Origin of the sequence: Nocardia brevicatena NBRC 12119 (assembly GCF_000308495.1) — a bacterium.
In the GTDB taxonomy this organism is placed as follows: domain Bacteria; phylum Actinomycetota; class Actinomycetes; order Mycobacteriales; family Mycobacteriaceae; genus Nocardia; species Nocardia brevicatena.
Map to the genome: position 1 here is coordinate 1 of NZ_BAFU01000068.1, position 56547 is coordinate 56547.

The 56547-nt window shown below is 66.6% G+C and carries 59 protein-coding genes, 3 pseudogenes and 1 riboswitch; of the genes and pseudogenes, 27 read left to right on the plus strand and 35 right to left on the minus strand.

Translation table 11 applies throughout. From position 1 onward, the window contains the following. From ON20_RS34555 to ON20_RS18100, 9 genes and pseudogenes are all read left to right on the plus strand, one after another. A pseudogene (locus ON20_RS34555) lies at positions 1-333 on the plus strand (hypothetical protein); the annotation flags it as partial. Then, on the plus strand, positions 333-587 hold the full coding sequence (locus ON20_RS18065) for a DNA-directed RNA polymerase subunit beta (protein ID WP_040837051.1): 255 nt from the start codon (positions 333-335) through the stop codon (positions 585-587). The pseudogene ON20_RS34555 and the gene ON20_RS18065, both read left to right, overlap by 1 nt. Before the next feature lie 700 nt (positions 588-1287). After that, positions 1288-1884 carry a hypothetical protein gene (locus ON20_RS18075; protein ID WP_040837053.1) on the plus strand — a complete coding sequence of 199 codons (597 nt, stop codon included), beginning with the start codon at positions 1288-1290 and terminating at the stop codon, positions 1882-1884. Between the two features lie 416 nt (positions 1885-2300). Next, the gene (locus ON20_RS18080; RefSeq protein WP_040837232.1) at positions 2301-4652 is read left to right on the plus strand and encodes an arylsulfatase; all 2352 of its coding nucleotides are present in this window, start codon (positions 2301-2303) and stop codon (positions 4650-4652) included. Between the two features lie 185 nt (positions 4653-4837). Beyond that, positions 4838-5056: a glycine zipper domain-containing protein gene (locus ON20_RS18085; protein WP_040837054.1), complete on the plus strand. Its 219-nt coding sequence runs from the start codon at positions 4838-4840 to the stop codon at positions 5054-5056. A 167-nt stretch (positions 5057-5223) separates the two neighbouring features. Then, on the plus strand, positions 5224-6186 hold the full coding sequence (nrdF, locus tag ON20_RS18090) for a class 1b ribonucleoside-diphosphate reductase subunit beta (protein WP_040837055.1): 963 nt from the start codon (positions 5224-5226) through the stop codon (positions 6184-6186). A 76-nt stretch (positions 6187-6262) separates the two neighbouring features. Beyond that, a complete protein-coding gene (locus tag ON20_RS37965; RefSeq protein ID WP_218002545.1) occupies positions 6263-6427 on the plus strand; it encodes a hypothetical protein in 165 nt (54 codons plus the stop codon). Between the two features lie 143 nt (positions 6428-6570). Beyond that, positions 6571-7566: an LLM class F420-dependent oxidoreductase gene (locus tag ON20_RS18095; RefSeq protein ID WP_040837234.1), complete on the plus strand. Its 996-nt coding sequence runs from the start codon at positions 6571-6573 to the stop codon at positions 7564-7566. A gap of 534 nt (positions 7567-8100) precedes the next feature. Further along, positions 8101-8343, plus strand: coding sequence for a hypothetical protein (locus ON20_RS18100; RefSeq protein ID WP_040837056.1), 243 nt, complete (start codon positions 8101-8103; stop codon positions 8341-8343). A 701-nt stretch (positions 8344-9044) separates the two neighbouring features. On the opposite strand, the gene ON20_RS18105 is transcribed toward ON20_RS18100, so the two are convergent. The 4 genes and pseudogenes from ON20_RS18105 to ON20_RS18120 all read right to left on the minus strand — a co-directional run bounded on the left by ON20_RS18105 (position 9045) and on the right by ON20_RS18120 (position 12280). Continuing rightward, on the minus strand, positions 9045-10112 hold the full coding sequence (locus ON20_RS18105) for an alpha/beta hydrolase (protein ID WP_083865049.1): 1068 nt from the start codon (positions 10110-10112) through the stop codon (positions 9045-9047). A 263-nt stretch (positions 10113-10375) separates the two neighbouring features. Next, positions 10376-10622, minus strand: a pseudogene (locus ON20_RS41035) (IS701 family transposase); the annotation flags it as partial. Positions 10623-11195: 573 nt separating this feature from the next. Beyond that, positions 11196-11408, minus strand: a complete 213-nt coding sequence (locus ON20_RS18115) for a DUF397 domain-containing protein (protein ID WP_040837058.1) — start codon at positions 11406-11408, stop codon at positions 11196-11198. Further along, on the minus strand, positions 11405-12280 hold the full coding sequence (locus tag ON20_RS18120) for a helix-turn-helix domain-containing protein (RefSeq protein WP_040837060.1): 876 nt from the start codon (positions 12278-12280) through the stop codon (positions 11405-11407). The genes ON20_RS18115 and ON20_RS18120 overlap by 4 nt, the downstream gene beginning before the upstream one ends. A 157-nt stretch (positions 12281-12437) precedes the next feature. Between ON20_RS18120 and ON20_RS18125 the strand changes: the two genes are divergently transcribed. The 4 genes from ON20_RS18125 to ON20_RS18140 all read left to right on the plus strand — a co-directional run bounded on the left by ON20_RS18125 (position 12438) and on the right by ON20_RS18140 (position 14141). After that, positions 12438-12698: a hypothetical protein gene (locus tag ON20_RS18125; protein WP_157228886.1), complete on the plus strand. Its 261-nt coding sequence runs from the start codon at positions 12438-12440 to the stop codon at positions 12696-12698. Continuing rightward, positions 12695-12982 (plus strand): hypothetical protein, encoded by a 288-nt coding sequence (locus ON20_RS18130; RefSeq protein ID WP_040837064.1) that lies wholly within the window; start codon positions 12695-12697, stop codon positions 12980-12982. Before ON20_RS18125 ends, ON20_RS18130 begins: the two co-directional genes overlap by 4 nt. Then, entirely contained in the window at positions 12979-13581 is a 603-nt protein-coding gene (locus ON20_RS18135) for a hypothetical protein (RefSeq protein ID WP_040837066.1), read from the plus strand. The genes ON20_RS18130 and ON20_RS18135 overlap by 4 nt, the downstream gene beginning before the upstream one ends. Positions 13582-13757: 176 nt before the next feature. Continuing rightward, the gene (locus ON20_RS18140; protein WP_040837068.1) at positions 13758-14141 is read left to right on the plus strand and encodes a hypothetical protein; all 384 of its coding nucleotides are present in this window, start codon (positions 13758-13760) and stop codon (positions 14139-14141) included. A gap of 237 nt (positions 14142-14378) precedes the next feature. On the opposite strand, the gene ON20_RS39035 is transcribed toward ON20_RS18140, so the two are convergent. Further along, complete coding sequence (locus ON20_RS39035) at positions 14379-14762, minus strand: TipAS antibiotic-recognition domain-containing protein (protein WP_306306860.1); 384 nt, start codon at positions 14760-14762, stop codon at positions 14379-14381. Positions 14763-14827: 65 nt separating this feature from the next. Then, positions 14828-15223, minus strand: a complete 396-nt coding sequence (locus ON20_RS18155; protein WP_218002546.1) for a winged helix-turn-helix transcriptional regulator — start codon at positions 15221-15223, stop codon at positions 14828-14830. Between the two features lie 83 nt (positions 15224-15306). On the opposite strand from ON20_RS18155, the gene ON20_RS18160 reads away from it, so the two are divergent. Further along, positions 15307-16227: an LLM class flavin-dependent oxidoreductase gene (locus tag ON20_RS18160; protein WP_040837075.1), complete on the plus strand. Its 921-nt coding sequence runs from the start codon at positions 15307-15309 to the stop codon at positions 16225-16227. Between the two features lie 418 nt (positions 16228-16645). On the opposite strand, the gene mgtE is transcribed toward ON20_RS18160, so the two are convergent. The 5 genes from mgtE to ON20_RS18185 form a co-directional block, all read right to left on the minus strand. Continuing rightward, the gene (gene mgtE / locus ON20_RS18165) at positions 16646-18010 is read right to left on the minus strand and encodes a magnesium transporter (RefSeq protein WP_040837077.1); all 1365 of its coding nucleotides are present in this window, start codon (positions 18008-18010) and stop codon (positions 16646-16648) included. Between the two features lie 405 nt (positions 18011-18415). Then, the gene (gene nrdE / locus ON20_RS18170) at positions 18416-20497 is read right to left on the minus strand and encodes a class 1b ribonucleoside-diphosphate reductase subunit alpha (protein ID WP_245547321.1); all 2082 of its coding nucleotides are present in this window, start codon (positions 20495-20497) and stop codon (positions 18416-18418) included. A 62-nt stretch (positions 20498-20559) separates the two neighbouring features. After that, positions 20560-21021, minus strand: coding sequence for a class Ib ribonucleoside-diphosphate reductase assembly flavoprotein NrdI (nrdI, locus tag ON20_RS18175; RefSeq protein WP_040837078.1), 462 nt, complete (start codon positions 21019-21021; stop codon positions 20560-20562). A 37-nt stretch (positions 21022-21058) separates the two neighbouring features. Then, positions 21059-21292 (minus strand): glutaredoxin-like protein NrdH, encoded by a 234-nt coding sequence (gene nrdH, locus ON20_RS18180; protein ID WP_040837079.1) that lies wholly within the window; start codon positions 21290-21292, stop codon positions 21059-21061. A gap of 476 nt (positions 21293-21768) precedes the next feature. Continuing rightward, entirely contained in the window at positions 21769-22338 is a 570-nt protein-coding gene (locus ON20_RS18185; RefSeq protein ID WP_040837080.1) for an NAD(P)H-dependent oxidoreductase, read from the minus strand. Positions 22339-22526: 188 nt separating this feature from the next. On the opposite strand from ON20_RS18185, the gene ON20_RS18190 reads away from it, so the two are divergent. Both ON20_RS18190 and nadE read left to right on the plus strand, forming a co-directional pair. Then, positions 22527-23132 carry a TetR/AcrR family transcriptional regulator gene (locus ON20_RS18190; protein ID WP_040837237.1) on the plus strand — a complete coding sequence of 202 codons (606 nt, stop codon included), beginning with the start codon at positions 22527-22529 and terminating at the stop codon, positions 23130-23132. A gap of 11 nt (positions 23133-23143) precedes the next feature. Next, positions 23144-23968: an NAD(+) synthase gene (gene nadE, locus ON20_RS18195; protein ID WP_040837081.1), complete on the plus strand. Its 825-nt coding sequence runs from the start codon at positions 23144-23146 to the stop codon at positions 23966-23968. A gap of 59 nt (positions 23969-24027) precedes the next feature. Here the strand turns inward: nadE and ON20_RS18200 are convergent, their stop codons facing one another. Together ON20_RS18200 and moaA are read right to left on the minus strand one after the other, a co-directional pair. Beyond that, on the minus strand, positions 24028-24270 hold the full coding sequence (locus ON20_RS18200; protein ID WP_040837082.1) for a MoaD/ThiS family protein: 243 nt from the start codon (positions 24268-24270) through the stop codon (positions 24028-24030). Then, positions 24263-25306 carry a GTP 3',8-cyclase MoaA gene (gene moaA / locus ON20_RS18205; protein WP_438803423.1) on the minus strand — a complete coding sequence of 348 codons (1044 nt, stop codon included), beginning with the start codon at positions 25304-25306 and terminating at the stop codon, positions 24263-24265. Before moaA ends, ON20_RS18200 begins: the two co-directional genes overlap by 8 nt. A gap of 255 nt (positions 25307-25561) precedes the next feature. On the opposite strand from moaA, the gene ON20_RS18210 reads away from it, so the two are divergent. From ON20_RS18210 to ON20_RS18220, 3 genes are read left to right on the plus strand one after another with little or no spacing between them, the layout of a single operon-like run. Further along, positions 25562-26845 carry a molybdopterin molybdotransferase MoeA gene (locus ON20_RS18210; RefSeq protein WP_083865026.1) on the plus strand — a complete coding sequence of 428 codons (1284 nt, stop codon included), beginning with the start codon at positions 25562-25564 and terminating at the stop codon, positions 26843-26845. Continuing rightward, a complete protein-coding gene (gene moaCB / locus ON20_RS18215) occupies positions 26842-27951 on the plus strand; it encodes a bifunctional molybdenum cofactor biosynthesis protein MoaC/MoaB (RefSeq protein WP_040837240.1) in 1110 nt (369 codons plus the stop codon). The genes ON20_RS18210 and moaCB overlap by 4 nt, the downstream gene beginning before the upstream one ends. Then, complete coding sequence (locus tag ON20_RS18220; RefSeq protein WP_040837085.1) at positions 27944-28393, plus strand: molybdenum cofactor biosynthesis protein MoaE; 450 nt, start codon at positions 27944-27946, stop codon at positions 28391-28393. The genes moaCB and ON20_RS18220 overlap by 8 nt, the downstream gene beginning before the upstream one ends. Here ON20_RS18220 and ON20_RS18225 read toward each other — a convergent pair. Further along, positions 28345-29451, minus strand: a complete 1107-nt coding sequence (locus ON20_RS18225; RefSeq protein ID WP_245547302.1) for a CobW family GTP-binding protein — start codon at positions 29449-29451, stop codon at positions 28345-28347. The two genes, ON20_RS18220 and ON20_RS18225, sit on opposite strands and share 49 nt — an antisense overlap. Before the next feature lie 135 nt (positions 29452-29586). Between ON20_RS18225 and ON20_RS18230 the strand changes: the two genes are divergently transcribed. Together ON20_RS18230 and ON20_RS18235 are read left to right on the plus strand one after the other, a co-directional pair. Further along, the gene (locus ON20_RS18230; RefSeq protein WP_040837086.1) at positions 29587-29955 is read left to right on the plus strand and encodes an Rv1352/Rv1906c domain-containing protein; all 369 of its coding nucleotides are present in this window, start codon (positions 29587-29589) and stop codon (positions 29953-29955) included. Between the two features lie 112 nt (positions 29956-30067). Beyond that, on the plus strand, positions 30068-31024 hold the full coding sequence (locus tag ON20_RS18235) for an SMP-30/gluconolactonase/LRE family protein (RefSeq protein WP_051162745.1): 957 nt from the start codon (positions 30068-30070) through the stop codon (positions 31022-31024). A gap of 7 nt (positions 31025-31031) precedes the next feature. Here the strand turns inward: ON20_RS18235 and ON20_RS18240 are convergent, their stop codons facing one another. From ON20_RS18240 to ON20_RS18255, 4 genes are all read right to left on the minus strand, one after another. Next, positions 31032-32309: an MFS transporter gene (locus tag ON20_RS18240; protein ID WP_051162821.1), complete on the minus strand. Its 1278-nt coding sequence runs from the start codon at positions 32307-32309 to the stop codon at positions 31032-31034. 333 nt (positions 32310-32642) lie between these two features. Continuing rightward, positions 32643-34445: an FAD-dependent oxidoreductase gene (locus ON20_RS18245; protein ID WP_051162747.1), complete on the minus strand. Its 1803-nt coding sequence runs from the start codon at positions 34443-34445 to the stop codon at positions 32643-32645. Positions 34446-34682: 237 nt separating this feature from the next. Beyond that, positions 34683-35396 (minus strand): LppU/SCO3897 family protein, encoded by a 714-nt coding sequence (locus ON20_RS33210; protein ID WP_051162750.1) that lies wholly within the window; start codon positions 35394-35396, stop codon positions 34683-34685. Further along, positions 35393-36004, minus strand: coding sequence for a DUF8020 domain-containing protein (locus ON20_RS18255; RefSeq protein WP_040837249.1), 612 nt, complete (start codon positions 36002-36004; stop codon positions 35393-35395). The genes ON20_RS33210 and ON20_RS18255 overlap by 4 nt, the downstream gene beginning before the upstream one ends. Before the next feature lie 1001 nt (positions 36005-37005). Continuing rightward, positions 37006-37072, plus strand: a riboswitch (guanidine-III (ykkC-III) riboswitch). Positions 37073-37082: 10 nt separating this feature from the next. Between ON20_RS18255 and ON20_RS18260 the strand changes: the two genes are divergently transcribed. Next, entirely contained in the window at positions 37083-37397 is a 315-nt protein-coding gene (locus tag ON20_RS18260) for a DMT family transporter (protein ID WP_040837087.1), read from the plus strand. Positions 37398-37399: 2 nt separating this feature from the next. Continuing rightward, complete coding sequence (locus ON20_RS18265) at positions 37400-37732, plus strand: DMT family transporter (protein ID WP_040837089.1); 333 nt, start codon at positions 37400-37402, stop codon at positions 37730-37732. A gap of 85 nt (positions 37733-37817) precedes the next feature. Here ON20_RS18265 and ON20_RS18270 read toward each other — a convergent pair whose 3' ends face one another. After that, positions 37818-38432, minus strand: a complete 615-nt coding sequence (locus tag ON20_RS18270; protein WP_051162752.1) for a TetR/AcrR family transcriptional regulator — start codon at positions 38430-38432, stop codon at positions 37818-37820. A gap of 98 nt (positions 38433-38530) precedes the next feature. Here ON20_RS18270 and ON20_RS18275 point away from each other — a divergent pair, with 98 nt between their 5' ends. From ON20_RS18275 to ON20_RS18285, 3 genes are read left to right on the plus strand one after another with little or no spacing between them, the layout of a single operon-like run. After that, a complete protein-coding gene (locus ON20_RS18275) occupies positions 38531-39424 on the plus strand; it encodes a metal-dependent hydrolase (protein ID WP_040837092.1) in 894 nt (297 codons plus the stop codon). 11 nt (positions 39425-39435) lie between these two features. Continuing rightward, entirely contained in the window at positions 39436-40482 is a 1047-nt protein-coding gene (locus ON20_RS18280) for a PDR/VanB family oxidoreductase (protein ID WP_040837094.1), read from the plus strand. Between the two features lie 48 nt (positions 40483-40530). Then, positions 40531-41994 carry a flavin-containing monooxygenase gene (locus tag ON20_RS18285; protein ID WP_040837095.1) on the plus strand — a complete coding sequence of 488 codons (1464 nt, stop codon included), beginning with the start codon at positions 40531-40533 and terminating at the stop codon, positions 41992-41994. 165 nt (positions 41995-42159) lie between these two features. Here the strand turns inward: ON20_RS18285 and ON20_RS18290 are convergent, their stop codons facing one another. The 12 genes and pseudogenes from ON20_RS18290 to ON20_RS18345 form a co-directional block, all read right to left on the minus strand. After that, positions 42160-43815 (minus strand): alkaline phosphatase D family protein, encoded by a 1656-nt coding sequence (locus ON20_RS18290; protein ID WP_438803421.1) that lies wholly within the window; start codon positions 43813-43815, stop codon positions 42160-42162. Positions 43816-44016: 201 nt separating this feature from the next. Continuing rightward, the gene (locus ON20_RS41040) at positions 44017-44406 is read right to left on the minus strand and encodes a hypothetical protein (protein WP_245547303.1); all 390 of its coding nucleotides are present in this window, start codon (positions 44404-44406) and stop codon (positions 44017-44019) included. 6 nt (positions 44407-44412) lie between these two features. Further along, positions 44413-45762 (minus strand): NADP-specific glutamate dehydrogenase, encoded by a 1350-nt coding sequence (gdhA, locus tag ON20_RS18300; RefSeq protein WP_040837097.1) that lies wholly within the window; start codon positions 45760-45762, stop codon positions 44413-44415. 359 nt (positions 45763-46121) lie between these two features. Next, a pseudogene (locus ON20_RS18305) lies at positions 46122-46753 on the minus strand (maleylpyruvate isomerase family mycothiol-dependent enzyme). After that, the gene (locus ON20_RS18310; RefSeq protein ID WP_040837099.1) at positions 46750-47970 is read right to left on the minus strand and encodes an RNA polymerase sigma factor; all 1221 of its coding nucleotides are present in this window, start codon (positions 47968-47970) and stop codon (positions 46750-46752) included. The pseudogene ON20_RS18305 and the gene ON20_RS18310 overlap by 4 nt, the downstream one beginning before the upstream one ends. After that, complete coding sequence (locus tag ON20_RS18315) at positions 47967-48311, minus strand: YciI family protein (protein ID WP_040837101.1); 345 nt, start codon at positions 48309-48311, stop codon at positions 47967-47969. The genes ON20_RS18310 and ON20_RS18315 overlap by 4 nt, the downstream gene beginning before the upstream one ends. Positions 48312-48528: 217 nt before the next feature. Next, positions 48529-49005: a YybH family protein gene (locus ON20_RS18320; RefSeq protein WP_040837102.1), complete on the minus strand. Its 477-nt coding sequence runs from the start codon at positions 49003-49005 to the stop codon at positions 48529-48531. 86 nt (positions 49006-49091) lie between these two features. Beyond that, positions 49092-49511, minus strand: a complete 420-nt coding sequence (locus ON20_RS18325) for a pyridoxamine 5'-phosphate oxidase family protein (protein ID WP_174361907.1) — start codon at positions 49509-49511, stop codon at positions 49092-49094. 199 nt (positions 49512-49710) lie between these two features. Next, positions 49711-50766, minus strand: a complete 1056-nt coding sequence (locus ON20_RS18330) for a Gfo/Idh/MocA family protein (protein ID WP_083865029.1) — start codon at positions 50764-50766, stop codon at positions 49711-49713. Positions 50767-51167: 401 nt separating this feature from the next. Further along, a complete protein-coding gene (locus ON20_RS18335) occupies positions 51168-51851 on the minus strand; it encodes an NPCBM/NEW2 domain-containing protein (RefSeq protein WP_157228887.1) in 684 nt (227 codons plus the stop codon). Between the two features lie 174 nt (positions 51852-52025). Beyond that, positions 52026-52778: a TetR/AcrR family transcriptional regulator gene (locus ON20_RS18340; RefSeq protein WP_306306865.1), complete on the minus strand. Its 753-nt coding sequence runs from the start codon at positions 52776-52778 to the stop codon at positions 52026-52028. Between the two features lie 23 nt (positions 52779-52801). Continuing rightward, positions 52802-54028, minus strand: coding sequence for a cytochrome P450 (locus tag ON20_RS18345; RefSeq protein WP_040837106.1), 1227 nt, complete (start codon positions 54026-54028; stop codon positions 52802-52804). Positions 54029-54323: 295 nt separating this feature from the next. Here ON20_RS18345 and ON20_RS18350 point away from each other — a divergent pair, with 295 nt between their 5' ends. Further along, positions 54324-54761 (plus strand): SRPBCC family protein, encoded by a 438-nt coding sequence (locus ON20_RS18350; RefSeq protein ID WP_245547304.1) that lies wholly within the window; start codon positions 54324-54326, stop codon positions 54759-54761. 107 nt (positions 54762-54868) lie between these two features. On the opposite strand, the gene ON20_RS37970 is transcribed toward ON20_RS18350, so the two are convergent. The 4 genes from ON20_RS37970 to ON20_RS18360 all read right to left on the minus strand — a co-directional run bounded on the left by ON20_RS37970 (position 54869) and on the right by ON20_RS18360 (position 56547). Then, positions 54869-55396: a Rossmann-fold NAD(P)-binding domain-containing protein gene (locus ON20_RS37970; protein WP_218002547.1), complete on the minus strand. Its 528-nt coding sequence runs from the start codon at positions 55394-55396 to the stop codon at positions 54869-54871. After that, positions 55327-55830 (minus strand): NAD-dependent epimerase/dehydratase family protein, encoded by a 504-nt coding sequence (locus ON20_RS37975; protein WP_218002548.1) that lies wholly within the window; start codon positions 55828-55830, stop codon positions 55327-55329. Before ON20_RS37975 ends, ON20_RS37970 begins: the two co-directional genes overlap by 70 nt. Positions 55831-55839: 9 nt before the next feature. Next, the gene (locus ON20_RS37980) at positions 55840-56001 is read right to left on the minus strand and encodes an NAD-dependent epimerase/dehydratase family protein (RefSeq protein ID WP_218002549.1); all 162 of its coding nucleotides are present in this window, start codon (positions 55999-56001) and stop codon (positions 55840-55842) included. Between the two features lie 177 nt (positions 56002-56178). Continuing rightward, complete coding sequence (locus ON20_RS18360) at positions 56179-56547, minus strand: ArsR/SmtB family transcription factor (protein WP_040837108.1); 369 nt, start codon at positions 56545-56547, stop codon at positions 56179-56181.

Genomic DNA, 56547 nt, shown 5'->3' on the forward strand with positions numbered 1-56547 from the left:
TTGGAGAACCTGTTCTTCAAGGAGAAGCGCTACGACCTGGCGCGTGTCGGCCGCTACAAGGTCAACAAGAAGCTCGGCCTGCACCCGGGTGAGCCGATCACCGGTTCGGTGCTCACCCGCGAGGACATTGTCGCCACCATCGAGTACCTGGTGCGCCTGCACGCGGGTGACAAGACGATGACCGCCCCGGGTGGTGTCGAGGTGCCGGTCGAGATCGACGATATCGACCACTTCGGCAACCGTCGCCTGCGCACCGTCGGCGAGTTGATCCAGAACCAGATCCGGGTCGGCCTGTCCCGGATGGAGCGTGTGGTTCGTGAGCGTCCGACGACGTGGTCGGCCGGGTCAAGGTCTACGAGGCCATCGTCAAGGGTGAGAACATTCCCGAACCCGGCATCCCGGAGTCGTTCAAGGTGCTGCTCAAGGAACTGCAGTCACTGTGCCTCAACGTGGAGGTGCTGTCCTCCGACGGTGCCGCCATCGAGATGCGCGACGGGGACGACGAGGATCTGGAGCGCGCGGCGGCCAACCTGGGCATCACCCTGTCCCGGAACGAATCCTCATCGGTCGACGACCTCTCGGGCTGACCCCTGTCGGAGCCGCCGTACACCGGTCCTTCGGTGTACGGCGGTTTCGTGGTCTACATGCGGTGTAGAGGGGCAATGATGCGAAACAGGCCGGTCCGCGACCTGGCGGTGGGAACCGGAACCCGGTGCGCCTGGATCCCTCCTCGGTGAACGGCCACACAGTCCATCCCGGAGCGGAGAGCCGGCGGCTCCCGGCCGGCTGTGCCCGATGCGGACCGCCGCCGCACCGGCCCCCACCACCGCAGTGAGCCTTTCCGGTTGACATCCTCTCCTGCCTGAAGGCGGGCGATTCCTATCCGCGTCCGCTTTCACCACCGGCCTGAACGGCGGTGCACCAGGGGCATTCCGGTAGTCATCCGCCCGGACAGTGACGAGCCGGGGTACCGGCCCATCGAAAAACCTTGGCCGGCAGACCGTTCGCTTTCCGTTGGCGGAAGGTGTGAAACGGTTGCATACGAACCCGAGGCCTCTCGTACCCGCTCTCGGCACGTCGCACGGCACCGTCACCGGCGACCGTCCGGCGGCTGCGTGATCGACGCATCCGAATCACGAAGGTAAGCAACATATCCGAGGAAAGAACGCTGCTGTCCATCACCACGCCGGATCCGGCGGATATGCGAACGGCACGCGAACCCACAGATCTGTGAGATGCGCTCCGACACGAATACTGGACTCGAGCAATACGGGTAGGCACCACCACATGACCGAAATCCGATACCCAGACGCCGAATCCATCGACGAGATCACCGCCCGCTACCTTCTCTCGATGCCCATCGGTCTGATGCCGATGCTGTGCGGCCTCCGTTACGACCACGCCGGCATCGGCGCGGACTGTGTGAGCGTCGACCTGACCCGAGAACGCGCCGAGCGCGACCCCAACCCCATCCACCTGTGCGCCGTCCGACTCCGCGAGACGCTCGGCCGCGAGATGTTCGGTTTCGGGTTCGTCTTCGTCGTCTTCGCCGATCAACTCGACGACCGCGTGGAGAACCGCCACATACCCGCCCAGGTCCGCGCCGCCGCCGAACAACTGCCCGGCATCGACGACCTGATCGTCGCGGTCACCATCGACGCCACCGGCCGACAGTGGTGGGCCGTGGTCCCCCGCCACCTCACCGACCTCGAACCGGTGCGCATCTACATCCCCGCCACCCCGCCCGAGGAGTGGCGGCTCCCCGAGACCCTCGACGCCTCGCTGTGGACGGCGGCTCTCGCGCTGGACGCGTCGAACCGCGAACACCTGCTGCGGCTGCTTCCGGAGGCGGACAGTCCGGACGACAGCCGACACATCGGATAACGCGCGGTCGGCGACTCCGTACGCGTTCACAGCGGGCCCCGGTTACCGGCCTCACGGCGACCACCCCCGACTCCCTACCGTGGACGCCGCTACGACTCCTGCGGACCACCGGGAATCCGGTGGGTACCACCGTGGGAGGTTTCGTTTCCGGCAGCCCGGCTACTTCGTGAGCGCCGTGGCATACGGCGAGAGCGCCGACCAGGACCGCGCCTCGAGAACTGCAGAACGAGAATTCCGACGAGTCACCGAGCCGAACCATCTCGTTACGGGAGCAGTGCCGCATCTCTGCGTCCTTCGGAAAGTCGGGCCGGCGGTGATCGGTTCTCTCGATGTGACCGTGCCGAGAGCAGCATTTCCGAAGACCTACGCGCCGGCCGGAGCGATGCGTGCCGACCGGCGGGACGGAGGAGCGAGAGATGTCACCGAAGGAGTACCGGCCGGGAACCGCTTTTCCCGGAATCGTCGGGCGGACGACCGATGTATCGAGCCCCGCGTGGCCGCAACCGGTGCGGGCCGTGCCGGGAGCGCCGAACGTACTGTTCATCGTGCTCGACGACACCGGGTACGGGCAGCTCGGCTGCTACGGCAGCCCCATATCCACCCCGAATATCGACGCGCTGGCCGAGGGCGGGCTGCTGTACAACAACATGCATACGACAGCGCTGTGCTCACCGTCGCGGTCGTGCATCATCACCGGACGCAATCACCACGCCAACGCGATGGCCGGCATCACGGAAATAGCCACAGGGTATCCGGGCTACAACGGCAACATCCCCTTCGAGAACGGATTCCTCTCGGAGATGCTGCTGGGGCACGGATACAACACCCACATGGTCGGCAAATGGCATCTGGTGCCCTCGGAGCAGGAATCCGCCGCCGGCCCGTACGATCGCTGGCCGCTCGGCCGGGGTTTCGAACGGTTCTACGGCTTCCTCGGTGGTGATACCAGCCAGTGGCACCCGGACCTGGTCTACGACAACCACCGGGTCGAGCCGCCTGCCGGCCCGGAAGCGGGCTATCACCTGACCTCGGATCTGGTTGACAAGGCGATCTCCTTCATCGCCAGTGCGAAACAGGTCGCACCGGGCAAGCCTTTCTTCCTGAACTTCTCCACGGGGGCGACCCACGCCCCGCACCATGTGCCGAAGAAGTGGGCCGACCGCTACCGAGGCCGGTTCGACGACGGCTGGGACGCCTACCGCGAACAAACCTTCGACCGGCAGCGGCAGCGGGGCATCGTGCCGCCCGATACGCGGCTGTCGCACCGCGACCCGGACGTGCCGGACTGGAAGTCGCTGCCGCCCGATACGCGCCGCCTGGCCGCGCGGATGATGGAGGTCTACGCCGGATTCCTCTCCCACACCGATCACCACATCGGGCGCCTGCTGGACTTCCTCCGGCAGACCGGCGAGCTCGACAACACGCTGATCATGCTCGTCTCCGACAATGGGGCCAGCCCCGAGGGCGGGGTCACCGGTACCACGAACGAACTGCAGTTCTTCAACAACGCCCAGGAAACGGTCGAGGACAGCCTGCGCGCCATCGACGAACTCGGCGGTCCGACCACGTTCAACCACTATCCGTGGGGATGGACCTGGGCGGGCAACACCCCCTTCCGCCGGTGGAAGCGCGAAACCTACCGCGGCGGTGTCAGCGACCCCTTCCTGGTCCACTGGCCGCGCGGTATCACGGCGCGGGGCGAGGTACGCACCCAGTACGCGCATGTGGTCGATATGGTCCCCACCGTCCTCGACGCGCTCGGAATCGACCCCCCGGCCACCATCAGGGGCGTAACCCAATCGCCCTTGCACGGAGTGAGTTTCGCGCACACCTTCGACAATCCGACCGCACCCACCCGACATCACACGCAGTACTTCGAAATGCTCGGCCACCGCGCGATCGACCACGACGGATGGCGGGCCGTGTGCCCTTGGCCGGGTCCCTCCTTCACGGAGGCGGGTAAGCCCTTCGGCACTCCCATCACCGCCGAGGACCTCGGCGAGCTCGACGCCCATCACTGGGAGCTGTACCACATCGCCGAGGACTTCGCCGAGACCCGCGATATCGCCGTCGAGCACCGGGACAAGCTCATCGAAATGATCTCGCTGTGGTACGTGGAAGCCGGGAAATACCAGGTACTGCCCATCGACGGCAGCGGGATGCAACGGCTGGTCGTGGAGCGCCCGCAGCTCACGCCGGCGCGGCTTTCCTACACCCTCCGCCCCGATACCGAGACGCTGCCCGCCGCTGTCGCTCCCCGGGTGGTCAACCGCCCGCACACCATCACCGCCGATGTCGAGATCCCGGCCGGCGGCGCCGAGGGCGTCCTACTGTGCCAGGGTACCAATGTCGGCGGCTGGTCCTTCTATATCGAGGGCGAGCGGTTGCGCTACGCCCACAACTACGTGCGGCGCGCCCTGTACAGCGTCTCCTCCACGAGGAATGTGCCCGAAGGCCGCCACGAGCTGTGCTTCGAATTCGAGCCCACCGGCGACCCCGATCTCGTCCACGGCAAAGGCGCACCGGGCCGCGCCCGGCTCTATATCGATCACCACCCGGTCGGGGAGGCCGAGTTCCCGGTCACCACGCCGGTCGCTTTCAATCCCGGTGGGATGACCTGTGGTGCCAATCCGGGCTCCGCGGTGACACCCGACTACGCACCGCCGTTCCGGTTCACCGGCACGCTGCACACCGTCACTGTCGACCTCTCCGGGAAGTTGGTCACCGATATCGAAAGCGAGATACGCATGCACATGGCCCGGCAATAGGGCGACCGGTCGAATCACGACGGTCGCCGGGGCGGAAACCACCGCCGGCATACTCGGTAATGCGCGGTCGCCCGCCGCCGCGACGCTCACAGCGGATTGTCGGCCATCCGCCGGCCCGCCCGGTGAGCGTCCGATGCCCCCGAACTGATCCCGGGCCACCGTGCCGGGCGCGGTATGGTCCGGGTATGGCAGATTCCTCCAAGGGTGACCGGTCCAACCTCATGTCCGTCGGAATCTCCGTCGGATTGGCCATCGGAATCGTCATGGGTCTGACCGTCCTGGACAATCTGGCGCTCGGCGTGGGGATGGGGGTGGCGATCGGGGTCGCGGTGGGCATCGCGATGTCCCGGTCCGGCTCCGGCGGTGATGGTCCTGGGGACGACACCCCGCCCGCCAACTCCTGACCGCTCGGCCCCGGTTCGCGGACGACTCCGGCGGACGCGGGAATCCGCCGCGAGCAGATCACACGGACACAAGGTGTTGTGTGGCGCTGAGAGGACACCCCCAAGGAGTAGTGTCCTGGGGGGAGGATTCGTAACCGTTGTGCACTCGGAAAGGTGTGGGAACACAGATGAAACTGATCGATCGGGTATCGGCCATCAACTGGAATCGGGTGCCCGACGAGAAGGACGCCGAGGTCTGGGACCGGTTGACCGGGAACTTCTGGCTGCCGGAAAAAGTGCCGGTGTCCAATGACATCCCGTCCTGGAACACCCTCACCGAGCAGGAGAAGCAGCTCACCATGCGGGTGTTCACCGGTCTGACCCTGCTGGACACCATCCAGGGCACCGTCGGCGCGGTCAGCCTCATCCCCGACGCGCTCACCCCGCACGAGGAGGCGGTGCTCACCAATATCGCGTTCATGGAGTCGGTGCACGCGAAGTCCTACAGCGCCATCTTCTCCACCCTGTGCTCCACCCGGGAGATCGACGAGGCGTTCCGCTGGTCGGAGGAGAACCGGAACCTGCAGCGCAAGGCCGAGATCGTGCTCGACTACTACCGCGGCGACGATCCGCTCAAACGCAAGGTGGCCTCCACCCTGTTGGAGAGCTTCCTGTTCTACTCCGGCTTCTATCTGCCGATGCACTGGTCCTCGCGCGCCAAGCTGACCAATACCGCCGATATGATCCGCCTCATCATCCGTGACGAGGCCGTGCACGGCTATTACATCGGCTACAAGTACCAGAGGGGTCTGGAGCAGGTCACCGAAGCCGAACGCGACGAGCTCAAGAACTACACCTTCGAGCTGCTGTTCGAACTCTACGAGAACGAGGTCGAGTACACCCAGGACCTCTACGACCAGGTCGGCCTCACCGAGGACGTGAAGAAGTTCCTCCGCTACAACGCCAACAAGGCGCTGATGAACCTCGGCTACGAGGGCCTGTTCCCCAAGGACGAAACCGAGGTCAACCCCGCCATCCTCTCGGCGCTGTCGCCCAATGCCGACGAGAACCACGACTTCTTCTCGGGGTCGGGCTCGAGCTATGTCATCGGCAAGGCCGTCAATACCGAGGACGAGGACTGGGAGTTCTGACGAGATATCCGCGAGTCCGCCCTGTGAGCGCGGCGTTCCCGCGGACCCGCTCGGCCGGCGCCGCGATATGGATATCGTGGAAGTTCTTCCGCGTCCGACCGCGCTGCGGTTTGCCGAAGTGAACGACCCGAATGTCCACGTCCTGCGCGGTGACGCGTTACAGCACTTGCGTGAACAGGGCCGACTCGTCGGTGCCGGTTCGACCGGAGCTCGGAACGGTCCCCGCTCCGCGGCCGCGTGACCTGCCCTCGGGGTAGCGCCGTCCTCTCTGATCGCTCGGCGCGCAACCCGTTGTCTCGCGGGCGCGGTGTCGACAGAGTGGAGTTGGTGGGTGCATACCGCATCCGACCCACGCCGGTGGGTCCGAGACACGAGGAGAGTTCTGTGCGCTTCGGAATCTTCGTCCCCCAGGGATGGCGGCTCGATCTGGTGGGTGTCGATCCCGCCGCGCAATGGGGGGTGATGCGGGACCTGGCGGCGCGCGCCGACGCGAATCCGGTCTGGGAATCTCTCTGGGTCTACGACCACTTCCACACCGTGCCGGAGCCCACCGAGGAAGCCACCCATGAGGCGTGGACGCTGATGGCCGCGTTCGCCGCCGCCACCACCCGGATACGGCTGGGCCAGATGTGTACGGCGATGAGCTACCGCAACCCCGCCTATCTGGCGAAGGTGGCGGCGACGGTCGACCTGATCTCCGGTGGCCGCGCCGAAATGGGCATCGGAGGCGGTTGGTACGAACACGAATGGCGGGCCTACGGGTACGGCTTCCCCTCCGCCGGGGAACGGCTGGGCCGCCTCGACGAGGGTGTGCAGATCTTCCGGCAGGCGTGGCGCACCGGCACGGCCACCCTGGACGGCCGGTACTACCAGGTGGACGGCGCGATCGTGCGCCCCCTACCCGCGCAGGAGGGCGGTATCCCGCTGTGGATCGCGGGTGGCGGGGAGAAGAAGACACTGCGCATCGCCGCGAAATACGCGAACTACACGAATTTCTCCGGCAACGACCCGGACCGGTTCACCCACAAATCGGAGATCCTGCGCGCCCACTGCGCCGATGTCGGCACCGATTTCGACGCCATCGTCCGCAGCGCCAACTTCAATGTCGCGATCGGCGCCACCGAGGCCGAGGTGCGGGAACGTATCGCCGCCGACACCGCCCGCCTCGTTCCCGCACTGGGTGAGGAGAAGGCCCGCGGGTATGCCGAGAGCCTTTTCCGGGGCGGCGCCGCGGTGGGCACCCCGGAACAGATCGTCGAGAAACTCGGCGCGGTGCGCGAGCGCGGCCTCGGCTACGCCATCTTCAATTTCCCCGAATCCGCCTACGACACCTCGGGTATCGAACTCTTCGAACGCGAGGTGCTCCCCGCCCTGTCCTGACGACCGAGGCTCGACATCGGCCGCCGAGCCCGCCGATCGCTTTGTGTCCACGAGACCGATCGGCGGGTCCACGCGGATAGCGGGGTCTTGCCCCGCCGGCGACCACCGCCGCGTTACAGCTTCTTCCGCCCGCAAAAGTCGGGTCTGTCCGCGCGGGAAGTCGTAGCCCTTGTCGGCGCGCAACCGCTCGGGCTGCCCGGCGGCGCGGCCCACGTCGGGACCGGATGGCCGCAATCGTGGCCACCAACGGCCGCAACATACCGCTGTCGTGGACATTCGCGCCCGTCACGGCGGTGACCAACGGGAGACCATCCGCCTCGGACAGGGCATGACTTTCGATATGAGACGACCTCTGAAGGTTGGGCCGCAAACTTGAACGAAGCACAAAGAATCCCACCCCGGGGAAGTGTGCCGATACAACGCTACGGTGGGAATCGTTCCACGGGATCCCCGGCTTCCTCTACGCGGGCACGAACCCCGAGGGATGCAGAGCGGTCACTGACCGACGCTATGTAATCGAGTAAGGAAGTACAGATGTTTTCTGATAAGAGCCTCGGCCGCGTGCTGGTACGCGTCGCGGTTTCGGCCACGCTCGTACTGACACCTGCTGCGGTCTTGGCGGCCCCCGCGTTTGCCGCTCCGGTGGTGCTCGAACACACCGACGAGGCCACAACACCCACCGATCGGGCCGAGAACAGCAACGGCGATCCCATCCACCGCGGCGGTCGAGGCCACGGGCATGGGCACGGGCACAGCGGATCCGCTGGAAGCTCCTGAGCTGTAGCGAGCATGACCACGGCTACCCGGCCGAGTTCGAGGTGGCCGTAGTGTGAAAGCGTTCGGTATGTACTCGTGCCTGGGTGGGACGGTCTGTGCTGCTGGAAACTTTCGGCCCGGACAGGTGGGAGCGTCCCTCGGTGAAGGCCGCGGCCAGGAGTTTGCAGTCGTTGGCGGTTCCCTGATGTCGGCGAAGGCGTGTTCTTCGCATGGTCGGCAAAGAACCCACTTCTTTCCTTCCTGACACCGGTCGCCGCACTCACCGGCTCCACGAAGCTCGCGAAAGCGAATCCGCCGGTGTGAGAAGCGGTTTAAGATATAGCTGCATGATATGAGCCGGACGTCTGCGGAAGGGAGTGCGCTGTCTGGCTTCGAACCATTCGCATCGAGTTCATACGCACAGCAGGAAGGAAAAGCCATGATTCTCCCCGTTGTCGGAAGTCTTCTCGGTCTCGCCGTTACTGGGCTGGTGAGCTTCGTCGGTGTTCTGCTCGGCGCCATCGTCGCGATCCTCTGACAGAGCAGCGAGGAGATGCGGGCCGGACGCCTGAACCAAGGCGTCCGGCCCGCATTACTTTCGTTCGAGTACAGGACTCGCACCGTAGGGCGCCCGGGGTGGCGATTCTGTAGCAGCCGTGAACGGGAAACAGTTGTCGGCCTCACCCCGATTACCTCACAACCGGCCCGCCGACCGCAGTCGGTTATCGCGACAAGCCGAGTCCGCGTGCGAGCACAGGCCACGACCGCTTCAGTGCATCCTGCCAGTAACCCCACGAGTGAGTACCCGAGGTGTAGTCGAAGGTCGCCGGGATACCGAGCGAGGCGAGCTTCGCTTGCAGATTGTGCGTGCAGTAGTTCGTGGCCGCCTCGATCACCCCACCGATGACAAGCTGATTTGCCAGTTCATCGACGCCGGACAGAGCACGAGGTCCGTCGAGTGTGTCGTACCTGCCCGGCAGACCAGTGCCCGACGAGACGTACAAGTCCAGTCCCCGTAACTTCTCGGCCTGCACATAAGGGTCATTCGCCGCCCATGCGGGCGAACCGACCGGGCCCCACATGTTCTCGACGTTGCCACCGCCGAATGCGTTGACGATACCCTTCACGAACGACGAGCCCAGTCGATCACTGGTCTGGGCGCAGCCGCTGTAGGCGGCGGCCGCCGTGTAGAGACCGGGTTTGGCGATCGGCAACGCCAGCACCGACGTTGCCGAGGCCGAGATCCCCGCTATGGCATTGATCCCATTCGTGCCGAGCGCCGCATCGATCAGCGGCGGCAGCTCTTCGGTAAGGTAGGTCTTCCACTTGTTGCGGCCGAGTACCGGATCGTCCTCGAGCCAGTCCGTGTAGTAGCTGAACCGTCCGCCGATCGGCATGATCAGGTTGACGTCCTTGTCCGACATGAACTGACGAACATCGGTCTGCGCCTGCCAAGAGGCAGCATTCGTGCCCCCGTCGACACCACTCAACAGATAGAGACTCGGCCGTGGTTGCGAGGTGTCGGCGGGTCGCTGAACCTCCACCGGAAAGGTGTTGCCCATGGCCGCGGAGTAGACCTGAAGTCGAACGTTGCGGTCGTCGATGGACTCGGCACCGGTTATCCGCGAACCGTCCTCCGACACAACACCGGGAGCTGTTCGAGGCGGCCAAGAACCCGGATCGGCAGAAGCAGCAGATACATCAACCGCGGTCAGAACACCGATGAGCAGCCCGACCACGACGTTCGATACAGAACGTGGACGACAGGAGTTGAATACTTTCGCCCTCATGGTCATTGTCATACCCCAAACTTTCAGAAGTCGGTTCGGAATGAGGTGATCTCGCCTCCAGGTAGGCGGCCGATTTCGCGTCGTTCACACCCTCGATCGCAATCACCCGATGTGGGGGATGCCTTCACCATCGCCTACAAGGACGCGCCGCGAGACGTGTCGCGGTGGGGTTTCGAACCCGTCGGCCCAGGCGCAGAACCGGCCGTGCGCCGTCGGCACGCTCACCCCGAACACCGACGGCAGCTGCCGCCACGCACACCCCCGGCCGGCATCGCCAGGGTGATGTGGCGGTACCGGGTGTCGTAGCGGCGGACCTGATACTGGTCGAGTCCGACCTCGGTCTTGACGGTTTGGAAACAGTCCTCGATGACCACTCGGGTGCCGATCGACCCGAATGAGGGTGTCGTCACCGGTGCCGGTGGGTGCAAAGCACATGTAGTAGGTGATCTCGAGTTCGCCCTTGCTGTTGGGAGTCAAGGCACGTCGTGCGAGTAGTCGACGTCCACCGCCGCGTTACAGCTTCTTCCGCCCGCAAAAGTCGGGTCTGTCCGCGATGACGGATTTTCGATGGAATCAATGTCGTGCAGTGTGATGGCGAATCGACGATCCCGGTAACGGAATACGGCACGCCCACCACGCTATTCGACCTGTTCGATACGGCGGCCATGGATTCGACCGCACCGGCGGTGCGTTTCGAGGACGGTTGCCGACCCGTGACGAACCGCCCGCACAGGCCGAGACTCCGACGGCCCGGCCGATCCCCCGGGGAACCGGGCCGAAGCCCTCGGTCGCGGTGGCGCTGCACCCGGTAGCCCGAGCCGATCGAGGCGAAAAGCTATCCGGACCGACCACGTTGGACAAGAGAATAAGAGAAAGCACCTTCGATTCCCATGACCTCCCAACCGATCCTCGAATTCGCCGGCTACGTATTCCGGTTCATCACCCTCGCACTGCCGGTCGTCCTGTTCTCGATCCTGTAGACCCGACGCTTCACAACCATGGAGCATTGCCGACGAAGGGCCTCGTTCTGATACTTCCTCTCAGAACGAGGCCCTTCGTCACACAGCGGTATGAGCACGCCGTTCAGAAGGGCGATTGGCCGAAATCGCCTCCCTGCACGACGGCCGTGAAGGCATCCCACTCCTCCGGGGTGAACACCAGCACGAGACCGGCCGGGTTCTTCGAATCGCGGACACCGACATGCCCACCGTCGAGCCATGCGACTTCGACACAGTCACCACCACCCCCACTGCGCGACGACTTGAACCACTGCGCGCCGGATAGATCGATGATCACTGTTCGTATCTCCTTGCTATCTTCCTGATTCTATTTCGAGATTCCTGCTCGTCCAGTGCGGCTCTTCGGAGGCTTTCGTACAGCGCGCGGAAACGCTTCACGTCTTCGGTGTCCTCGAAAGTCATCGAGCCGATAGCCCCCTCGGCGTGTACCACGGAAGGCTCACTGTCCGGAAAGTCGAGAACCATGAAGGGCGGAATCACACTCCCGGTGGGAATTCCGGCAGTGAATGGCACGATCCGGACCGCTACATCCTCACGGGTACTCATATCGGCGATATACCGACACTGGGCGACCATAGCCCTGTTCGACCCGACCACTGTATGTAGAACGCTCTCGTGTAGCAGGAACTCGAGCCGGACCTTCCAGCGCCGACGCATAAGACGCGTATGGCGCTGCATTCGCAGTTCGACCCGCTTGTCAATTTCCGACTGCGGATCATCCGGTGCATAGGCACAGAAGATAGCCCTGGCGTACTCGGCTGTTTGCAGCAAACCGGGCACCACAAGCGGTTGGTAGAAACGGAACTCTGTGGCATACAGCTCTAATTCGAGGTAGGTGTTGAAACCCTCATGGAGATAGTGCCGATAGTCCTGCCACCAGACCTTCGTATTCGATTGCGCGGCAACAGCCATCAGGTACTGGGTTCGCGCCTCCGGCAAACCGTAGTACCGGCACAGGTATTCGACTTCCCGAACCTTGATCTTCTCGTACTGGCCCAGTTCCATACGGCTGAGCGTCGAACGGCTGAACTCCGTATCCCTGGCCACTTGGTCGAGTGTCGACCCCCGCGCGTGACGCGCGTCGCGCAGCGCCCTTCCCAGCTGCCGACGCGGCAGTGTCGTGCCGCTGAGGTCCGCCTTGCTCGGCATTATCGCCTCCCCTGTTTCTCATCGAGCATGTTCAGCGTTTCTCAGCTTGGGAATCATCGTAGGCAAACCCTGGGAATCATGCTGGGTGTTCGTACCGATCCTGTGAATGCGCCGCGTTGAGACTCTCCAAGCCGCTGACGCACAGCACCATAGCCGCATGGCCGAGCAACACGGAAGCCTCGACATAGCTCAGGCGCGGGTTCTACGGGCGCTGAACTACGGCGGGATACTCACGGAACGACAGATCAGGGAATCGGCGAACCTCACGGGATGGAAGACCCGCCAATCCCTGGCGAAGCTCTCCCACCGGAGACTCGTCATGACCACTCGGGTGTGGCGGATCCGCTACCAGATCACCCCGCTGGGCCGAAAAGTTCTCGCCATGCAGCCGTACGACTTCGAACGAACAGAGGTGTGACCCGATTGCGAACCAACCCCGAGACCTCCGTGTACGCGCTCGGCGTCACGCACCGCACCGAGGTGGGTGAGTGGCAGGCCATATGGTTCCTCGAGCGCCGCCGCATTCGTATCATCCAGGTGGACAATATTTCCGAGCCGAGAACACTACTGTCCGTCACCATTCCGACCGACGCACCGGACCTGGTGGATATGCGCGAGCGCTTCCCGAACCTCACCCCATTGTGGGACGCGGTTCGACACGAGTTCTGGACGAAAGCGGTATCGGAGGACATCGCCATATGACCGAGATCCTTTACCCCGACGCCGAATCCGTCGACGAGATCACCGCCCGCTACCTGCTGTCGATGCCGACCGGACTGATGCCGTTGCTGTACGGCTTCCGCTACAACGGCGAGAGTATCGACACGGACTGCGTCACCGTCGACCTGTCCGGCAGCCGATCCGACCGCGAACCGAATCCCATTCACCTCCAGGCCGCCCGCCTGCGCAAGACCCTCGGTCCCGATATGTTCGGTTTCGGATTCGTCTTCGTCGTCTTCGCCGACCAATTGGACGACCGCGAGGAGAACGGTCATATTCCCCCGCAGATCCGCACCGCCGCCGGAGAACTCCCCGGCACCGACGACCTGATCGCCGCCGTCACCATCGACGCCACCGGCCGCCAGTGGTGGGCCGTCGTCCCCCGCCACCTCCCCGACCTCGATCCGATCCGCCTCCACATCCCCGCCACCCCACCCGAACAGTGGCGAATCCCCGAAACCCTCGACGCCTCGCTGTGGACGGCGGCACTCGCGCTCGACACGTCGAACCGCAAACATCTGCTCGGACTCCTCCCGGAGCCCGACAGATTCCCGGGCGGGACGGGAACCACCTCTCTGTGATGTAGGGCGGCACTCACCGCCGTGACGGTTCGGTACCGCCGCACCCGGGGTGTTACATCGAAGCAGGCTTGGCAAGACTTCTGAAAATTTCAGAATGGACTCATGTTTACCGAGGTCCAATGGAGTGAGCTACAGCGCGACCCCAAAGAGTCGCCAAACTCGCCGATGAGGGCGGTGTGCGAGTCCGCCGCCGCGACGGTGCCGCCCTGCTCCTGGTCCGTGAAGACCGCGTACAGGCCGGCGCCGAAGGCTCGCTCGCCGCGGCACGGGCAATGCAGAGCATCCTCGGTCATCTCCCGGCCGACCTGGCCAAGCAGGCGGTACCGAGTGCGTTTCCCTGGACGGATGTTCTTCCGGACGATGCCCGAGATCAGTTCATCACCGATTTCGTCCGGGCATTCCAGGCTTCGGCGGAATTGGACCAGTGGTCGGTGCTCACTCGGGTCCTCCACGAGTGGCGCAGCACCGCCGCGATCTTCGCGGATCCGGCACTGTTCGCGAAACTGACGGCACCGGTGGAAGGCGACTTCGGCCCGGTACCGCCGCCCATCGAGGAGTGATATGCCGGCCAAGCGTGGAGATCGAGTCGCCCCACCGGGACGTCCCGGCGCATGGGAAGCCCGCTTCGCGACGAATGAAGCGGCCAAGGGATGGGAAGAACTCTGCCGGGCCTATCGGTCCAACACCTGGGAAGCCCGGATCGGGGCATCGTCTGGATTGTCCATGCCGGGTGCGGTCACCCCAAGCAGACCGACCGACCCACCGATCCATTCGGCCACCGATCGACGTTCTCGTCGTCAGGCCCATATCGCCGATTCGGGGGCGATACCGTGGGCGCGTGCGTTGGCATTGATGATGTCGCGCAGCCAGGTCGCGAGACCGGGCTCGAGAGTGTCGTAGAAAGCGGCGAAACCCGGATCGTCGGCGTACCCCAGGCAGACATGCATCGAGTGGGTGTACTCGAAGAAGAATTCCATCGAGGCCCGGTGAGGTTCGGCCGGCGAGTTGGCCCGGTCGCTCCCTGGCCCCGATCTCGTTGAGCGGCACGTCCAGCTCACGGTACCGGTACCAGCTCCGGACCACAGTCGGCGGCCATACTCACCACCACCCGCAGATTCTGCGCCCGCCGGCCACACGACCCCGGCAGCAACTCGCCACCTGGTTCCGGACTTCGCCACCACCGGGTCGCCAGGCCGGCCGCCGGACCGGGTCCTGACCCCGTTACCGTGGAATCCATCCGGTGAGATCAGGGAGTCTGCCTGCTCGGACCGGTCGAAGACCTCGAATCGTAGGCGATTCTGGCATTGGCGATTTCCTCGCGGTGTTCGCGGGTCCAGGACACCAAGGGGTCGATGATGGCGAGCAGGCTGCGACCAAGGGGAGTCAACTCGTAATCGACGCGGGGAGGCACCACCGGATGCACCGTGCGCACCACGAGGCCGTCGCGTTCGAGATGACGCAGTGTCAGTGTCAGCATGCGTTGACTGATGCCCTCGATCGCACGCTGGAGTTCACCGAACCGCCGCTGTCCTTCGCCCAACAGCTCCACCACCAGCAGTGACCACTTGTCGGCAAGGCGGTCGAGCAGATCCCGAATCTCGCACGAGGCAGTGTCACACACATCGATGTGCGTGACCGACATTGAAGTGCCTTCTTCCATCACTGCTCAGGATGCCGCACGATCGCCATAGTTACAAGAATTCACCGACCACACGAGAGGTAACCATGGCCGATCTCGACATCGGAGTCCTACTGCCCACCCTGTCCCCTCACAACGGATCCCCCGCAGACGTCGGCGCGGCCGCACGCCACGCCGAAGAGCTGGGCTTCGAGTCGATATGGGTGGTCGACCAACTCATCGCGGGAACCGGTATACCCGTGCTGGACAGTCTGACCTCGCTGGCCGCGGCCGCCGCGGTGACCGATCGGATCCGGCTCGGTGTGGGTGTTCTCATCCTGCCGCTGCGCCCGGTCGCGTGGATAGCCAAACAGGTTGCCTCGCTTCAGCACCTCTCCGGTGACCGGCTTCTGCTCGGTGTCGGGGTCGGCGGCGACCGCCACGACCGCTCCTGGATGGCAGCAGGTGTGCCCGCGCGCGAACGTGGCAGAAGAACCGACGATGCGTTGCGTCTGCTGCCGGACCTGATCTCGGGCAAGCCCACACACCTGGGCGACGGCACCCCCGCCACCAGCCCGATCCGGCTCAGCCCACCGGCCACCGTGCCACCGATCATCATCGGCGGAATGTCGGATGCCGCCGTCCGGCGGGCCGCTACCCACGATGGATGGTTCCTGCTCGGAGCATCCGATGACATCCCTACCCACCACGCTCGCCTGGAAACACTGGCCGCAGCCAACGGTCGCGCCACACCACCCATCACAGCCAACGCCATGGTGGCCATCCACGGCGACCCCTCGCTTCCCGACCACACAGCGATCCTCCACTCGCTGTCGGACCCGGACGGCATGTTCGGAATCCCGGTCGAGTACGCGGAGAGCAGCCTCGCCCACGGTGATACGGGCTCCGTGGCCGAACACCTGAACACTTTCGCTGCTCGTGGTGCCGATCGGGTAGTGGTCACCCTCGTTGCCGGCGACTGGTTCCGCCAGACCGAACTTCTCGCTCAGGCCTGCCAACAGCTGTGACACATGGATTCACCTTGCAGCTCGGACCAGTTTCAAGGTTCCCGGGCCGACCGGCGGCCGGCCCCCGGCAAGCTCGACCACTCGCCAACCAAACCTGAACTGCGCCACTCACTTGCCAACCAAATGCGGATTCCGCCAATCAGACCTGTACCGGACACCGGGTACAGACCGCTCCATCGAGACACGCTTGGCAGGACTTCTGAAAGTTCGAATGCGCTCATGTTTACCGAGGTCCAATGCTGTGAGCTACAGCGCGACCCCAAAGAGATCGTCGAACTCGCCGATGAGGGCGATGCGCGGGTGCGCCGCCGCGGTCTTCGCGGATCCGGCACTGCTCGCCGAACTCACACACCGGTGGAAGGCGACTTCCCGGAAGAGCTCTGGGCCTCGGCGTCGAGCGCGGGGCCCACCCCTTCACTCAGACGCCGAGCACCAGTTTCGCGATGCTGAAGTAGATGATCAGCCCCGTGGCGTCGACCAACGTGGTCACCATGGGCGCCGACACCACGGCCGGGTCGATGCGCAGCCGCTTGGCCAGCAGCGGCATGGTGCCGCCTATGGTGGCGGCCCAGCCGCAGATCAGGATGAGCGTCACCCCGACCACCACCGCGACACGCGGCCCCACGAACAGTCCGCCGATGGCCACACCCACCACGGCGAGCATGGTGCCGAGCACCAGGCCGACCCGGCATTCCCGCCAGATCACCTTGAACAGATCACCGCCGCGTACCTCACCCACGGCGACCGCGCGCACACAGGCCGTCGCCGCCTGGGCGCCCGCGTTACCGCCGGCGCCGATGAGCAGCGGAATGAACAGGGCCAGCTGCGCGGCCTGTTCCAGGGTGCCCTCGAAGAAATCGGTGACGCTCACCGTCAGGGTCGCCGCGACCAGGAGCAGCAGCAGCCACAGCGCGCGGTAGCGGGCCAGCTGGAACACTCCGGCCGCCATATAGTGCCCGGTCCACGGCGCGGAACCGGCCTGTTTGGCGACGTCCTCACTATCGGCGGCCTCGATCACCTCGACGGCGTCGTCGATGGTGAGCAGCCCGACGAGCCGGTCCTCGCTGTCGACGACCGGCAGGTTGATGTCATTGGTCTCGCGCATGAGCCGGGCCGCCTTCTCCGCGGAGTCGGTGGCACGGACGAAGGCGGGTTCGGTGACGACGAGATCGGCGACCATGGTCTCCGGCCCGCTGAGCACCAGTTCCCGCAACTCCACGATGCCGCGCAGCCGGCGTCCGCCGTCGACCACCGGCAGGGTGTACACGGTTTCGGCGTTGGCGCCCTTGGCGCGAACCATGCGCAGCGCCTCGGCGACGGTCAGATTGCCCGGCAGCGCGACGACCTCCGGCGTCATATACCGCCCGACCGACCCCTCCGGGTAGCCGAGCAGCGCCGCGGTCATGCGACGTTCACGCGGACTCAGCCCGGCCAGGGCCTTCTTGGCGACCTTGGCGGGCGCCTCGCGCAGCATCCGGGCCCGGTCGTCGGGCGCCATCGCCTCGACCAGCTCACGGAAGCTCTGATCCCGCAGTCCCTGGAGGATCTGCTGCTGGTCGACCGGTTCGAGCTCCTCGAAGACGGCCAGGGCCAGATCTTTGTCCAGTAGCCGAAACGCGACGCCGGCCTCCACGGCGCCCATGCGCGCGAGTTCGTCGGCGATGACATGCGGCGGGTGGTTGTCCAGCCAGTTCAGCGCGGCATCCACTCGGTGACGTTCCACTACGTCCTGGAGGGATTCCGACAGGGTGACGGGCGCATCGATCAGTTCGGTCTGCGACATGAGAGGACCTCGGCACAACGTGAGAGGGCGGGTGATTCGAAGAAACGTCACACCGCGGGGCGTCGAACCGGGCCGCTACCGCCGGAAGTCTCGCTACCGGGCCTGCGGGTGGACGACGCCGCGCGGCCTTCGACTGGGAGGCTCGCTGCGCATGGCAACCCCACCTCCTCTTCGCTCGATGGTCACACGCGGAGGGCCGCGGCAACTCAACAGATCGGAACGTCGTACCAATGCAAACGCATTCTCAAGCAGGGTACATCCCCTACCCAACAGATTTCACATCGAAACGCCCAGAATTCGGCGTTTCACTATGTCGGGCGTGTCACAGCACCCCACCACCCGGTTGGCGTGCGCCTCGCCACCGGCCCGGAAAGGCACCGCAACGAGCCGCACGCCGATCCGCGCTCAGAGCATGCAGCTCACGCAGCCCTCGACCTCGGTGCCCTCCAGCGCCATCTGCCGCAGGCGAATGTAGTAGAGGGTTTTGATGCCCTTGCGCCACGCATAGATCTGGGCCCTGTTCAGGTCGCGGGTGGTCGCGGTGTCCTTGAAGAAGAGGGTCAGCGACAGGCCCTGGTCCACGTGCCGGGTGGCCGCGGCGTAGGTGTCGATGATCTTCTCGTAGCCGATCTCGTAGGCGTCCTGGAAGTACTCCAGGTTGTCGTCGGTCATATAGGGGGCCGGATAGTAGACGCGGCCGATCTTGCCTTCCTTGCGGATCTCGATCTTCGACGCCACCGGGTGGATGGAGCTGGTGGAGTGGTTGATATAGGAGATCGAACCGGTCGGCGGGACGGCCTGCAGGTTCTGGTTGTAGAGGCCGTGTTCCATCACCGACGCCTTGAGCTCACGCCAGTCCTCCCGGGTGGGGATGCGCACGCCGGCGTCGACGAACAGCCGGCGCACCCGGTCGGTCTTCGGCTCCCACACCTGATCGGTGTACTTGTCGAAGTATTCGCCCGAGGCGTACTTGGATTCGGGGAAGCCGCCGAAATAGGTGCCGCGCTCCTTCGCGAGCCGGTTCGACGCTCGAATCGCGTGATAGACAACGGTGTAGAAGTAGATATCGGTGAAGTCGATACCCTCTTCGGACCCGTAGTGGATTCGCTCGCGCGCCAGGTAGCCGTGCAGGTTCATCTGGCCGAGCCCGATGGCGTGCGAGGAGTTGTTGCCCTGCTCGATGGACGGCACCGAGTAGATGTGCGTCTGATCGGAGACCGCGGTGAGCGCCCGGATCGAGACCTCGATGGTCTTGGCGAAATCCGGCGAGTCCATGGTCTTGGCGATGTTCAGCGAGCCCAGATTGCACGAGATGTCCTTGCCGACCTGGGCGTAGGACAAATCGTCGTTGTACTGGGAGGGCGTGGAGACCTGCAGGATCTCCGAGCACAGATTCGAGTGGGTGATCTTGCCCTTGATCGGATTGGCCCGGTTCACCGTGTCCTCGAACATGATGTACGGGTAGCCCGATTCGAACTGCAACTCGGCGATGGTCTGGAAGAACTCGCGGGCCTTGATCTTCGACTTGCGGATCCGCTTGTCGTCGACCATCTCGTAGTACTTCTCGGTGACATCGACATCCGCGAACGGCTTACCGTAGATGCGCTCGACGTCGTAGGGCGAGAACAGGTACATGTCCTCGTTCTTCTTGGCCAGTTCGAAGGTGATATCCGGGATCACCACCCCCAGCGAGAGGGTCTTGATGCGGATCTTCTCGTCCGCGTTCTCCCGTTTGGTGTCGAGGAACCGGTAGATGTCCGGGTGGTGGGCGTGCAGGTACACCGCGCCCGCACCCTGCCGCGCCCCGAGTTGGTTGGCGTAGGAGAACGAGTCCTCGAGCAGTTTCATGATCGGAATCACGCCGGAGGACTGATTCTCGATCTTCTTGATCGGCGCGCCGTGCTCGCGGATATTGCTGAGCAGCAGGGCGACACCGCCGCCGCGTTTGGACAGCTGCAGCGCGGAGTTGATGGAGCGCCCGATGGACTCCATGTTGTCCTCCATTCTCAAGAGGAAACAGGAAACGGGCTCACCGCGCTGCTTCTTACCCGAGTTGAGGAAGGTCGGGGTGGCGGGCTGGAAACGGCCGGAGATGATCTCCTCGACCAGATCGCTCGCCAGCGTCTCGTCACCGTCGGCGAGGGCGAGCGCGACCATGCACACCCGGTCCTCGAACCGTTCCAGGTAGCGTTTGCCGTCGAAGGTCTTGAGCGTGTACGAGGTGTAGTACTTGAACGCGCCGAGGAAGGTGGGGAACCGGAACTTCTTCGCGTACGCCTGCTTGAACAGCTTCTTGACGAACTCCCGGCTGTACTTGTCCAGGACCTCGGCCTCGTAGTAGTTCTCCTCGACCAGATAGTCCAGCTTCTCGTCCAGGTTGTGGAAGAAGACGGTGTTCTGGTTGACGTGCTGCAGGAAGTACTGGCGGGCGGCCTCGCGGTCCTTGTCGAACTGGATCCCGCCGTCGGGCCCGTACAGGTTCAGCATGGCGTTGAGGGCGTGGTAGTCCAGGGCCTCACCGGGGTTCGCGTCGCGCTGCGAGGGCTGCTCTACGCGAGCCGTTTTTCCGGTCGGTGCTGTCGTTGTCGTTGCCAAAACAATCCCAATCCCTCTCGGACGCGCTCGACGTCCTCGGCGGTTCCCATGAGTTCGAAGCGGTACAGGTAGGGCACCCCGCATTTGCGCGAGATGACCTCTCCCGCATAGCAGAAGGTGTCGCCGAAGTTCGTATTGCCGGCCGCGATCACCCCGCGCAGCAGGGCGCGGTTGTGCGGGTCGTTGAGGAACTTGGCGACTTGGCGCGGTACGAAGTCCTTGTCGGACCTGTTCGAACCCAGGATGTGCCGACCGCCCCCGTAGGTGGGGACGATCAGCACATAGGGTGCGTCGACGCGCAGCGAGTCCGCGGTATGCAGGGGTATACGAGTCGCCGGGAGGCCCAGCTTCTCGACGAAGCGGTGCGTATTCTCCGAGGCGCTGGAGAAGTAGACCAGCGCGGCCGTCTCGGACACTCCTCGACCCCCTTCCCCCTCGGATGCGGAGGTGGCGTCAGGCCGCCACCGGAGCCAGCGCCTTGATGCGATCGGGACGGAAACCGGACCAGTGCTCGTCACCGGCGACGATGACCGGAGCCTGCAGGTAACCCAGTGCCATCACGTAGTCGCGCGCCTCGGCGTTCTCGGAGATGTCGACGACCCGATAGTCCACCCCGGCCTTGTCGAGCGCCTTGTAGGTGGCATTGCACTGGACGCAAGCGGGCTTGGTGTACACGGTGACGGTCATATGTCTCCCTCTCTCGTCCAACAGCCGGTGATCCGTAGCAGTGCCGGTGCGCGTCGAAACGGCGGCCTACGCCGTTGCCGCGCAAACTCCCGGAACCGTCGGCGAACACACTGTTCGAGCCGGTTCCCCCCGGTCGCGGAGGGTGATTCGTTCTCCCGATCTCGGGTACCGAAGACACTACACCTAGTGTCCGACAGTTGAAAACAACACGAGATGTTGCGAGTCACAGTGATGGAATTCCACGGCCGTAAGTACCAGGACAGTCAATTCGCTCGCCGATAAATGTGTGATGTAGATCACAAAATCTGAGTTGAGTTCCTTTTCAGCAAACTCAGAAGACAACGTCTGTCACACCAGTCGCCGACACCTCAGCAGACCCTGGAGCACCATACAGAAACCACCCCGGCACACAGCGGAGGGCCGCCTCCACCACAGCCGGTCGAGACGGCCCTCCGCAGGGGGCCTCGAGATCGAAATCAGGCCGATACGAGCTCTTCCCGCGCGGCGTCGACCAGCACCCGCAGCGCGTCGGCGATCTCCTGGCGCGCCTCGGCATCCTCGCTGGGATGGGCCGTGGCGAAACGCTCGCCGATGGCGGCGAAGTGCAGATGAGCCGCCTCGACCACCTTGCCACCGGCGACACCGACCGCCTTGACCGCGTCACCGTGCGCCCACTTGGCCGCGTTCCGACTGATGGAGGCACTCACCACGGCGACCGGCTTGTCCTTGATGGCGCCGGCTCCGAACGGCCGCGACAGCCAGTCGACGGCGTTCTTCAGCACACCCGGCAGGGTGCCGTTGTACTCGGGAGTCACCAGCAACAGACCGTCGGCCGCCGCGACGGCCTGCCGCAACGCCTCCGCGGGCGCGGGCACCGCGCCTGGTACATCGGTGTCCTCGTTGTAGAAAGGAATATCGGCCAGGCCGTCATAGATGACCACCTCCACACCCTCCGGGGCGGTCCACACGGCGGTCTCGGCCAACCGCCGATTGACGGAGGCGGCCCGAAGGCTTCCGACGAGTGCGAGGATACGAGTCTGGCTCATGGTTACTCCTGAGGTGCCGAGTCTGATCTACTTTCAGGTCATGCACAGTAACCGGACCGCGGTCCGTGTCTATTCCCCAGAGGTGGTGTACGAGTTCCGTGAGCTACGACACATCCCCGGCCGGCCCCTCGGCCCAACCGGCGCGACGACCCGCCCCACCGCAGCCCTCCACCGGCACCACGCCGACGATCGGTAGGCCACTGCCCGGGACCGCCGCACCCACCGAGCGCGCCGACGCCGCGCGCAACCGGCAACTGCTGCTCGACGCCGCCCAAGAGCTGGTGCGCGAAAGCGGTCCGGCCTGCCTGACCATGGACGCCCTGGCCAAACGGGCCGGCGTCGGCAAGGGTACGGTCTTCCGCCGCTTCGGCAACCGCACCGGACTCATGATGGCCCTGCTGGACCATTCCGAGCGCAAGATACAGGAAGCGTTCATCTTCGGCCCGCCACCCCTGGGACCGGGAGCGACACCGGTGGAGCGACTGGTCGCCTTCGGCCGGGCCCGGCTGCTCGATATCGAGGTCGAGGGCGAACTGTACCGGGCCGCGGAAACGGGCCCGGCCGACGAACGCTACAGCGGAGCACCGTATCTCGTGCACAAAACCCATGTGTCCATGCTGCTGCGGCAGGCCGGCACACCAGGCGAGGTAGCCCTGATCGCCGACGCCCTGCTGGGCACACTCTCCGCCGGCCTCGTCCTGCATCAGCTCCGCGCACTCGGCTACACCCGACAGCAGATCGGCGACAACTGGGAAGCCCTGGTTCGCCGTATCGCCGGTCCCGGCCCCCAGTAGAGTGAACGGGCATGGGGAACCTGCGTGAACAGATCATCGCCGAACTGGGTGTCGTGCCCGATATCGAGCCGAAGGCCGAGGTCCGGCGCCGGGTCGACTTCCTGAAGGACTTCCTGCGCTCCGCTTCCGCACAAGGTTTCGTTCTCGGTATCAGCGGCGGCCAGGACAGCGCGCTGGCCGGTCGGCTGTGCCAGTTGGCCGTCGAGGAACTGCGCGCCGAGGGCACCGAGGCGACCTTCGTCGCGGTGCGCCTGCCCTACGGCGTGCAGGCGGACGAGGCCGATGCGCGTACCGCCATGAAATTCATTGCGCCGCAACGGTCGACCGTGGTCAATGTCCGCCCCGGCGCCAACGCCGTGGCCGCGGAGGTGGCCTCGGCGCTGAACGTGACCAAACTCCGCGATTTCGTCCGCGGCAATATCAAGGCCCGCGAACGCATGGTGATCCAGTACGCCATCGCCGGCCAGGAGAACCTGCTGGTCGTCGGCACCGACCACGCCGCGGAGGCGGTCACCGGCTTCTTCACCAAATACGGTGACGGCGGTGTCGACCTCACCCCCCTGAGCGGCCTGACCAAACGCCAGGGCGCCGCCCTCCTGCAGGAATTGGGCGCCCCCTCCACCATCTGGTCCAAGGTACCGACCGCCGACCTGGAGGACGACCGTCCGGCGCTGCCGGACGAAGAGGCCCTGGGCCTGCGATACAGCGAGATCGACGACTACCTCGAGGGCAAGGAGGTCACCGCCGAGGTGGCCGAGAAGGTCGAGTCCGTCTACCTGGCCACCCGGCACAAGCGCACCGTCCCCATCTCCCCGCTCGACGACTGGTGGCGCTGAACGGTCAGCGCTATCGGCACCCGGCCCCGGCGGACCCGATCGATACCTTCGCGGCCGGTTCAGCCTCCCGCGAAGGGCGGAAGCACATCGACTCGCGGCCCCAGCGCGGCCCCGGTGTCCCGGGTGAGCTCGTCACCGACGAGATAGGCACAGACGGACAGCATCTTGTCCAGATCCGGGCCGTAGTCGGCGAGCAGTCGGGCACGCAGGTCGGCGACAGTGGAGCCGGGGGGCAGATCGAAGGTTTCGGTGTCCTTGCCGACGGCGTCGGCGATGGCCGCGAAATAGCGGATCTCAACCACCGATGGCTCCCATCGTGCGTTCCGGTGGAACGAAGTCCGCGGCATCGATACCGTGACCCGCCCATTTCTGCCACATGGCGCCACGCCACAGCTCGGCCAGTTCGGCGTCGCCGGCGCCGGAACGCAGAGCCTGGCGCAGGTCGAACTCCTCGTCGCTGAACAGACAGGAGCGCAACATACCGTCGGCGGTGAGCCGAGTACGGTCGCAGCTGTCGCAGAATTTGCGGGTCACCGAGGCGATGATGCCGACCGTGGCCGGACCGCCGTCGACCAGCCAGGTCTCCGCGGGCGCGGCGGGATCGCTGCGCCCGAGTTCGGTGAGCTCGTAACAAGAGCCGAGAACATCGAGCAGTTCGGCGGCGGTCACCATGTTCGCCCGCGCCCACTCGTGGTCGGCGTCGAGGGGCATCTCCTCGATGAACCGCAGTTCGCAGCCCTCGTCCAGGCACCAGCGCAGCAGATCGGGCACACCGGCCAGGGTGGACCGCATGAGTACCGCGTTCACCTTCACCGGGGCCAGGCCGGCGCGTACGGCGGCCCGGATACCGGCCAGTACCGAATCCAGACGATCACGGCGGGTGAGGCGGGCGAAACCGACGCGATCGACGGTGTCGAGAGAGATATTGACCCGGCGCAAACCGGCCTCGGCCAAGGCACGGGCACGGTGCTCCAGCCCGATCCCATTGGACGTCATGGCCAACGGGACATCCGGTACCACCTCATGGCAGCCGGCGATGATCTGTTCCAGATCCCGTCGCATCAGCGGTTCCCCACCGGTGAACCGCACCTCGTGGACACCGAGCTCACGCACCGCCAGAGCGACCAACCGTACGATCTCCTCGGCGGTCAGCAACTCATCGCGCGGAATATCGGGCAGCCCCTCCTCGGGCATGCAGTAGGTGCAGCGCAGCGAACACTTCTCGGTGATGGACACCCGCAGATCCCGTGCGATACGGCCGAAGCGGTCCACCAACAGCGGTGTTTCCGGGCGTCCGTCGAGCGAGGGACGCCCGGAGCGCACGGTGGGAATCCCCATATCGACCAGCGACACGCCTCCATTATGACGGGAGGTGTCCAATTGCGCCGCCTTCGACGGGGCGGGTCGGGGACCTCGTTACCCCAGGTCTTCCCTCCGTGGCGCCGCCGGCGCGACGGCGCTCCGGTCGGTCCGGACCCGGGCGGAACCCGAATCGAGGCGCGGCCGGTCCGGGCGGGACGACTCGCCGGGTCGGTGGGCGTGTGGTGCGGAAACGGCGGTATCCGGCGTGACGGCGGCCATTAGGCTGAGTGCATGTGTTCTCGGCGTTGGACGGGCGGTTCCGCCGCCCCTCCGTGGTCACACGAAGCCACCTCGTCCGGAGCCGGTGACCGGTCGCCGGCCGTCCGCTCGGTCGACGAGTACCGCGACTGCATCGAACAGCTGTTACGCCCACTCGCCGCTCGACCGGTCGAAACGGTGCCGGTGCCCGCCGCATTGGGCCGGCAGGCGGCCGACGAGGTGCGGGCGCCGATCGATCTGCCGGTTTTCCGCAATTCGGCCATGGACGGCTACGCGGTGCGGGCACAGGACGTGGTGGACGTGCCGGTGACGCTGCCGCCGGCGGGTGTCGTGGCGGCGGGCGATCCCGCCCCGCCGCCGCTGGCGCCCGGCACGGCGCGCAAGGTGATGACGGGGGCTCCCGTTCCCTCGGGCGCCGACTGTGTGATCCCGGTGGAGGACACCCGGATGCGCGGCGGCGGGGTGATGATCGAGCGGGGCCGCGAAGCCGGGGCGTTCATCCGCGAACCCGGCACCGATATCCGGGCCGGGGCACCACTGATCGCCGCGGGGACCACCCTGACCCCGCGACATATCGCCGCCTTGGCGGCGGTGGGTGTATCGCATGTGCGGGTTTTCGAACCGGTACGGGCGGCGGTCATCACCACCGGTGACGAACTCGTCCCCGCGGGCAGTCCGCTGGGCCCCGGCCAGATCTACGACTCCAACGGAATCGCCCTGGCCGCGGCGCTGACCGCCAACGGTGTGACCGTCATCGGCGTCGAGCACAGCAGCGACGACCCCGCCGTGTTCCAGCGTCTGCTCGCCGAGACCACCGTCACAGCGGATCTGGTGTTCACCTCGGGTGGGGTATCCAAGGGGGATTTCGAAGTGGTCCGGGAGGTGCTGGGACCGCTGGGCGGGTGGTTCGGGCCCGTGGCGGTGCAGCCCGGCGGACCACAGGGGCTCACCGTGGTCGACGGGGTACCCGTGCTGAGTTTTCCCGGTAATCCGGTCAGCACCCTGGTGTCGTTCGAGGTGTTCGCCCGACCGATTCTGCGCCGGCTGATGGGTTTGCCCGCGGTGGAGACATTCGAGGTGCCACTACTGTCGGCGGTCCGTTCCCCGGAGAGCCGGCGCCAGTTCCTGCGCGGCCGGTTGACGCACGGCGCGGGGCGCACCCGGGCGGTAGAGGTGGTGTCGGGGCCGGGTTCGCATCTGGTGGCGAGCATGGCCGCCGCGGATGTGCTGATCGATGTCCCGGAACGGGTCACCGAACTACCGGTCGGCGCCACTGTGCGAGTGTGGACGCTGTGAGCGAGTTGTCGCATGTGGACTCCGACGGCCGCGCCCGCATGGTGGACGTGAGCGGTAAAACCGACACCACCCGGGTCGCCGTCGCGGCCGGTGAGCTGCGTACCACCGCCGAAGTGGTGACACTGGTACGCGCGGACGACATGCCCAAGGCCGATGTGCTGGCCACCGCCCGGATCGCCGGTATCTCCGGGGGGAAGAAGACCTCCGAGTTGATCCCGCTGTGCCACCAGTTGGCACTGTCGTCGGTGAAGGTCGAGTTCGGTTTCACCGAGAACACGATCACCATCGAGGCCACCGCGAAGACCAAGGGCCCCACCGGGGTGGAGATGGAGGCGCTCACCGCCGTCGCCGTGGCCGGACTCACCCTGCACGACATGGTGAAAGCGGTCGATCCCGCCGCGACCCTCGACGGTGTCCGACTGCTCACCAAGGAGGGCGGCAAGCGGGGGCGCTGGACCAGACCGGAGGCCGACGAGCCCGGCCGGGCCCATGTCGACGAACGCTCCGGTGACACGCAGGCCGTACCGCAGCGGCTCGGCGACCCGACGGCCGAGTCGGCCGCGAGCGCCGGCGCCGCCCCCGACACCCGGCGCGGCGACAAGGGCTCCGCGGTGGTGCTCGTCTCCTCCACCGGCGCCGCGGCGGGCACCCGCACCGATACCACCGGCCCGCATCTCGTGCGCTGGCTGGCCGGCCTGGGCTATGCGGTGCGCGGCCCGCTCGTATACGCCGACGCCGATATCGCGGCGGGATTGGCGGAGGCCCTGCGGACGCGCCCGGATCTGGTCGTCACCACCGGCGGTACCGGCGCCTCACCCACCGACCGCACCCCGGAGGCCACACTCGCCGTCCTGGACCGGGAACTGCCCGGGGTGGCCGAGGCGATCCGGCAGCGCGGGACCGCGAAGTTCCCCTTGGCCGCGTTGAGCCGTGGGGTGGCCGGATTGGCCGGACACTCGGTCGTGGTGAACCTGCCCGGTTCCCCCGGTGGGGTGCGCGACGGTATCGCGGTGCTGGAACCTCTGCTCGGCCACCTGCTCGAGCAGGTGGCCGGCGCCGGCGGACACGAGGGTTCCGACTCCGGGAACGGAAACGGTCATGTCTGAGATACGAACCGAAACAACGACCGAGCCGGTCCGGATCGCCCGGATCAGCACGGAACCGCTCGACCCGACCGTGGTCGACCGTGCGGTCCACGGCCCCCACTACGGCGCGGTGGTGTTGTTCACCGGCGTGGTACGCGATCACGACGGCGGTCAGGCGGTATCGGCGTTGGAATATTCGGCCCATCCCGAGGCCGAACGGTTCCTCCACCGCTGTTGCGCGGAGGTCGCCGCGGCGACGGGACTGCCGGTGGCCGCGATGCACCGGATCGGCAAGCTGGCGGTGGGCGATCTGGCGATCGTCACGGCCGTCGCGGCCGCGCACCGCGCCGAGGCCTTCGACGCCTGTTCGATGCTGGTGGACCGGATCAAACACGAAGTGCCGATCTGGAAGCGTCAGCTGTTCGCCGACGGTATGTCGGAGTGGGTCAACGCCTGCGGCTGATCCTCCGGCTCCACCCGGGGCACGGCCGGTTCCGGCACATACCGCCATACACCGAGCAGGCCCTGCTCGTCCGGCGGTTCGGCGTCCGTGTGCACCGTGGCACGCAGCCGCTCGAGCGCGGCCTCCGTGTCCAGACCGGCGCCGATGAGCACCAGTTCGCTCACCCCCGACACCCCGGGGGCGGGGCGATCCGGTTCGAAGGTGATGGCCCGGCCGACCTGGTGCAGGACGAACCGGCACGCGCTTCCCGGCACGGCGAAGGTGACAAAACCCTTGGCGCGGAAGAGTCCGGCGGGCGGGTCCTCGAGCACACCGAGCAGGCGGCGCGGGTCCAGGGCCGTCGTACTGCGGAACGAGACGCTGGTGTAGTCGTCGTGCAGGTGCCGGTGTTCGTGGTCGGGGTGGTCGGGTTCGGCCAGGAGTTCGTCGAAACTCAACTGTTCGGCGATCCGCGGGGCCGCGCGCCGCGCCGGGTCGAACAGCAGGCCGGGCTCGATCCGCCCCTGGGTCGTGGTATAGACCGGCACACCGGCCGCGAGGCCGCGGATCTCGGCGCGCAGGGCGGTCAGGTCGGCCTCGCTCACCCGGTCGGCCTTGTTCACCACCACCAGATCGGCGAGCCGCAGATGGTCGGCCAGTTCGGGATGCCGGGCCCGGCTGTCGGGGAACAGTTCGGCATCGACCACCTCCAGCAGCCCGCCGTACCGGATGCGCGGATTGTCGCTGCCGATCACCATCCGGATCAGGTTGCGCGGTTCGGCCAGTCCACTGGCCTCCAGCACGATCACATCGATCCGCTGCCGTGGTTCGGCGAGGCGGGTGAACAGTTCATCCAGTTCGGACACGTCCACCGCACAGCAGACGCAGCCGTTGCCGAGCGAGACCATGGCGTCGACCTGCCCGGCGACCAACATGGAATCGATGGCGATGGCGCCGAAATCATTGACCACCACCCCGATGCGGGTGCCGCGGTTGTTGTGCAGCAGCCGGTTGAGCAGTGTCGTCTTACCCGCTCCGAGAAAACCGGCCACGATGATCACAGGAATCCGATCGGCCACCTGCGCCACCCTACCGATTACGTTCCCACAAGAGAATTCTGGCGATTTTCCGAAAACCGGTGAGCCGTTCTGGTAAGTGTGCCAGGGAGGTTCGGGGGATCTCATCGCGTTGAGCAATACCGAGGAGAACATCGAATGCGTGCAAGCACGTTGCTCGCCGCCGCTGCGCTGATATCGGCGGCAACCGTGCTGGGCAGCGGTATCGCGGCGGCACAACCCGCTGATTCCATACCGCGCGACGGCGTCTATCTGGTGGGGGTGGATATTCTGCCCGGAACCTACGAGGCCCCGGGGTCTCCCGATCCGGCCCGCAGCTGCGATTGGCGCAGACTGTGGAAAGTCGAGGGCGACGCCACGAATATGCACCACATCATCGATAACAACTACACGAAGAATCGTCCGGTGCGGGTGACCATCAAACCGTCCGATATCGGCTTCCGAACCGTCGGCTGCGGCCCCTGGCGGATGATCCCCCGGCCCCCGACCGGTTCCTTCGGCGGCTGAGCCGGGTCACCGCCCCGGCTATTCCCCGGCGAACCCCCGGTCGAGGATGGTCGTACCCCGACCGCTTGCGGGCGAGGTGTCGAACATCCTACGATCCGGCTCGATCTGAATCATGGACAGCGAAGACAGGATCACCGTGCCGAACGCGCAACCGGGACACCGTTTTCCGCGCAGTCGAACACTGCGCAGCCGCTTCCTCGGCGTATCCGTCGCCACGTTCGCCGTGGTGGGCGCGACGATATTGGGTCCGGCACCCGCCTCGGCACAGCCGCAGCCGTGCGCTCCCGCCACCGTGACAACAGCGGTCGCCGCGCGGATTCCACTGCTGGACCGCTCGGACAACGTGGGCCTGGACGCGGCCGGCAACCTGTGGGTGTCGCGGGTTTTCCGTAATGTCGTGGAACGCTACGACCCCGCCGGCAACCTCACCGCCAGCGTTCCGGTGACCTTCCCCGGCGCGATCCGCCCGGGACCGGACGGGATGCTGTATGTGAACTTCGGCAATCTCATCACCAGCGCCCTGCTGCGCACCGGTGGTGTGGTGCGCTTCGATCCGGCCGTGCCGGCACCGGTTCCGGAGGTCTTCGTCGACGGTATCGGGATGACCAACGGCGCCGCCTTCGACCGCGACGGCAATCTGTATGTCACCGACGCCGACGGCGGTATCGTGCGGGTGCGCCGCGACGGCAGTATCGACACCGAATGGACCGCCGCCGCCCCCCAGGCCGCCGGTTTCCACGGCGTCGCGGTCCACGGTGACTCCCTCTACGTGACGGTGCCGTCCGGGCCGGCGGGCCGTGTCCTGCGGCTTCCGATCGCCGACCCCGCGGCCGCGACACCGGTGGCGGACCTGGCGGCGGGCCCCGGCGATGTGGTGTTCGGCCCCGACAATCTGCTCTACGTCACCACCGAGGCCGGTCGACTGGTCCGGGTCGACCCGGCGGGCACCGGCACCTGCGCCATCGACTCCCCCCAGCCGATCACGGCGGTGGCGCTGTCGGCAGGCACGAACCCGGCGGTGTTCGCGGGGACCGAGGGCGGGGACGTCCAGCGGATCCGACTGGGCTGAGCGACGCTCAGCCGACCGCCTCCTTCGGAGCGGACGGCGGTGGGGTGTCGGCGGCCGCGTCGGGAACCTCGGTACCGCGCAGCGACGTCCCCGCGGTCTCGCGCAGGTACAGCCAGGCGGCCAGTCCGATCACCGCCGCACCCACCATGTAGAAGGCCGGGAACAGACTCCAGCCGGTCTGCTCGATAACCGCCTCGTTCACCAGCGGTGCCGTGCCGCCGAACGCGGCGGTCGAGATGTTGTAGCCCAACGCGAACCCGGCATAGCGCACATGGGTCGGGAAGACCGCGGGGAACGTCGCGCTGATGGTGGACAGCTGCGGCACGTACAGCAGTCCGAGCACGACGAAGCCGATGACGGCCCACACGGTCCCCCGCCCCATCAGCCAGTACATCGGCACGGCCAGCGCCATCAGGCCCACCAGCGAGAACAGCCACATCGGACGGCGGCCGACGCGATCGGACAGCCGGCCGAAGAACGGTACGCACAGCATCATCGCCAACTGGCCGATCAGCATCATGGCCGTGGTGGTGGACTCGCCGAGACCGATCGTGTTCCGCAGGTAGGTCGGCTGGTAGGTGAGCAGCGTGTAGTTGGCGACGTTCAGCGCCACCACCAGACCTCCGAGCGTCAGCAGTTCCCGCCGGTAGGTGACGAGAACCTCGCGCAGCCCGCCCGGCGGATGCGCTTCCTCGTTCACCTCGGTGAACACCGGCGACTCGTCCAACTTGCTCCGCAGGTACAGCCCGATCAGACCCAGCGGAATGGCGAACAGGAACGGGATACGCCAGCCCCAGTCGTGCATATCGTCGGTTCCGACGAGCAGCTGGCAGCCCAACACCACCGCGGAGCCGCCGACGAACCCACCGAGGGTGCCGAACTCCAGGAAGCTGCCGAGGAAACCGCGGCGGCGGTCGGAGGCGCATTCGGCGAGGTAGGTGGCGGCGCCGCCGTATTCGCCGCCGGTGGAGAAGCCCTGGACCACCCGCAGCAGGATGAGCAGCACCGGCGCGAGCACCCCGACCTGGGCATGGGTCGGCAGTATTCCGATCAGACCGGTGGCGGCGGCCATCAGCAGGATCGTCGTCGCCAGGACGGTCTTGCGACCGACCCGGTCGCCCAGCGGACCCCAGACCATGCCGCCGAGCGGGCGCAGCACGAACGAGACGGCGAAGCCGAGCATGGTGCCCAGGGTGCCGAGCTCACCGGGGAAGAAGGCATCGGTGAGGTAGGTGGCGGTGGCGGCGTAGACACCGTAGTCGAACCATTCGGTGGCGTTGCCCATGGCGGACGCGGCAACCGATTTGCGAACCTGCGATGTGTTCGGCTGTGGGCGGTCGGTCACGACGATGTCCTCTCCACGCGCCGAATCGCCCCGCCCGACCGGCATCGATCCACTGTGCGCTGCCTCGATACGTTCTGTCTACCGGAGTTCTCTTTCCCGGCGGGCAGGGACACGAAACAAAGCGGCACGTCGGCGAACGGTCGGGGTGGTGGGAACAGACACCGTGACCAGCGAATCCTCCGCGAATGTGAGTGCGCTCACGAGGAGTGGGGAACAGACCGCGCATCCGGTGGTCCGCGGCCGGTTTCCCGACCACGGATCACCGGCGTCGCATCAGTTGGCCTCCCCCTTACCGGCCGCGCGCTCCGCCGGTTCTGGACGGCGACCGTTGATCTGCACCAGCGGCAACCGCAGGGCCGCGGGCGCGGTGTCCGGCACCACCGGGGCCACGGGGGCCACGGGGTCTGTGCGGCGGTATTCGGTACCGAGCGGCGGGCGGGGATCGGCCTGGCCCTTGTTGGGCCAGAGGGCGACCGCGCGTTCGGCCTGGGCGGTGATGGTCAACGACGGGTTCACCCCCAGATTGGCGGAGATGGTGGACCCGTCGATCACGTGCAGGCCGGGGTGTCCGTAGAGCCGGTGGTAGGGGTCGACCACGCCGGTCTCCGAGCTGTCGCCGATCACACAGCCGCCGATGAAATGCCCGGTCATCGGGATATTGAAGATACTGCTGGTGGCGCCGGTCGGTATGCCGTCGATCTTGGCGGCCACCCGGCGACCGACCTCGTGACCGGCGGGGATCCAGGTCGGGTTCGGGGCGCCCTCACCTTGTCTGGTCGTCATCCTGCGACCGAACAGGCCGCGTGTGGTGTAGGTGGTGATGGAGTTGTCCAGCGACTGCATCACCAGCAGGCCGATCATCTGTTCCGACCAGTGCCGCGGATTGTGCATATGGGCCAGGTCGCGGCGGTTGCGCCACAGTTCCTTCAACCACAGTCCGCGCTTGGACATGCCTTCTTGTTCGTCGACCATGACGGTGCCGATCAGCGCGATCGCATTACTGCCCTTGCCGTAGCGCACCGGCTCGATATGGGTGTCGTCATCGGGGTGGATCGAGGAGGTGATGGCCACGCCCTTGGTGAAGTCGTTGTCCTTGTCACGACTGCGGATGGAGAGCAGTTCCTCGGAGTTCGTGCGCGAGAGGTAGCCGAGCCAACCGGAGATATTCGGCAAGGAACCCTTATCGCGCAGGGCGTGCAGCAACCGTTGGGTGCCGAGGGACGCGGCGGAGAAAACCACCTGTTCGGCGGTGAACACCCGACGCCGTTTGCACATCCATCGACCGGTGCGGACGGTTTCCACCGCGTACCCGCCGCCGGGCAGCGGCCGCACGTCGGTGACCGTGGTCAACGGGTGCACGGTCGCACCGGCCTGCTCGGCCAGGTAGAGATAGTTCTTGACCAGGGTGTTCTTGGCGTTGTGACGGCAGCCGGTCATACATTCGCCGCAGTGGGTGCAGGTACGGCGGTCCGGGCCGGCCCCGCCGAAGAACGGGTCGGGGACGTCCTCACCGGGACGCGCGCCCGGTCCGCCGAAGAACACGCCGACCGGGGTGCGCTGGTACGAGTCGGCCACACCCATGTCCTCGGCCACCTCGCGCAGCACCCGATCGGTGGGAGTGGTGGCCGGGTTGGTGGTCACACCCAACATGCGTTTGGCCTGGTCGTAGTAGGGGGCGAGTTCGTCCTTCCAGTCGGTGATATGCGCCCACTGGCGGTCGTGGAAGAATTTGTCCGGAGGTTCGTAGAGGGTGTTCGCGTAGACCAGCGATCCGCCACCCACCCCGGCGCCGGCCATGATGAAGGTGTCCTTCAGCAGGGTGAGGCGCTGGATGCCGTAGCAGCCGAGCCAGGGCGCCCACAGATATTTACCGGCGCGCCAGGATGTCTTGGCGAATTCGTGGTCGGCGAACCGCCGTCCGGCTTCCACCACGCCGACCCGGTACCCCTTCTCGGTCAGGCGCAGCGCGCTCACACTACCGCCGAATCCGGAGCCGACGATGAGCACGTCGTAGTCGTAGGTCGTCTGGTCGGGCCCGGCGCCGATGCCGGTGTCCGAGGAAGGGCTGGAGGGCATACGCAGAGGCTATGGGGTGTGAGCCCGTCGACAGGACACACCAACGGACACGAAATCGACACTTTCGGCCAATCTGGTCACCGTCCCGGGCGATACCGCCGGCTTTCCGCCCCGACCGGCGGTCCCGACCACACCGACGGCGCCGGAGAACCGAACAGACATCAGGGTTTCACCGTCGGGTCATGCCGGCGTACCGCGGGTGACCGGTACGCCGGCATGCCGGATCGGCCGGGTGCCCTATTGATTCGCGAAGCACACGACGAACTTGCGCTCGTCGTAGACGAATCCGCGATCGGCCGACGGACAGGTTTCCACCGAGACGGTGTTGCGCAGCACACTGAGCACCCGCACGGCACCAGGGGCGCAGGCGATCCGGGTGGGGTGATCACCGTCGAGGCTCATACAGCTGCCGACGACCCAGTCGATATCCAGGCACAGCGTCTCCTCCCCGACGCGGTGCGTGGAGTCGGTGTCCCCCGGGCACTGCCCCTTACCGACCACCTGGTAGCGGGATTCCGCGCTACCGCAGGACACCGGGGCGATCTCGGGCCCGCCGAGGTCACCGATACACTGCCCGACCTCCACCTTCTTCTTCGGCGCCTCCTTGGCTTCCTTGTTGTCCAGAGACGGTGCCTTTTCGGTGGTGGTGGTGGTCGTTGTGGTGGTGTCGGCGAGAGCCGGCGGCGCGCCCTGCACGACCGGCGGCGGCTGAATCGGAACCGACGTGTCGACCGATGCGCCGGTGGTGCCGGAGGCGGGCAGGGCGCTGCGGCCGTCCGAGGAGGACTCGGTTGCGGCCAGCAGTGTCACCACACCGATCGCCAGGATGATCGACGTGACGACCGCCGCCGTGACGACCGCCAACCCGATCACGACGAAACGGGAACGACGAGCCCGGGGCGACGGTGACGCCTGCGCCGGCTCCTGGGTTTCGGACGATGTATCGGTCACGGCTCGCCGCGGAGAACCGCCATGACGGCGTCGATGAAGGGCTGTCCACCCATGATGTACCCACCGGCGACGGCACCGACGATCAGCCCGATGGGCCCGGTGATGATGCTGAGGAAGCCGAGGCCGATCAGCGCGCCGAGCAGACCACCCACGATGGCGCCGACCGCGACACCGACGACGTTCTTCTGCAGTTCGTTGGTGAGCTGCGACATGGAGCCGACTTCCCGCATCTCACCGATTTCCTCGGCGGTCACGGTGGGGGTGAGCTCCAGTTCGCGGCCGTCGTCGCTGATCTCGTGTGCGACGGCGACCTCGCTGCCGGAGACCTCGTAGGTCAGCGGCACCTCGGCGACGACCTCACCGTTGTCGGCCTTCAGAATCGCGCGTTCACCGTCGGGGGCGAGTTCGAAGCGGCCGGCTTCGACGGCGGTGGTGATGGTACCGGTCTTCTGGTCGACGGTGGTCTCGTAGTCGACCCCCTTCTCGACGCCTTCGGTCCGGAGCTGCTCGGTTGGTGCCGGCGCCGGATCGGCGTGCACAGTACCGGCGGCGACCCCCAGAGCAGCGATGGTCAGAAGAGCAGTGGCAGCGAAAGTGCCGAACTTCATTACCTTCAGTTCCTTACTCATATGAAACCGGCTTGCGGGGCCGGACGACGTGCAATCCTACGTCGCGCACAGACCTTACCCAGTATTGGAAAGAATTGGGCAACTTAAAATTTGAAGGAATTTCTCTCATTGAAAATGAGTGACGAAACAAAAGCGCTGATCAGCGCTACCGCCGGCGAATGCCGACTTATCCGACTTCACGATCGTGTATACACCCGCGATCCGCTTCCCGCGCATTTCCGTCCGACCCATGAGAACGTGACATCGATCACGGCGAGTAGCGTTCCGCCCCGATAAATCGGGCAGGACGGGCACAATGTCCGGTTTCGGCGCCGCCCGGGTGAGCGCAGCCGGCACGCCCCGGGCCCTATACCTTCGAATGGGGTATCGGGCACGGCCTCCCGTCGACACGCCGTCCGCTACCCGGCCCCACCGCGCCCGCCGGGCCCGCACCGCGGAACCGGCCGACCGCATCTCCCTATCGGCCCACGGACCCGCCCATCGCACAGTGGCTCCCCGGGCCCGATCTTTATGATCCGCTCGCCTTCGGACAGGCCCACCCGCAACCGGGCCGACGCGACGGGCCATCATGCTCTCCCGGGATGCCGTGCCGATCACGAACCCGATACCGGTGCGTGGGCCGACTCATGACAACGAGTATCCGTGCTCGACGAAACACGTACGCGCGCAGCGGTATCCGGCAGGGTCGGCGCCGGAGAAAACCAGAGGAGATCCCGCCGGACAGTGCAGTGTGATACACGGGAGGGCGGGCCGGAGCGGATCGGTTATCTCGAGCGGTTGTCTCCTCCGGGAGATCGCGGGTTCGAATCCGCCGGGACGCGTGCGCGTTCCGTGGTCGAGCGGCCCGAGACGGCCGAAACATCGGTCGGACCATCACGACCGCTCTCCTCCGACACCCTGTGACGGCGAAGACGGGCCGAACGAGATGAGCGGCGCCGGCGCCACGGGAAATTCTTCCCGGCTTTGATATGTTGGCGGGTGTGGAGCCCGGCAGGAGGGCTCGCGGACGAGGGAGCAGTACCCGCATCGCGACAAGACTGACTCGAAGGAGTCGGTCATGGCTTGGTTGATCTTGATCGCGGCGGGCGTCCTGGAAGCGGTGTGGGCCGCCGCGCTGTCCGCATCCGAGGGTTTTCGACGCTGGAAGCCCGCCATCGTGTTCGTGGTCGCGCTCGTCCTCAGTATGGCCGGTCTGGCCTGGGCGATGACCGGTCTACCACCCGGCACCGCCTATGCGGTGTGGGTGGGTATCGGCGCCACGCTCACCGTGTTGTGGGCCATCGCCACCGGTCGCGAACCCGCGAGCGGGATACGGATGCTGCTGCTGTTGCTGCTCATCGCCTCGATCGTCGGGCTGAAGGTGGTGAGCTGACCATGCCGTGGCTCATTCTGCTGGCCAGCGCGGTCTGCGAGGCCGTCTGGGCGACCGCCCTGGGCATATCCGACGGGTTGACCGAGCCGGTCGCGGCCGTCGTGTTCGTTCTGGCCTTGGCGGCGAGCATGGTCGGCCTGGGACGCGCGGTCGAACATATCCCGATCGGCAGCGCCTATGCCGTGTGGACCGGTGTCGGTGCGGCGCTGACCGTCGGCTACGCCATGCTCACCGGCACCGAGAGTGTCACACTCGGCAAGCTCGTGTGCATCGTCGGCATTATCGCGGCGGTCGCGGGACTCGAGCTGATACCCGACAAACGTTCCGAGCGGTAGTCCCATCGCCGGCGAGCCACCGCGCGTCCCGGCGCCGAGCCGGGCGGGGTGGCTCACCGGCCGACGCATCCGAAAGGTCCGGAATTCACCGAAGGATGATCGGCACCAGGTACCGCCGGGCGAAATCGTCCATCTCCGCCGCCGTTTCGAGTTGCACCGCGGCACCGGGGGTGAGGATGAACGAGTGCACCACACGGCAGACGACCTCCATGCGTGCGGTCATATCCGGGAGCTCGGACAGCAGGCCGCGTTGGACGGCGTGCTCCAGCGCGGCCACGGATGTCGCGACGCACATCGCGAAGACCTCCGAGCCCTCGGTGGTGAGTTTCGCGACGACCCGTTCGGGGTCGATCGTCAGCATCCGCTGCACCAAGGGATGGTCCCGCCACCGGGACAGGACGGTGACGAAGATATCGGCGACCAGATCGGCCACGTTCTCGTGCCGGTCGGCCAGTTGTGCCACCTCGGCGAGTACCGAGCCGACCTCACGGTTCACCACGGCCTGCACCAGGTCGTCCCGAGAACCCACCCGCCGGTATACGGTGACCCGGTCCACGCCCGCCTGGCGCGCCACGTCCTCGATGGTCGTCTTCTTCACACCGACTCGTTCGAACTGCACCAGGGCCGCGTCCAGGATGCGTGATTCGATGCTTTCGTCCCCGCCTTTCGGGTTCACTGAGGTGGTCGATGCGGCCGTCACGGTTCCAAACCTAGCAAATCGAGGGCCACCTGCAACATTCTTGAACTAAATGTTGCTACAACATTGCAATATGATTTGTTGCTTTGTAAGGTCGGGTCATGGCTGAGACGGCTGACCCGACGCGGAGCACCTACCGCGACGAAGCACACGCGATCAATCCGCGGGACGTGCACTTCGACTTCGACACCGTTCCGCTGCACTACATCCCCGGCGAGGTCCTCGCCACCCATATCGTCAACGTGATGCATCTGGTCCTTCCGGAGGGCGAGCGGGCCATGGCCCGCTGCCTCGCGGAAGCACTGCCCCACATCGACGACGAGCGACTGCGAGAGGAAGTACAGGGCTTCATCGGCCAGGAGGCCATGCACGCCGACAGCCACGAAGCCGCCCGCAAGCGCCTGCAGGCCCTAGGGCTGGACGTGGACTCGTATGTATCGAAGGTGGCCTGGCTCGTCGACCGTGTCCTCGGCGACCACGGCCTCACCGGCCGAGCCGAAAGGGAATGGCTCAAAGAGCGACTCGGGCTCTTCGCCGGAATGGAACACTTCACCGCCGTTCTCGGCGAATGGCTGCTCAACGCGAACATTCTGGAAGAGAAGGGCATGCACCCGGCCATGCTCGACCTGGTCCGCTGGCACGGCGCCGAAGAGGTCGAGCACCGCAGCGTCGTCTACGACGCGTACATGTATGTCGACGGCGGCTACGCACGCCGGGCCCGCACCGCGCTGCTCGCGAGCGCCACCCTGCTGCCGCTGTTCATCCTGTCCACCGCATACCTGTACCGCAAGGATCCCTCGCCGGACAAAGGACGGTCCTGGGGATTACAGTTCCTCAACGCCACCGCCCGCGGCGTAATCCCCAGCTGGACGGTGTTCTTCACCGAGATGCCGCGTTATCTGCGGCGGAACTTCCATCCATCCCAACTCGGCCCGATGGACAAGGCACTGCGCTACCTGGCTCATTCCCCCGCCGCCCGCGGGGACCGGGACTGAGAGACGGGATCATGGCGACAACAAGGGAGATCAGCCCGCCCCCGGCCCTGCGGATCCTCGACGCGGCCATGGGCGCCTACCGCCGGATCTTCGTCACCGGCCGCACCGCACCGCTGCTATCGCGCTCGAATCCCGTACGCCGCAGCGGTTTCCATCTGAATCTCGTCGTCGACAATATGCGCGACGAAGCCTCGGATGTGCTCTGCTTCACACTCCGCGCGGCGAACGGCGAGCCGCTGCCCACCTGGCGGCCCGGAGCGCATATCGACCTGTTCCTTCCCTCCGGCAGGCAGCGGCAGTACTCGTTGTGCGGAGACCCCGACGACCGGTCACGCTATCGGCTCGCGGTGCGGCGCATCCCCCACGGCGACGGTGGATCGATCGAGATGCACCGTGCCATCCGACGCGGCGATCCGCTGCACGCACGGGGGCCGCGCAATGCGTTCACCTTCGTGGACGCGCCGTCGTACCTGTTCATCGCGGGCGGTATCGGTATCACCCCGATCCTGCCGATGGTGCGGGCGGCGGGCGACCGCGGGCACCTCGTCTATGTCGGCCGGAGCCGGGCGACGATGCCGTTCCTGGGCGAGCTCCCCGACACCGCCGAGATCCGGCCCGACGACGAATACGGCATCCCCGATATCCCCGAGCTGCTCCGGCGCGCCGAACCCGGCGCGGCCGTCTACGTCTGTGGCCCGCCGCCGATGCTCGACGCGGCCCGGCGCAGCATGTTCGCCGTCAATCCGACCGGCTCGCTGCACACCGAACGCTTCTCCGCGGAACCGGTGACCGACGGATCCGAATTCGATCTCACCCTGGCCCGGACCGGTCTCACCATCCGGGTCGGCGCCGACGAGACCACGCTCGCCGCGATCCAACGGGTCATCCCCGACGCCCTCTACTCGTGTCGACAGGGCTTCTGCGGCACCTGTAAAACCGCGGTCCTGGCCGGGGAAGTCGATCACCGGGACCGGACCCTGCCCGGTACCGAACGCGCCGAACACATGCTGCCCTGTGTCTCGCGGGCGGCGGGCGACGAACTCGTGATCGACCTGTAGTACCCCACGGGATCGACCTGCACATCCGATGGAAGGACCCCTCGAAGCATGGCCTCATCGACCGAACACCGGCATATCGTCATCGTCGGAGCCGGTTTCAGCGGTATCGGTCTCGCGACCAAACTGCGCGAGGCGGGTTTCGACGATCTGGTCATCCTCGAGCGAGCCGACGATCTCGGCGGCACCTGGCGCGCCAACACCTACCCCGGCTGCGCCTGCGATGTGCCGTCCCACCTGTACAGCTATTCGTTCGCCCCGAACCCGAACTGGTCGCGCACCTACGGCAAACAGGCCGAGATCCTCGACTATCTCCGTACGGTAGCGGCCAAGTTCGATGTCGTACGCCATATCCGCTACCGCACGGAATTATTGGACGCGCGCTGGGACGAGTCCCGCTCGCTCTGGCGTATCGATACCGACCGCGGCAGGCTTACCGCCGATTTCCTGATCTCGGCCACCGGCCTGTTCGCCGAGGCGAAATACCCGGAACTGCCGGGCCTGGACACGTTCGCGGGCAAAACCTTCCATTCCCTGCACTGGGATCACGACTACGACCTCACCGGCAAACGAGTCGCGGTCATCGGCACCGGTGCCTCCGCGGTGCAGTTCGTCCCGGAGATCCAGCCCCGGGTCGCCGAGCTGGTCGTGTTCCAGCGGTCGGCGCCGTGGATCGTGCCCCGTATGGACCGCCGCACACTGGGTTTGGAACGGCTGCTGCTGCGGCAGTTCCCGGTGGCGGGCAAGGCGATTCGCGGCAGTTGGTTCCTGGCCATCGAGAGCTTCGGCCTGGTGGGGTTCGTCGACAAACGTTTCCGGCATCCGTTCGAACTGCTCGGCAGGCTGCAACTGCTGCGGCAGGTGCGCAATCCGAAGCTGCGACGGGCGCTCACCCCGGACTACATGATCGGCTGCAAACGCGCGATCTTCTCCGATGCCTACCTACCTGCCCTCGACCGACCCAATGTCGAGGTGGTCACCGACGGTATCGCCGAGATCCGGCCGCATTCGATCGTGACCCGGCGCGGCGCCGAATACCCGGTGGACGCGATCATCCACGGGACCGGCTTCTCCTCACTTCCCAGCGCGTTCGAGCGGTTCGTCGGGCGCGACGGCCGGTCGGTCGCCGACCTGTACCGCGAACAGCCACAAAGCTATCTCGGCACCACCCTGGCGGGATTCCCGAACTTCTTCTGCACTCTCGGTCCATTCGGCGCGGCGGGTAACCAGTCCGCCATCTTCATGATCGAATCCCAAATCGCCTATATCGTCGACGCCCTGACCACGGTACGCACCCGGTCGGCCCGCCGACTCGAGGTGAAACCGCGGTTCCAGAAGGCGTTCCTGGCGGAAATGGCACGCCGCAGCACATCCACTGTATGGGTGACCGGCGGCTGTATCGGCTACTACCAGACCCCCAACGGGCGCAATGCCGGCCTCTACCCCAACTGGAGTTTCGAATACCGGCACCGCACCCGCCGTTTCGACACCGAGGCGTACGAGCTGAGCGCCTGACGGGTATCGGGCGCGAGCCGGCACAGGACGGCCACCACCGCCTCGGTGGCATCGGCGGCCGGTCGGTCCTTCAACCGCGCGCGGTCCGGTTCGGCCAACACCGTGTCGAGGACCGGTTCACGGTAGTCGCGGGCGAGTGCGGCGGGCGCCATGGCCGCCGCACGCTCAGGCGGGCGGTCCCGGGGCAGGGGCGATCCGGTCGCCCGACGCGACGGTGAACGCGGCGCCGTGACGGACACCGGAGCGCGGATCGGTGACGTCGTGGAGATAGAACCAGTCCATCCGGGCCCGCGCCTCGGTGACGTCGAGGACACCGTAGCCGTGCGAGTCCAACTCCACATAGCGCAGATGGCGGTTGACACCTCGAAGTGTCTCCTCCACCGCGACCGCGGCCGTGCGCGGCGGCGCCTTCAGCAACTCGCCCGGACCGGCCGAGGTGACCGACGGGACGACGAACTCCGCCCCCACGGTCGGCCCGGTCGGGTAGTGCGCTGCCTCCAACGGCAGGTCCGCCGCCCACGAGGAATGGATATCGCCGGTCAGAAACACCACATCACCTCGGCGGTCGGCGGCGATCGACTCGAACAGGGCGCGACGATCCGCGGTGTAGCCGTCCCATTGGTCGCCGTTGAGGGGCAGTCCGGAACGCGGGATGCCCATGGTCTCGGTGAGCGCCGCGGTGGTCGCCGGATCCAATGGCGGGAACACCAGCGGCGCGATCATCACCGAATTGCCGATCAGGTTCCAGCGCACCGGCGAGGAAGCCAGACCGGCGGTCAGCCATTCCATCTGGGCCCGACCCGTGATGGTGCGCGTCGGATCGTCCGCCGCACGCCACCCCGGGCCGGGGAACGCCTCTTGGTCGCGGTAACTGCGCAGGTCCAGCATCGACAGTTCGGCCAGGGTGCCGAAACGCAGTCTGCGGTAGAGCCGTACCTCGGCGCCGACCCGGGACGCCCGCACCGGCATCCACTCCAGGTACGCCCGCGCCGACCCCGCCCGGCGCACCGACCAGTCGCCCTCGGTCGCCGGATCGTGATTGCCGGCGCCGCCCGACCAGGAGTTGTCCGCCGACTCGTGATCGTCCCAGGTGCAGATGAACGGTACCGAGCTGTGCAGCCGCTGCAGGTCGGGGTCGGTTTTGTACTGTCCGTGCCGAATCCGGTAGTCGGCCAGGGTGATGATCTCGTGCGGCGGCTCGTGCCGGCGCGGCGCCCCGACGCCGGGAGCGTCCTCGTAGAGGTAATCGCCGAGATGCACCACCGCGTACAGGTCCGCGCGGTCGGCCAGGTGCCGGTATGCGGAGAAGTACCCCGCCTCCCAGTTCGAGCAGGACACCACCCCGAAACGCAGCCGCTCCGGGCGGTCGGAATCGGCGGGAGCGGTGCGGGTGCGGCCGACCGGGGAGCTCGCGCCGAGGGCGGTGAACCGATAGAAGTACCAGCGGTCCGGCTCCAGCCCGGTCACATCGACCTTCACGGTGTGGTCGGTCTCGGCCGACGCGCTGACCGAACCGCTCGCGACGACCGAACCGAAGTCCTCCGCGGCGGCGACCTCCCACCGCACCGCCGCGGGTGCGCCGATACCGGAACCGGGGATCGCGTCCTCGGCAACAGTGACCCGCGTCCAGATCACCACCCCGCCGGGCAGCGGGTCCCCGGAGGCGACACCGTGCCGGAACACCGGGCCCTGCGCTCGGGCGGGAGCACCGCTCAACGCGACGGCGGCGGTCGCGGCTGCGCTGCCCTTCAGCAGGGCGCGCCGGGGTATCCATTCCCGGGTCGCGCGAGCCAGATGTGCGGTACCGGCGTCTTCGGTCACGGATGTCCATCCCATCCGATTGGTTCGAGGAAAGCAAACGGCGCTCATATCGTTCGCCGCGCGGCACCACATCGTTCCCGTCGCCGCGGGCGGAGCCTGCGCCGGTCCACGGTGGCCGAACACCTCATCCCGTCGGATAGACGCGAACGGTGCGGATGCGGGCCGAACCGTCCCCCACCGGCGCGAACCGGTGAGCACGCTTCACGCGGACACGATGGCCTGCGGGGCGATTTCCTTGAGTTTCGCGTTGGCCCAGCGCATCTGACGCAGCGTCTGCGGGTGGCAACGCCGGGCGACGGCGAGCAGTTCGCCGTCGCGCAGGGCCTGGGCGGACTGGGCGAGAATCTCCCGGTCCAGCGAGACCCCGGCCGCCATGAGGTGGATACGGCGCAGATCGTGCAGGAGTAGCAGCGAGACATCGTGGTGGCGGCCGAGCAGTTCGCCGCCCTTTTGACGCAACCGCGCGAGCAGGGTGTGATCGTCCGGCGCCTCGGGGTCGAGGCGGCCTTCGCGCTCACCGGTGCCGTGCGAACCGCCACGGTCGTCCGATCCCAGTGGACGGCAAGCGATTTCGACAACCCGTTCCGGCATCGAGGCTCAGATGAGCCCCAGGGCGAGCATCGCGTCGGCCACTCGGATGAAGCCCGCTATATTCGCGCCGACGACGTAGCTGCCCGGGGAACCGTAATCCTCGGCCGTGGACAGGCAGCGGTCGTGGACACTGCGCATGATCTCGGCGAGGCGTTCCTCGGTGTGCTCGAAGGTCCACGAATCCCGGGAGGCGTTCTGCTGCATTTCGAGTGCGCTGGTCGCGACGCCACCGGCGTTCGCCGCTTTGCCGGGCGCGAAGACCACACCGGCATCCGCGAGCACCCGCACCGCCTCCGGAGTGCAGGGCATATTGGCCCCCTCGGCGACGACCCGGCATCCGTTCTTCGCCAAAACGGCGGCATCACGGCCGTTCAGTTCATTCTGGGTGGCGCAGGGCAGCGCGATATCGCACGGAACATCCCAGACGGAGTGGCCGGCGACATAGCGGGTTGCCCCACCGCGCTCATCGGCATAAACGGAGATGCGCTCCCGGCGCGTTTCCTTGATGTCCTTGAGCAGTTCCAGGTCGATACCTTTGCCGTCGAGGACATAGCCGCCCGAATCCGAACAGGCGACCACGGTCCCGCCCAGCTGCTGGACCTTCTCGATCGCGTAGATGGCGACATTGCCCGACCCCGATACCACGACCCTCTTCCCCTCGAAGCCGTCGCCGCGCGCCCGCAGCACCTCGTTCACGAAGTAGACGGTCCCGTACCCGGTCGCTTCCGGCCTGACCTGCGACCCGCCCCAGGTCAGGCCCTTGCCGGTGAGGACCCCGGATTCATAGCGGTTGGTGATGCGCTTGTACTGGCCGAACAGGTACCCGATCTCCCGGCTGCCCACGCCGGTATCACCGGCGGGCACGTCGGTGTACTCGCCGATATGGCGGTAGAGCTCGGTCATGAACGCCTGACAGAACCGCATGACCTCGGCGTCGGAACGCCCTTTGGGGTCGAAGTCCGAGCCGCCCTTGCCGCCGCCGATCGGCATACCGGTCAGCGAGTTCTTGAAGATCTGCTCGAAACCGAGAAACTTGACGATGCCCAGGTAGACGCTCGGGTGGAAGCGCAGCCCGCCTTTGAACGGGCCCAATGCCGAATTGAACTCGACCCGGAAGCCGCGGTTGATCTGTACCCGGCCCGCGTCGTCCACCCACGGGACCCGGAAGATGATCTGCCGTTCCGGTTCGCACAGGCGCCGCATCACCGCAGCGTCGGCATATTCGGGATGCTTGGCCACCACCGGTCCCAGGCTTCCCAACACCTCGTAGACCGCTTGGTGGAATTCGATCTCACCGGGGTTACGTCGCAGCACCTCGTCATAGATATCGCGTAACTTCTCGTCCATCACGGTCATATGCCGCTCTCCTGTCCCTCATACATACCGGCCGGGCCCACGTCCAGCGGGGGCCGAGCCCCAGCACGTCGTCCACGTCCTCGGAACTCGGCTATCCGCGGCGACGCGTCCCCGGCTCCGAAGCCCATCCTCCACCCGGCGGCGATCCCGTCATGCAGGCTCCCCCTCTCGGTGAGCGGCACATCACCCCGCAAACCCTTACCGATACCGCTCCGTCCGGTCTCGACCGCCGGCCCGCCGTGATCGGCGGGCCGGTTGCGGTGCCGTCGGACAGTCGGACCGCCCCGCGCGGCCACGGGCGGCCAAGTCAGGTCCGATCCGGACGTCCGCCTCGCGAGCATCGACACATGACAGATGGTTCAATCGGCCAGTCTTCGCGCCAACGTCGGCTGTCCGGGGCCCGACAGCTCGCCGACGACGCCACGGCGGCCCGTCATGGCCATCAGCAGCGCTTCACCCGGTCCCCGCACCTCGGCGCCGGTGCCTGTCGCCCAGTCGAGGTCGGTTGCGCACAGGCGTAACCCGCGGATGCGGCGCCATGCGCCCAGCCGGGGATTGCCGGGAGTGCGTTGAAGCACGTAGCGGAGTCGTTCGGGCGGAATGACACGCGGCAGTTCCAGAGGACGGCGGATGTCCTGGTGGTGAACGGTGGCGTCGACGAGTGCGATCATGCCGCCGAAACCCGCGGTCAACCCCCGCGGGTTCAGGTGGTCGCGGAAACGCTCGAGCAGCCGGTCGGTGTCCAGATCGCGGAGTTCGTCGACCCCGACCTGGTTGGAGTGGACGAGTCTGCCTTTCACGTACCGTTTCACCAGACCGAGCGCGTCCAGGTCGTCGTAGCTGATCATGTGGGCGACGACGTCGCGCACCCGCCAACCATCACACAGTGTCGGTGCGTCCCACTGCTGGGCGTCAGTGTCACCAGCAGATCGGCGATATCTCCGCGCTCGGCGCGAGCCATCTCCATTACGTTCACGGTCGTCACGTTCATGGTCTTCCTTGTCTGTCTCGGGTGCGCGGGCGGTCGAGCCGTTCCGCCAACAGCGCCTGCTCGGCGGGGTTGCGGGTCAGTTCGAGGGCGCGCCGGTCGGCCGCGCGGGCGGCCTCGTCGCGGCCGAGTTCGCGTAGGAGCTCGGCGCGGGTGGCATGGAACAGGTGGTAATCGCCCAGGCGCGGGGCCAGCTCGTCCACGGCGGCCAGGGCGGCGGATGCGCCGGCGGTTCGGGCCAGGGCGATGGCACGGTGTAGGCGGATCACCGGCGACGGTGACAGCCGCAGCAGCATGTCGTACAGGATGACGATCTGTGGCCAGTCGGTGGCCTCCCAGCTCGGCGCCTCGGCGTGGCAGGCGACGATCGCCGCCTGCAATTGATAGGGGCCTGGTCTGCGCAGTCGGCCGGCGTCGGTCAGCAGCCGCACCGCCCGGTCGATCGCCGCGCGGTCCCAGAGCGACCGGTCCTGATCGCGCAATAGGACGATCCCGCCGCCGGCATCGAAACGCGCGGCGGCCCGGGCGCGGTGCAGCCTGATGAGCACGAGCAGTCCCATGACCTCCGGTTCGCCGGGAAGCAGCCGATCGGTCAGGCAGGCCAGCCATTCGGCATCGCCCGCGAGATCACGAGCGCCCGGGTGCTCCGTCGCGAGATAGCCCTCGTTGAACAGCAGATAGATCACGGCGAGAACCTCGCTCAACCGATCCCCGAGTTCGTCGTCGGGAGGCACCCGATACGGGATACCGGCCTGGCCGATCTTGCGTTTGGCGCGGGTGACGCGCTGCGCCACGGTCGATTCCGACACCAGGAACGCCTTGGCGAGCTCGGCGGTGCTCAGGCCACAGACCATGCGCAGGGTCAATGCCACCTGTGCCTCGCGGGACAGGGCGGGATGGCAGCAGGTGAACGTCAGCCGCAGCCGGTCGTCCACCTCGCCCGGTACGGGCCAGTGCAACTGCCGCAGCTTGTCGCGGTAGACGCTGTCCCGGCGCAGCAGGTCCAGCCCGCGCCGACGCGCCACGGTGAACAACCACGCCCGCGGGTGTTGCGGTATGCCCTCCACCGGCCACGTCCGCAGCGCCTTCTCCACCGCGTCGGAGACCAGGTCCTCGGCGGCGGAGAAGTCTCCCAGCAGCGAAACCAACGATGATGCCAACGCGCTACCGTGCTCACGCACCACCTCCGCGAGCACCCGTGCGGCGTCGGTTTCGGTCACAGCAGGACCGGACGGATCTCCACCAGTGGACACGCGGGCCACGTCCGAGCCATCCGGATCGCCTCGTCCAGGTCGGCGACTTCGACCTCCACGTATCCGCTGACGACCTCCTTACCCTCGACGAACGGGCCGTCGGTGATCAACGGGGCGCCGTCGGCGTCGAGCCGGACGGTGGTCGCGGTCTCCGGGCCGGTCAGCTTGCGATTGTGCAGGATCTTGTCCGCGTGCTCGGCCAACCATTCCTGGACCCGCGCGAACCCGCGATCGCGTTCGGCCTGGTCCATCGCTTCCCAGTCCCGCTCCCACTGCTCCGTCTCGCAGAACATCAGCACGTATTTCATGCCGGTTCACCTCCTTCACCCATTAGACGATCGGCGGTGCCCCGAATCCGACAACCGGGGGACGGAAGTTGGCGACGGATCGTTGGCGACCGTCGTCGCGCCATCTCACGCGGCCGACCGAAACCCGACACCGGCTCCGGCCGTCCCGGGCCGAAACGGCAGGCCGAGTCGCGGCGGAATGCTCGCCGACGCAGGGGGTCGTAGCGGTGCCGGGAGTTCACTGTCGGTCGGCGCCGAGAGGTGTTCCCGGCCGGCCGGGAGCGTCCGCGCTCTCCGAAGCGAAGTCGTCGAGTCCGTTCGTCCTCGTATTGTGCGCCGCGCGGATCAGCCAGGTTCCTTGCCGCTTGACCATCACGAGCGTGATGAGACCGGCGCGATCCTCCGCGATATCCGCTGCGGGCAATACGTGCTCGGGCCACCTCCACCGGGTATGCACGAGCGCCACTTCGGGTGTGACTTCTCGGATACTCACGATTTCCTGTGAGTAGTTCTTCTTCTGCCGAAGCACCGAGGCGGGGACGTCCTTGTGCCCCGCCACGTTCTCCCGTCTGGATCTCCACCAGATTCCGCGATGGGTGATGAAATCGGAATCCTCGGTGAAATATTCACCCCAACGGTCCATCTCGTGGCGCACCCACAGGTCGGTATGCGCCGCCAGCGCGGCCCTGATGCTCTGCTCATCGTTCTGGTTCATACCACCACCCTGAAACCTCAACAATGGTTGAAGTCAAGGCTTCCGGGGCCGCACCCCCGTCCCGAGAACTCATCGGACGGGTGGCATCACTCCTTCGAGTAATCCGTGCTCAGCCATCGCTGCGGCCGCATGCGGATGAGGATCGAGCCGGGCCGGATGTTCTGCTCGGCGTAGGCCGTGCCCTCCGCCTCGCCGAGATACCGGACCGCAATGGGACGCGCCGTTTCGACGGTGGCCGGTTCGATGCCGGTGACGGCGCCCTCCACCGTGACATACCGGTACGGCACCTGCTCCACCTGGGCGGTCAGGGAGAAACGGCCCGCGGCACGGATCAACTTCTCCTTCACCGACCCGGTATCGACCCAGACGACCACCTCACCACCCGGCTCGTAGGCGTACCAAATCGGCACCGCCAGCGGCGCCCGGTCCGGTCGTTCGACGGCAATTACCCCCACGTGGAGTTCGGCCAGAAACGCCTCGCGCTCTTCACTGGTCATCGTCGGCATCGAACGATCCTTTCAGGGTCGGGGAACCGATACCGGCAACCATTCGGAGTGTCGCCGTATTCCGACATCGCGCCGAGAACGATTCAGGTCGATGCGCTCTCGCCGGGGTGAACCGGGCGCACCCGAACAGTCGGTGTTCCGCGGATCCCCGCTCCCCTCCGGTGCGCTTCGCCCCCGTCACGGATATGAGGCGGGCGAACTAGCGGACAATGAGATCGGGCATCGGCACCGGGCGCGAGTTGTCGCGCAGCGACCGCGCGCCGACAACGCCGACCAGCGAAGCGGCGACCGCGGCCCGAACGGGTATGAGCGGGGGCTCACCGCACTCGACGCTCGCACGAAAACCTTCGAGCACCCGAACGGTACCTTCCGCCTTCGGTTCGACGAGGGTGCCGTCGAGGAACAGGGGTGCCGGTTCGCGCTCCTCGTCACGCACGGCTCCCTCCGGACAGGTCCAGGCCTCCTTACGGACGCGCACCGACCACGCGCGGGAGCCGCGCGCCCGCACCGATTCGGCCAGACCCTCGGTGCCGCGCACCGAGACCCAGCTCCAGTGACTGTCGGGTTCGCCTTGCAGGAAACCGTGCCGGGTGATCGCCAATTCGCCGCCACTGAGGCGTACCACCATCACCACTGCCGCGCGCGGGTCGGCGGAGTCGACCGAAAATGCCGTCACCTCGATCGGCATCCGGCCGGTGATGGCGAGCACAGGTGACAGGGTGTGGGTGCAGTACGCAGTCGGCTCGATGCGGCCGCGCCAGTGACCCGGGTCGCGGATCAGCGCCGAGACGTCGTCGGGGGCCATTCCGTGCAGGTAATCCGCTTCGATCAGGGTGATCCGGCCGAGTTCACCGGCATCCACGGCATTCCGAATGAGCTGAACATGGGGATGGAACACATAGTTCTCGGCGAACGAATAGGTAGCGGCGGAACGCCGTTCGGCATCGATGAGGGCTCGCGCTTCCCGCTCGTCCACGCACGCGGCGGACTCGGAGAGCACATGCACCCCGTGGTCGAGGAAGGCGATGGCAGGCGGTGTGTGCTCATCGAAGTCGTTGGCGAGCACGACGGCGTCGAGGCCGGAGTGCAGCAGTTCGCGCCACTCCTCGACCGGCACCGCCCCGGGCAGGCGAGCGCCGGCCTCGGCTCGGCGGTCGGGGTCACGGTCGCACACCGCCACCACATCCATCCCCAATCGGCGACACCATGTCGCCAGATACAGACCCATCCCCAAACCGACCACGCCCACACGCATGGCAGCATCTTCCGATGCGGCCGTGGAGCAGGTCAATCGACATTGTCGAAACCTACGGCGATATGGTCGCCGTCGATATGCCGAAGATGCCGGTCGGAATGCTCGACCACCCCGACCGGGTAGAGCACGTCCCGAAACGGCACCATTGAAACTACGACCGCCCCGGCCCGTCCTTCGATACGGCCCGCGACGCCGATACCGGTAGGCCATGAGCGACACCCACTTCGGGACGAAGTGTTCACCATACTGTTCGCCGGGCACGAGACCAGCGCGAACGCACTGTCCTGGGCACCCACCGGGTGGTAGAGCGAGAACCGCCGACACGAACGCGGCGTGTGAGCTCGGAGGTCGTCCACACCGAGCTCACACGCCGTCCGGGGTGTTTCGTCCCGCGCTCGCACTTACTTCGAGAGAGCTGCGTCTCCCCACACCCCGTTCCCCAGCCGAGTGCACAGGCCCATGTTCCCGTCCACGAACAGGAAGCTGATCGTCAGATTCTGCACCCCGCTCACCGGCACGTTCACCGGCGATGTCTCCCCCACCTCGACATTCCCGGACGAATAGATCGGACTGCCGTCGCCGTACACCTCGAACTGGACCACCGATGCCGTATCGCCGCCGTCTGCGATACCGGCCGTCGCCGAGAACTGGGACCACTCGCGGTTCAGGTTGTAGGTGTAGCTCGACTGGGTGTTGCAGCCGTTGAACTGCTGGTAGATCGAGCGCGGGTAGGAGACGCCGTTGACGGCCACCGTCCCGGTATACGGCGACCCGCTGGAGGGCGCCATATCGGCCAGGTACCGCTTGGGTTGCGGGGCGGTCGACGCGGGCGAAGGCGGGGCCGGCGAGGACACGGGGCTCAGTGTCGCCGCGACCGGTGTCGCGGCAGCGGAATCCGCGTCTTCCGTCGCCCACCCTCCCAGGAGGGTGACGGTCAAACCGGTGAGCGCCGCCGCGACGCCTATCCCCGAGACGATCAACACCCTACGTTCGGCGCCGCCGACACGCGGCCTGGGCTCGGCGCCGTTCGTCTGTGAGTAGGGGCGCGGGCTGGGCCCGCTACTGGGATCGGTTGGATTGGACACGCGCACACTCTTCTTCGACAAGACTCGACGGAACCCGGTCGGGCGCCGCAGCAGAGGTATACCACGCTGGGTGGGTCTACGGAATTGGAGCGATCGACCGGCCTGTTCCACCGAACAAGGAATTGTTTCGAGGCCGCATCACCCGATTTCGGAAATGAAAGTGTCACCGCTCGTTCACATTTCACCTGAACCGCGCGGTCGGACAGTATCGATGCCGGCCGGTGCGGTCCGATCGGCGGACAGGCCGACACTACGCACCAGATCGGCCAGTACCGCTTCGAACAGCCCGTCCGGGTCGGTCACCGGCATCGGGTAATTGCCGAATACTTCCAAGGTGACATGCCCGTACAGCCGCGCCCACAGGGTCATCATCAGATACGCCACCCCCAGGTCGAGTTTCTCGGCGGGGAACTTCTGCCCCGATTCGGCGAGGACCGCCAGCAGTTCGGTCCGGAACCCGATCAGGTCCTCGCGCAGCGCGTGGGGGATCGTCGCGGTGGACGGGGTCGCCACCTCGTAGCCGGTGAGCAGCCGGCCGGCGGCCTCCAGGAAGACGAGACCGAACGACTCGTCGAATCGGCGCACACCCCCGGGGCCGCTATCGGCCGGCGAGGCGAACACCAGGGTGAATTCGTGACGATGGGCCAGTGCCCAGCGCCGAAAGCCCCGGCAGATCGCCAACAGCCGGACCACGCCGTCTTCGGGCAGTTCGGCCACCTGCGCGCCGAGGTCCTCGGCGAGATCGATGCAGATGTCCCGGCGGACCGCGCCCACCAACTCCTCCCGGGACGGGTAGCAGCGATACAACGCGGGTGCGGTGACGCCGAGTTCGCGCGCGATAGCGCGCAGGGTCAGTGCCTCCGCCCCCTGTTCGATCAGCAGGACCCGGGCCACTCGTCGGATGTCCGCATCGCTCACCGCGGGCATCCGGCCCCGCCGCGCGGGTGGTGTCATTCGTATGCGACCTGCCAGTTCTTGATTCCGTTCAACCAACCCGACCGTAGCCGAACCGGTTCGGGGACCTGACGCAGGTTCGGCATCACATCGGCGATGGCGTTGAAGACCAGGTCCAATTGCAGTCGCGCCAGGTTCGCGCCGACGCAGTAGTGGGTACCGGTGCCGCCGAATCCCACATGCGGGTTGGGGTTGCGGGTGATGTCCAACCGGAACGGGTCGGCGAAATGTTCTTCGTCGAAGTTGGCCGACGCGTAGAAGAGGCCCACTCGTTGGCCTTTCCGGACGGCCTGGCCGCCGATCTCGGTGTCCTGGAGGGCGGTGCGCTGGAAGGCGATCACGGGCGTGGCCCAGCGCACGATCTCGTCGGGTGCGGTGCGCGGCCGCTCGGCCTTGTACAGCTCCCATTGCTCGGGGAAGTCGATGAACGCCTTCATCCCGTGGGTGGTGGCGTTGCGTGTGGTCTCGTTGCCGGCCACCGCCAACAGGATGACGAACCAGGCGAATTCGTCCGAGCCGAGTGCCTCGCCGTCGATATCGGCGGTGACGAGTTGGCTGACGATATCGTGGGCCGGGCATTTGCGCCGTTCCTCGGCGAGATTCCAGGAGTAGCCCATGATTTCCGCGGTGGCCATCTTGTGGTTGCCGTCGAAGTCGGGGTCGTCGTAGCCCATCATCTGGTTGGACCACTCGAACAGTTTGCCGCGATCGGACTGTGGCACGCCCAGCAGTTCGGCGATGGCCTGCAGTGGCAGCTCGCAGGCCACCTGCTGCACGAAATCGCCGCCACCGGTCTTCTTGGCCTCGTGCACGATCCGCTCGGCTCGCTCGTGCAGCGCGTCGCGCAGGCTCTGCACGGCGCGCGGGGTGAAGCCGCGAGAGATGATGCGGCGCAGCTTGTCGTGCTCGGGCGGGTCGGTATTGACCAGCATGGCGCGCTGGATATCGATCTCTTCCCGCGCGATATCGCCGTTGAAGCGAATCACCGCGGTATTGGCGTTGGTCGAGAAGACCTCCGAGTTCTTCGAGATCTCCTTGATGTGGTCGAGCTTGCTGACCACCCAGTATCCGCCGTCGTCGAACCCGCTCACGCCGTTCGGCTGGTCCACCCACCAGACGGGGGCGACCCGGCGCAGTTCGGCCCATTCCTCGATGGGCAGGCGGTCGGCGAGCAGGTCGGGGTCGGTGAAGTCGAAGGTAGAGGATATGGACGGTGCGGTCACGGTACCTCCTCGTAGAACACGGCCACCTGGAGTGAACCACACCACAACCAATTTGTGAACAGGTTTTAGTAAATGGCGTTCACTTTTATGGTCCCTCGTCGGGCCACGGCAAGTACCCGCATCCCAGCGGTTCCCGACCACGGCCCTCATTGTCGACAGGGCGTTTGGCGGGCCGTCCGCCGGGTACGGCGACGGGTAGCGACAGCAGTTCCCGGGGCGAGCGGAAACCGCGGCCGGCGGTGCCGGGCGGTTACGGATTCGGACGATCGGAGGAGCCATGCCGGCTGAACCGAGGGTGCGTATTCCAGTGCCCGTCGAGGATGTGTTCGCGGTCCTCGCCGACGGGTGGTTGTACGCGCTGTGGGTGGTCGGCGCCACCCATATCCGCGAGGTCGACCGCGACTGGCCGAACGCGGGTGCCCGCATCCATCACAGTGTCGGGGCGTGGCCGCTGACTCGACACGACGCCACGGTGGTTCACGCCGTGGACCCGCCTCACCGGCTCGAACTCGAGGCGCGGCTGTGGCCCGCAGGCGCGGCCTGGATCAAGTTGGACCTCGTCGATCTCCAGCCGCATCTCACCGAGGTCCGAATAACGGAGCGTGCCCTCAGCGGACCCGGGCGCGTACTGCCGACTCTCCTGCAGGACCTCGCCCTGATTCCGCGTAACAACGAATCACTTCGGCGGCTCGCGGCCCTGGCCGTGGGACGTTCCCGCGCCGGCACCGGCTGATCCCGCTGCCCGCCCGACCGCGACCGCGGCATGCGCCGGCCGCCGCGAGTCCCGTCCGTTCCGATGTCCTTCGATGCCCACGAACAGGTATCCGCGCGGCAACGAGATCATTGTTCTCGGGAATCGGTCGGGAACGCGGCCTCCTCGCCGAGAGCGGGTACGGAGGCGGCGGTCGTACGCGACGAGTCCGGATTCTGGCTCTGGTGAGTCGGCCGTCCCGGTCGGAACGGGGTGTGGGTGGGGGTGAGCGGGCCGCTGTACCCCACCCGCCCGGCCCGCATCGTGGCGACGAGTTCGGCGCAGGCGGTGACGGCGTCATGCCGCGGCGCCCACCCGAGTTCCCGGTGCGCCCTACCGGAGTCGAGGAGGCAGGCGCGGTCGGCCAGGACGAGCCAGCCCGGGTGTAGCGGCAGCAGGCCCAGCCGCCAACCAGCCCATACCCCGGCGGCCGCCATCCGACGGGACAGGGGCACGCGGAACCCGCCGAACGAGGTGGCCAGCGCCCGCGCCGACAGAACCGGGTCGGCGGCGAGGTTGAACGCTCCCCCCGCCCGGCGCTGCAGGATCAGCCGGACGGCCGAGGCGACATCGTCGGCGTGGACGAGCTGCAGCCGCAGATCCTTCCACACGGGCACCGGCACCTATCGCCGGCCGAGGAGCGGGCGCGGCAGCCACGGCCCGAACAACCAGCCGACCAGCTGGGCGGCGGCCTCCCCTGCACGATCCCACACGGCCGGATGCGGGCGATCCGCATCGACGGCTGTCGGCGCTCGAACGCGTCGAGTTGGGCCTCCAGCACGGCCTTGCCGCGACTGTAGGCGCTACCGGGCACCCCCGTCACCGCCCAGTGTTCGTCGACGCGATGCCACCGCTCGGCGGGGGTGTACGCCGCCGCCGAAGACGCGCACACCAGCTGCGGCACCCCGGCGGCGGCCGCGGCGTGCGCGATATGGGCGCTGCCGACGGCATTCGTCCGGGCCATCGGCGGGTCCTCCCGGCGCGGGTGGATCGCCCATGCCAGATGGACCACCGCGTCCGCGCCGACGAAGGCATCCGTCAGCGCGGGCACCGCCGCGGGTTACCCGATATCGCAGGTGACCCACCGGGCATGCGAGTACGGTTCCCGCGCGGTCTGCGGACGCCGCCGCGCGATACCGACCAGCTCCCAACCGTCCCGGCATACCGAGCGCGGCAACGCGGTCCCCACATTGCCGCCGGCGCCGGTGATCACGACCTTCATGCGCCCGGTATCCGAACTGTCCCGTCGAGCACCCCATCCTCCTCGCGCGCACTTCCCCGAGGTGGGCGAGTACCCCCGCGGACCGTCTCCACACACCACCGGTCGTCCATCTCCCCGACCGGTGGTCGACCGCGAAGGTTCGACCCGGTGGTCGGGGATCACGACCACCCACCGGCCCTATTCGTGAGGTGGTTCGCCGGTGATGATGTGGTCGGCCTGGTTGAGTCCCTCACGGACCAGTCGGGTGACGTGTCCACCGCGCAGGCGGTAGACGATGCGACGGCCCTCTCGACGGGTGTCGACCAGGCCGGTGAAGCGGAGTTTGGCCAAATGCTGGCTGACGGCGGTGCGGGAGGCGCCGCAGGCCTCGACCAGGGCGGTGACATCGGCTTCGCCGTGGGTGAGCAGCCATAGGATGTGCAGCCGGGTCGGGTCTGCCAGCATCTGGAAGATGCCGGTGGCCGCGTCCAGTCTGGCGGGGTCCGGGGAGACCCGATGGGTGAGGCTGGCGTCGGCGTGTGCGTCCTGGTCTGCGCGCTCGGTCAT

Excerpts from the sequence above, each read along its gene's own strand:
- ON20_RS18075 (WP_040837053.1), top strand. The coding sequence starts at position 1,288 with ATGACCGAAATCCGATACCCAGACGCCGAATCCATCGACGAGATCACC.
- ON20_RS18080 (WP_040837232.1), top strand. The coding sequence starts at position 2,301 with ATGTCACCGAAGGAGTACCGGCCGGGAACCGCTTTTCCCGGAATCGTC.
- ON20_RS18085 (WP_040837054.1), top strand. The coding sequence starts at position 4,838 with ATGGCAGATTCCTCCAAGGGTGACCGGTCCAACCTCATGTCCGTCGGA.
- nrdF (WP_040837055.1), top strand. The coding sequence starts at position 5,224 with ATGAAACTGATCGATCGGGTATCGGCCATCAACTGGAATCGGGTGCCC.
- ON20_RS18100 (WP_040837056.1), top strand. The coding sequence starts at position 8,101 with ATGTTTTCTGATAAGAGCCTCGGCCGCGTGCTGGTACGCGTCGCGGTT.
- ON20_RS18105 (WP_083865049.1), bottom strand. The coding sequence starts at position 10,112 with ATGAGGGCGAAAGTATTCAACTCCTGTCGTCCACGTTCTGTATCGAAC.
- ON20_RS18120 (WP_040837060.1), bottom strand. The coding sequence starts at position 12,280 with ATGCCGAGCAAGGCGGACCTCAGCGGCACGACACTGCCGCGTCGGCAG.
- ON20_RS18125 (WP_157228886.1), top strand. The coding sequence starts at position 12,438 with ATGGCCGAGCAACACGGAAGCCTCGACATAGCTCAGGCGCGGGTTCTA.
- ON20_RS18135 (WP_040837066.1), top strand. The coding sequence starts at position 12,979 with ATGACCGAGATCCTTTACCCCGACGCCGAATCCGTCGACGAGATCACC.
- ON20_RS18155 (WP_218002546.1), bottom strand. The coding sequence starts at position 15,223 with ATGTCGGTCACGCACATCGATGTGTGTGACACTGCCTCGTGCGAGATT.
- ON20_RS18160 (WP_040837075.1), top strand. The coding sequence starts at position 15,307 with ATGGCCGATCTCGACATCGGAGTCCTACTGCCCACCCTGTCCCCTCAC.
- mgtE (WP_040837077.1), bottom strand. The coding sequence starts at position 18,010 with ATGTCGCAGACCGAACTGATCGATGCGCCCGTCACCCTGTCGGAATCC.
- nrdE (WP_245547321.1), bottom strand. The coding sequence starts at position 20,497 with ATGCTGAACCTGTACGGGCCCGACGGCGGGATCCAGTTCGACAAGGAC.
- nrdH (WP_040837079.1), bottom strand. The coding sequence starts at position 21,292 with ATGACCGTCACCGTGTACACCAAGCCCGCTTGCGTCCAGTGCAATGCC.
- ON20_RS18185 (WP_040837080.1), bottom strand. The coding sequence starts at position 22,338 with ATGAGCCAGACTCGTATCCTCGCACTCGTCGGAAGCCTTCGGGCCGCC.
- nadE (WP_040837081.1), top strand. The coding sequence starts at position 23,144 with ATGGGGAACCTGCGTGAACAGATCATCGCCGAACTGGGTGTCGTGCCC.
- moaA (WP_438803423.1), bottom strand. The coding sequence starts at position 25,306 with ATGGGGATTCCCACCGTGCGCTCCGGGCGTCCCTCGCTCGACGGACGC.
- ON20_RS18210 (WP_083865026.1), top strand. The coding sequence starts at position 25,562 with ATGTGTTCTCGGCGTTGGACGGGCGGTTCCGCCGCCCCTCCGTGGTCA.
- ON20_RS18220 (WP_040837085.1), top strand. The coding sequence starts at position 27,944 with ATGTCTGAGATACGAACCGAAACAACGACCGAGCCGGTCCGGATCGCC.
- ON20_RS18230 (WP_040837086.1), top strand. The coding sequence starts at position 29,587 with ATGCGTGCAAGCACGTTGCTCGCCGCCGCTGCGCTGATATCGGCGGCA.
- ON20_RS18235 (WP_051162745.1), top strand. The coding sequence starts at position 30,068 with ATGGACAGCGAAGACAGGATCACCGTGCCGAACGCGCAACCGGGACAC.
- ON20_RS18240 (WP_051162821.1), bottom strand. The coding sequence starts at position 32,309 with ATGGGCAACGCCACCGAATGGTTCGACTACGGTGTCTACGCCGCCACC.
- ON20_RS18245 (WP_051162747.1), bottom strand. The coding sequence starts at position 34,445 with ATGCCCTCCAGCCCTTCCTCGGACACCGGCATCGGCGCCGGGCCCGAC.
- ON20_RS18255 (WP_040837249.1), bottom strand. The coding sequence starts at position 36,004 with ATGAAGTTCGGCACTTTCGCTGCCACTGCTCTTCTGACCATCGCTGCT.
- ON20_RS18260 (WP_040837087.1), top strand. The coding sequence starts at position 37,083 with ATGGCTTGGTTGATCTTGATCGCGGCGGGCGTCCTGGAAGCGGTGTGG.
- ON20_RS18265 (WP_040837089.1), top strand. The coding sequence starts at position 37,400 with ATGCCGTGGCTCATTCTGCTGGCCAGCGCGGTCTGCGAGGCCGTCTGG.
- ON20_RS18275 (WP_040837092.1), top strand. The coding sequence starts at position 38,531 with ATGGCTGAGACGGCTGACCCGACGCGGAGCACCTACCGCGACGAAGCA.
- ON20_RS18280 (WP_040837094.1), top strand. The coding sequence starts at position 39,436 with ATGGCGACAACAAGGGAGATCAGCCCGCCCCCGGCCCTGCGGATCCTC.
- ON20_RS18285 (WP_040837095.1), top strand. The coding sequence starts at position 40,531 with ATGGCCTCATCGACCGAACACCGGCATATCGTCATCGTCGGAGCCGGT.
- ON20_RS41040 (WP_245547303.1), bottom strand. The coding sequence starts at position 44,406 with ATGCCGGAACGGGTTGTCGAAATCGCTTGCCGTCCACTGGGATCGGAC.
- gdhA (WP_040837097.1), bottom strand. The coding sequence starts at position 45,762 with ATGACCGTGATGGACGAGAAGTTACGCGATATCTATGACGAGGTGCTG.
- ON20_RS18315 (WP_040837101.1), bottom strand. The coding sequence starts at position 48,311 with ATGAAATACGTGCTGATGTTCTGCGAGACGGAGCAGTGGGAGCGGGAC.
- ON20_RS18320 (WP_040837102.1), bottom strand. The coding sequence starts at position 49,005 with ATGAACCAGAACGATGAGCAGAGCATCAGGGCCGCGCTGGCGGCGCAT.
- ON20_RS18325 (WP_174361907.1), bottom strand. The coding sequence starts at position 49,511 with ATGCCGACGATGACCAGTGAAGAGCGCGAGGCGTTTCTGGCCGAACTC.
- ON20_RS18330 (WP_083865029.1), bottom strand. The coding sequence starts at position 50,766 with ATGCGTGTGGGCGTGGTCGGTTTGGGGATGGGTCTGTATCTGGCGACA.
- ON20_RS18340 (WP_306306865.1), bottom strand. The coding sequence starts at position 52,778 with ATGCCCGCGGTGAGCGATGCGGACATCCGACGAGTGGCCCGGGTCCTG.
- ON20_RS37980 (WP_218002549.1), bottom strand. The coding sequence starts at position 56,001 with ATGAAGGTCGTGATCACCGGCGCCGGCGGCAATGTGGGGACCGCGTTG.
- ON20_RS18360 (WP_040837108.1), bottom strand. The coding sequence starts at position 56,547 with ATGACCGAGCGCGCAGACCAGGACGCACACGCCGACGCCAGCCTCACC.